Genomic DNA, 55,994 nt, shown 5'->3' with positions numbered 1-55,994 from the left:
AACAATACGGAATAGATCCGTACAGTTGGAGGTTTATATGGCGACTGCACGTTTAGATATTCGGCTTGATGAAGAGATTAAAGCCAAAGCTGAAAAAGCATCTGCTCTTTTAGGGCTGAAAAGCCTAACAGAGTATGTTGTACGATTAATGGATGAAGATGCTTCTCATGTTATTGCTGAACATGAAAGTCTCACGGTGAAAGACGACGTTTTTGATCAATTTTTGTTGGCCTGTGAAAAGGCAGAAAAACCCAATAATGCACTCAAGGAAGCAGCTGCATTTACTAAAGGTAAAGGCTTTCGTTAGGTCGGAGGCAATTAACTAGCAATAATAGGTTGAAAACAATGAGCTGGAAAAAGGAATTTGAAGAACTAAAAAAATCTCTTCATGATCGCGACTCTTTTGATTGCGGTGAAGATGAACTAAATACATTTATCAAAACTCAAGCAGCAAAGCACATGCAAGCAGGTATTAGCCGAACGATGGTTTTACCTGCAACACAGCCTCTGCTTAATCATAAATACCCTATTTGTTCATTTTACAGCGTTGCTGCCAGCGCTATAAGCAGGGAAACCTTACCCGAAAACCTCGCTAAAAAGCTGCCTCATTACCCTATTCCAGTATTTTTACTGGCTCAGTTAGCGGTTCACAAAGAATTCCACGGCAATGGGCTTGGTAAAATAAGCCTGATAAAAGCGCTAGAATATTTATGGCGAGTCAACCAACACATGAAAGCCTACGCCGTGATTGTTGACTGCCTAACAGAATCAGCTCAACATTTTTATAAAAAATATGGTTTTACATTTCTATGTGAGCACAATGGTCGAGTTCGTCTATTTTTGCCGATGAAAACTATTGAACAGTTGTTTTCTCACTAGCCTCTTTATTTATTAAGAAGTATAAGAAATACGCCAAGCGAACATACCTGCGCTGCTAGTTACACACGATTCTGAGGATGCTAAGGCAATGGAAGGGGAATGTTTGGAGTTGGGAAATTAGCAACCCTCTCAAAAAATAAAATAGTCTAAACCAATAATTACCGCTTACGATATTGGCTGGGCGTTTGGGCAAACAATCCTTTAAAGGCATAGATGTAGGCAGAATCAGATTGATAGCCTAAATCCAAGGCGATGTTTTGAATGGACATGCTTTTTTCAAGTAACTGTAGCGATAAAACCAGTCTGATGTTTTGCCGCCACATTGCAAATGACTGGTTAAATTCTTTTGCGCAAAGCCTAGTCAGCGTTCGTGGTGATGCGCCGACTTTCACTGCCCACTCTGCAAGAGTTAACGCCAAATTTGGTTGCTGGTTCAATTCTACGAAGATCGCCATCAACCTTCTGTCATTTGGAATGAGCAAGGGAATTTCATAATTCTTTGCTATGGCGATTTGGTCTCGCAACACCTTCAACAAGTTCGTCGTCATTTGCTCTGTATGATTGTCCAAACCTTGCTCAACCAACAACACAATGAGCTCTTTCAAGAATGGCGTTAATAAACAAGACTTTGGTTCGTCCCCATAATTAACTCTGCTCTTTGGGTTTAAATACACTGCTAAAAACTGCGTTTTCGTTACCGATACTGACTTGTGAATTGTGTTAGCCGGTATGAAGAGCATGCCATTATGCGGAACGATAATACTCTTACCCTCAATAGTAGATTGCAGCAAACCAGAAATAGGAAACAACACTTGATGCCATGGGTGCGCGTGCCATTCCTCTACTGTATTCGCTGGCATATTAATTATTTTGGAAGTGACTTGATGATCAGAAAAATGTTGAATGAGCTCGTTTGCATTCATGATTGGCAACTTATCAATGTTTTATGTCATATAGGATAAATTAAGCCATTGAAATTTAAAATAGCATATACCTTCACCCAGTAAGTTATCAGCAGGTAAGGTTTATGAGCATTGAAGTATGGCTAGTGTATTTTGGAACAGTATTGGCGTTCATGTTTCCACCAGGAGCAAGTCATATTCTTATGCTATCTAACAGCATTGGCAGCGGGTTTGAAAAATCAATCGCAACCGCATGTGGTGACCTTTCCGCTAACTTTTTGCAAATGACCGCGGCCTCTATTGGTTTAGCCGCGAGCCTTCAATCTTCAGGACAGATTTTCGAAATAATTAAATGGGCTGGCGTTGCCTACCTTGTCTACTCAGGTTTAAGGTTGATTTTTTTGAATCAATCTAACTTAAAGACATCTCCTCCTCGCTCTATGAGATCTCTCTATTGGCAAGGATTTATCACGTCAGCATCCAATCCTAAGGCAATTATTTTCTTTGCTGCGCTGTTCCCTCAATTTATCTCAGCGTCAGAGCCTTTGCTGCCACAGTTTATCGCATTGAGCACCACCTATCTTGCTATAGATGGCTTGTTCTTGTGCTTTTACGGCAAATCTGCTGCGTTTTTTGCTAAGAAGTTCCAATCAAATATTGGACAATATTTTAATAAAATATCAGGCTCTCTTTTGATTGCTGCGGCTATCATTCTCGGTATTAAGAATATTGATAAGGATTAAAGAAGCAAAATTTGGGATAATATGCATCTATCGTCAGAGCGGGGAGATACCCTCTTTGATCGCATAGTAAAATAAAATAGTCAGTTCTTCTACATTACTCAAAAACACAGATTTCCTCCAAAAATAGAGCTCTAGGTAATCCTGTTGTTAGTTTGCGTTCCATGTAGTATTTTGAATTTTGCCCATCAAAGATCAGGATAAGGATTACCGTGACCAATACTGCAACATTACAAGCAACGCTAGCAGACGCCCTTTCTGAAGGAATTTCCGAGCACACTTTCACCCGACGCTGGCGCATTCTCGCTGTGTTGTGTCTGTCTCTGATGACGGTAATGATCGCTAACATGAGCCTCAACCTCGCATTACCAGAGCTCGCCCTCGCGCTTAATATGACTCAGTTGCAAATGACTTGGTCAATCGAAGCTTATACGCTGATTTTCGCGGCTCTGTTGTTCGTGGCGAGCGCCATTGCAGATCGCTATGGTCGCAAGTTGGCCATGCAGATTGGTTTAGCCGTCTTCGCTCTCGCATCTCTGTACGCTGCTTTTATCGCCCGTAACGGAAGTGAGCTCATTGCGGCTCGGCTAGTCATGGGGATCGGTGGCGCCTTCGTTATGCCAACGACGCTGTCAATCGTCAACCTTGTCTTTCCATCCGTGGAGCGCGCACGAGCCATTGCCATTTGGTCGGCTGTTTCAGGTGTCGGCATGATGTTCGGATCCATCATTACGGGAACGCTTCTCGAGTTCTTCAGCTGGCACTCGACATTTATCTTTGGCGCGATCCTCGCGGCCTTTTCTCTTGTGTTCAACTATATACTTGTCCCTGAAACTCGGGATGAGCTCAAAAATCCTGTGGATTGGGTTGGCGACACATTGATCACTGTGGCTCTCGTCGGCATTGTCTACGCAATCATTGAAGCGCCTTCAATGGGCGTTAGCAACATTTGGGTCACAACTGGTTTGGTGCTAGGCACTATTTCATTAATCGGGTTTGTTTGGCAGCAGTTACGCTCGTCCAGCCCACTGCTTGATGTGCGTTTGTTCCTGCGTCCTGAATTCGGTCTATCGGCACTTGCAGTGACGCTGACTTTCTTCGCGATGATGGGTGCGTTCTATGGGATGAGCCAGATTTTCCAATTGGTCATGGGTTACGGCACTTTCATGTCCTCCATCGCCTTTTTTCCCGTTATGCTACCAATGATGGTTCTCAGTCCAATGGTTCCCAAGATAGTCGATCGTATTGGCACCAAGTGGACAGTAGCGCCGGGGCTCATGCTTATTGCTGCGGGCTTCCTATTTATGTCCCAATGGCCAGTTGAAGTGCAGTATTGGCAATTCTTGGTAGGGATGGGCACGGTCACCATTGGGATGACTTTTGTGATGACACCAGCAACAAATATGATGATGGCAGCCGTCCCTAAAAATCGCTCAGGCATGGGGTCAGCTATCAATGACACCACGAGGGAGTTGGGCGGCGCACTTGGCATCGCGGTACTGGGCTCGATGATATCTTCTGGTTTCTCAACCCATATTGCTAAAGCTCCCGCTGTGCTGCCCGAAGCCTTACGCACCACTGCGGAATCGTCTTTAGCCGCTGCCCTGTCGGTCGCACAAGAGTTAGGTATACAAAGTGTAGTGTTCACCGAGCAAGCGCGTGCGGCTTTCATGAGCGGCACCAGCGATGCGATGTTTGTCTCATTCATTATCGCTCTCGCTGCAGCCGCGCTCATCGGAGTATTTTTGCCTAATCGCTCGACACCTGAAGCCAGAAGTGAAGCCATTTAGCAGGAATCATAGGTTAAAACGCTTAGAAAATCTTTTGCATACAGACAAGTGGATTGCCGTCATATTTTGTGATTAAAGGTGACATCCAACTTACAACTTACAACTTACAACTTACAACTTACAACTTACAACTTTAGAGAGTCAGATACGAATACACATTCGTATCTATTTATTAGCATTGCGCTAAAGATAAAAAGGACTCGAAAGATCGAGGTTTGAATTAAATGAAATGTTCGGTATATATCGCTACCAGTGCTGATGGCTACATAGCTACTCCTAACGGAAGTGTTGATTGGTTAAGCGAAGCTGGTGACCAAGATGCGGATATGAGTCAAAATCCTGATATGGGATTTAATGATTTTATCGGATCAGTCGATTGCATGATCATGGGGCGAAAGTGCATGGAAACAATATCTGGCTTTAACCTAGAACCCGAGCAATGGCCTTATGGTGATATTAAGATCTATGTACTTAGTAACTCTGTAAAAGTAGCACCTGAGAATGTAAGCGATAAAGTTAAAATATACTCAGGAGATATTCGCGACCTTATGAACCAACTAGAAAGCGATGGTTACAAGCATGCTTATATCGATGGCGGCACTACAATTACATCCTTCCTAAACCATCAACTCATAAATGAAATAACCATTACCAAAGCACCCATTATTTTAGGTGATGGCCTTCCTCTTTTCGGTAAAATCAATGCCAAAATTAAACTGGAAAAATCAGAAGCAATTACCTTTCCAAATGACTTCATTCAAATAAAATATTCGGTAAGTTATTCATAGTAACAATATTTGACCTTAGCCATACTCCAAAATGTAAGGAAATCACTATGCCTGAACTCAAAAATGAAAGAGCCATCGCGGAAAAATTCCTCAAGGAAATGCTGAAAGCAGATGACACGTGCAACTATGAGTTGTTTGTTAAGCATTACGAAGAAAAGGATCTTGTCGATTTCTCTCCAGAGCGTTTTGAGCATGACATCAAACACATGCAAGCCAGAAATCGTAAGAATTTTGGCTAGTTAAGCGGTAGCCTATAAGTGGCAGACAAAGTTAGTTTTTGTTGAATCTGAAAGTAACTTAGATTAGGCGATAAACATTTAAGTTTTAAAGTATCGGTGACTTCCATAAGTGGCTGAGTATTTTTAGCGACATGTGCACATTCCCATAATATTGGAGGTAAAGTTTACCTCAAAATAACTCTTCCTATTCATATTTCAATCGCGTCTGACACTTTGGAATACATTCAAAGATCTACTTTTTTCTTAAATTATTTAATCTAGAGCCTAACCCACAGACATCTGATTAAAATCAATCCACACCATATAAAGCCAGTATAAATTCTTACTTACTGGCTTTATATGAAAACCCAAACACATTTTTAAAAAGATAAAGATGCATATTATTTGTAAATCATATCTGGCAACCACGTTGAAATTTGAACGATAAAAACAACGAGAAGTAAGCGAATTATATCCGCAGTCCAAAAAGGTAATACACCTCTAAAAATAGTCCCTGTTTTGACATCCTTAATAATACTACTTAACACAAAGACATTCATTCCGACAGGCGGCGTTATTAAGCTAATCTCAACGACAATAACAGCAACAATACCAAACCAAACTAAACTATAACCTAGCTCGGAAACTATAGGAAAAAATACAGGAATGGTAAGGAGGAGCATGGAAAAACTCTCTAAGACCATACCTAAAATAATGTAAATCATTAAAATAACGAAGATCACCAAAATGGGAGCAACATCTAGTGACACAACAAAATCCACCATCATTCCAGGCAACCCAGCACGGTTAATAAAATCAGAAAATATCAATGCACCGATAATAATCACGAATAATGTCGCTGATGTTCGAGCGCTATCCGCTAGTGTTTTGAACAGGGATGATAAACTCAAGCTTCGACGTAATAATGCAATAACCAATGCTCCTCCAGCACCAATACCTGCGGCTTCTGTCGGTGTAAATATACCTAAATAGATACCGCCCATCACCAGAATAAATAGCCCCAAGATATCCCGCACTCCCTTTAGGGCATGCAGCCTTTCAGCCCAGCTCATTGCTTCAGCAGAAGGGCCTGCACTTGGATCACGCCAAACAACATATTTAACGGCCCCAAGATATAGAAAGATTCCTAATATGCCTGGTATAAGCCCAGCTGCAAATAGTTCTCGAATACTCGTTTGAGTTAATAACCCATACACAATCAACATTACACTTGGCGGTATTAAAATACCTAATGTGCCACCAGAGGCAATAGAAGCTGTTGCTAAAGCATCACTATAGCCATATTTTCGCATTGGTGGCATCGCTACTTTTGCCATGGTTGCCGCAGTAGCAAGACTAGAACCGCTAACAGCAGAAAAACCACCACAGGCTGCGATAGTCGCCATCGCTAAACCACCTTTTTTATGACAAAGAAATGCATATGAAGCAGCGTATAGTTGTTTTGAAAGGCCAGACCTTGTTATCAAATTCCCCATTAGAATAAATAGGGGAATTATTGAAAGACCATAATCTTGCGCTGTATCAACAATACGATTGGAAGCCATTGAAAGTGGGATACTCCACCTAAAATTCCCTATATCCCCCCAAGTTAGACCGCTCAAAATTGCAAAGCCAAAGAAACCAACTACGCCCATTGCAAATGCAATTGGAATCCTTAATAACATTATCATTATTAAAAGAACTGCAAAACTTGTTAGGATCAAAGTCATTTCTCTTCTCCTGAATTTGGTTGTGTAAAGACTGATAATAAAAAATAAAGGAGAGCACTTATTCCGGTAACAAAACTTAATACCGCAATATATTGAACAATAAGTCCAGTTTCAATATGTAAAAACTCAGTAGTAATATTACGTCTTAACATACGAGATCCAACATCCCATATTCTAAAAGATATAAAGTACAATGAAGATGAAATAACGACAGATGAAACTAATGCCAACACCCGTAAATAAGTATTTTTTATAAATGCATCAATTAAATCGACCACAATATGCGAACCACGCCATGTCACAACAGGCATCACTGAGAAAATAACAATAGCTAAGCCAATCTCAGTTAATTCTGTAGCTCCGATTAAAGGATGATTAAGAAAATAACGACCAACAACATCAACACATGTGAGGATCATAAGAGCAAATAGAGTGGCTGCCGCTATTAGCTCAAAGAAGAAGGCCAACCATTTCATTGGCCCTCTCTCCTCATAGTTTGCATTCAACCATGAGATAAAAGACATTAATTAGCTCCAGTATCTTTTTGTTTAGCTGTGTACATTTGAGCTTCTATTCGTAGGAAATCTAATGCAGCTTGCGCATCAACTTTCTTGCCTTTTACAGCATCTAACCAGCTTTGATCAATACCATCCGTAATTTTTAGATAATCTAATGACATTTGATTGCCATAACTTAGTAAATTAACTTGACCTCCATTTTCCTCAGAAAACTTTTTCGCATCAATATCAGCTTTATCCCAAGCAGCTCCTGCCATTAAAGATAAGCGTTCACCTGATACACTGCGAATTGCTTCGGCATCCTTTTTACCTATGGAGTCCATAAAATCAGGACTAATAAACATAGAAAACGCTCCCATGTACATGCCTGTAGGTAGCACAGTTACATAAGGAGCAACTTCAACTAAACGCATACCTTGTTGTTCAACCATAGGCATAAATGCACCATCAACTACCCCTGTTTGCAAAAGCTCATAGACTTTATTTCCAGGCGCCGCGACAGGAATTACACCAAGTCGTTTACCAATTTCTGCTTGAACTCCTCCTCCAATACGGATTTTTTTGCCTTTTAGGTCATCTAAGCTATTTACAGGAAAGCGAGTATGCATAACGCCAGGTCCATGAGTAAATAAGCCAATAACCTCAAGTCCATCAAATTCATTTGCCGCTTGTAGGTATTTTTTATAAGTTCGCCAGTAAGCCAAAGAAGCCGCTTCTGCATTAGCTCCAAGCCCAGGAAGCTCGACAATTTGCTCTAACTCAAAGCGACCAGGAACAAAACCATTAAAACTAAAAGACGCATCAGCAACACTGTCTTCAACAACTTCAAATAGTTGGGCTGGGTTATTAGAGCTGTTCTCAATATTAACTGTAACTCGCCCTTCTGTGGCTTCTTCAACCCACTTCCCCCAAGTTGGCCACACTACAGAATTTTGTACATGCGTAGGGGGTAACCAAGTGCTTACATTTAGTACTGTCTGTGCTGAAACAGGTGTATTAATTCCTGCTACCACAGTACCGGCTAATAATATAGAGCGCATAGTTTTAAACATATCTATTTCCTCAATTAAATTTTAATTTTTGTTTTTATTATTTCTACTACTAAGCAATAGCAGGAAATATTTTTTCTAATTTATACTTGGATAATGCCGCTAATGTTCCTTAATACCTCTTTTTATAACGTTTAACTTTTCGTACTAATTGAAAAATTAATGAGAATAATTTAATTGTCTTTTTTAGCCTCGAACTCTTCTGCATGAAGAAAAGCCGTATGCTTGGGAGCACGTTTGGCTTTCGTCCACTCATCAAGCATTTCGTATTTTATTTCTTCTGTAATTTGAGCTATTTTAGCTTTAGCTGTTATATCGTCGTATGTCAGTTCAATTCGATGTCCATTTGGATCAAAGAAATAAATCGAATGAAATACACCATGATTTGTAATACCTAGTACATCAACATCATTTTCTTCAAGTTGTTTTTTTGCAGCTAAAAGCGTGTCGCGATCTTGGACGCGAAGAGCGATATGCTGAACCCATGTTGGAGTATTTTCATCGCGCCCCATTTTAGGCTGGGTGGGAAGTTCAAAAAATGCTAATACATTGTCGTTACCAGCATCCAGAAAAATATGCATATAAGGGTCTGGCTCTTTGGTTGAAGGCACTTGGTTCTCAGCAAAGGCTAAAATGAAATCCATATTAAGATTTTTCGTGTACCACTCCACCGTTTCTTTTGCATCATTGCAACGATATGCAACATGGTGAATTTGCTCTATTTTAAATGTCATAACAGTTTCCTCTAATATTAAGCCATATCGGGTTGTTTTTCTGGTTCGGCCTGAATAAATGCTGGGTGCTCTTTACAAGATGAATAAACCGAAAGAATATTTGGGTAATTATCAAGGCTAATCTCAAAACGTCTGGCATTATAAATTTGAGGAACTAGACAACAATCCGCCATGGTTGGAGCTTCACCAAAACAGAATTTTCCAGGTTGTTTGGCTAAAACCTTTTCCAATGCATCAAAACCAACTGTAATCCAATGCTTATACCAATCATTACGATGTGTCTCATCGACATCTAATTTATTATTTAAGTATTGAATAACTCTTAAATTATTTACAGGATGAATATCACATGCAATGATTTGGCTAAAAGCACGAATATTAGCTCGCAAATTGACATCGTCAGGCATAAGCGATGTTGTATTAGGGTAGGCTTCTTCAAGATACTCAATTATGGCCAGTGATTGAGTAATAGTTTGTTCTCCATCAACTAGAGCAGGTACCAGCTTTATTGGGTTTATAGATTCATAATCAGCGGTATGTTGCTCCCCTCCATTATTTAACAGATGAACGGGGATGTACTCATATGACAGCGCTTTAAGGTTTAAAGCGATACGCACCCTATATGCAGCTGAACTTCTAAAATAGCTATAAAGTTTAATCATGATATTCGCCTTAATAATTAAACTCGTTAGCAGGAAGAATTTTTCCACGTACTTCACCAAACCCTACACGCACCTCATCTTTTTGAGCATATCCTCGTATGACGATGCCATCTCCATCTTCAATAAAGTATCGTGATTCACCATTATTTAAGGTAAGGGCTTCTGTCATATTCCAAGTCAGCTCAAGCAAACTGCCACGACTCCCCTTATCTTTCCCCGAAATAGTTCCCGAGCCTAACAAATCACCAACTTGCATATTGCAGCCACTTATAGTGTGGTGTGCCAGTTGCTGAGGCATTGTCCAATACATGTACTTGAAGTTTGTTTTACTAATAACCGTTTCGTGACCTGAAACATCGAAAGATACTTCAAGGTTAATATCAAAATTGTTATCACGCTTCTCGCGTAAATAAGGTAACGGTAAAGGTTCTTGCTTAGGTGCAGAACAACGAAATGGCTCTAAAGCCTCAAGAGTCACTACCCAAGGCGAAATAGAAGAAGCAAATGTTTTAGAATTAAACGGGCCGAGTGGAACGCATTCCCATTGCTGGATATCACGTGCTGACCAATCATTGAGAAGTACCATACCAAATATATGCTCATGAGCGTTTTCAATAGAAACAGGCTTACCCATAGCGTTTGGACGCCCAATTATAAAAGCAGTTTCTAACTCAAAATCTAATTTTCGAGAGCTAGAAAAAATTGGTCGTTCTGAATCAGGAACTTTGATCTGCCCGCTTGGACGAACTATATCTGTACCGCTAACTACGACAGAACTAGCACGACCGTTATAACCAACAGGCAGCTCACTCCAATTAGGCATTAAGGCATTATCAGGGTCTCTAAACATACAGCCAACGTTAAAGGCATGCTCACGAGATGAATAAAAGTCAGTATAAGAAGAAACATGAATAGGCAAATGCATTTGAACATCAGCTTGGTTAACGATTGCTTTGTCACACAGTTCGTTATTGTCACGTAATTCTGGATTATTGAAATCCAAAAGGTCTTGAAGGCGAGCCCGTGTTTCATGCCAGATCTCTTTTCCAAGAGAAATAAAAGGGTTAAGTGTGTCACTATTAAAAACAGTGTTGTCTGAAGTAGGAAGAAGGCCTGCCTCTTCAAGTTGACTCAAATCTATAATCTGATGACCTATAGCAACCCCTACCCTAGGGCTTAATGTATCGCTACTGAAAACTCCGTAAGGTAGGTTGTGAATTGAAAAATCGCTGCGCTCGTCAACAGGTAAAAATGTCTTTTTGATGTCCATAAGCCCTTCTATTTTTATTTTGAAGATATTTATCTTTATGTAAAAAATACTATAAGGTATATATTTATTAGACAATCAGATTATATTGATAAATATATAGGATAATCTAATGAATGTAACGCTAAGACAATTACGAGCATTTCTGGCGGTTCACCAAGAGGGAAGCTTCACTAAAGCAGCAGAAAACCTGCACATCACCCAATCAGCACTTAGTAGTATTATCAAGGAATTAGAGCTCAACTTAGAATTAGGCTTGTTTGATCGATCAACCAGAAAATTAGAAACGTCCGAAGCCGGTAGAAACATTCTTCCTGCAGTTATCCGTATGCTAGATGAAATGGACGCTTTGACAAATGAAGTGATGGGCCTAAAAAAACTTGACTATGGCAAAGTAAGAATCGCTGTTGTTCAGCAACTAGCATCGGCTGAACTACCTAGGATAATCGCTCTATATAGTAAAATGTTTCCTCAGGTTGAAGTCAGTCTAATTGATTGTGGGGTAGAAAACGTACAAGAAATTGTCAACCTAGGTGAGGCGGATATTGGTATTGGACCAGAAAGAAAATTACTATCTAGCCTTAACAAACAGCTAATATTCTCACACCCTTTTCATTTGGCACTCCCCCCAAATCATCCGATTGCGAAAGAGGCCAATATCAGATGGAAAGACCTTGCCAACCTAGAGCTAATAACTCTACGAGGATCCTTTACAGAGCTTATCATTGACAATTTATTACGTGAGTCTTCTGAGTATATAATTAGTCCGAAATACCTGGTTAACTTCATGTCAACGGCCTTGAGCATGGTTGCAAATGGTTTAGGAGTTACGATCTGTCTGCCTTATGCAATCGAATCAGTGAAACAAAATGGACTAGTTATAATACCTATTTGCGATCCTATTATTTACCGAAATTTTTATCTATACAGCTGTAAAAACCGGGAAAAACTACCCGCGGTGCAAAAATTCATTGATGTATTTTTAAAAAATATGCAGTTTAACAAAGTTTAAAAATAAGTTATTTAAAGCACTAGATGTAATATCTAGCCAACTCGGAGACAAGTATAGCAAGCTGTCATTTGGCCAAGTTTCGTAAATAGACCCGACAACAGTTAGACTCGTTAAAACTTCACGACAAATTCATAAGGAAACCACTATGCCTGAACTCAAAAATGAAAGAGCCATCGCGGAACAATTCCTTAAGGAAATGCTGAAAGCAGATGACACGTGCAACTATGAGTTGTTTGTTAAGCATTACGAAGAAAAGGATCTTGTCGATTTCTCTCCAGAGCGTTTTGAGCATGACATCAAACACATGCAAGCCAGAAATGGTCGAAACGTGGGTTACGAGTATTTTGGGGCTTTACAAGGCTATCGGGATGACGATCATGACGGTTGCTTTCGTTTTGTGTGGAAAGGCATTTACGAGAAACGCGAAGCGCTGATCGTCATTGGTATCCACCGAAAAAATGACACTTGGTATATCAATGAATCAGCGGTTCGATAAACCCAAATGATGCAATACAAAAATGAATAGAGTCATTCGTTTAATTAAAAAAGACAATGTTAATGTACAAGTATTTGAATAACTAAACTGTAGCAGTTTATTTGAAATGATTGCCCTAGATAACAAATATTATCTAGGGCAACTTAGTTTTTGATCTACCCCCAAATATCCAACAGAAAACTATATAAAACCGTTATCTATTATTTCACTTTCCCATTGTTTAAGGATGTCTCTTGGTCGAGTAACACCATAGATCGCCTTCTTACTTCCAGTGCGATACGCCCACAGCTGATTTCCAAAATCATAGTGCCACCACTCGCTAGGCAAGTTAGTAAAACCTACTTCGATCATTGCGTTATAAAGAATCCGACGATTCTCCTGCGGCCCTTTATTGTTCCAACTGGGAGTTTCAAGCGCATCAGTCCATGAATACTGACTAGCTTCGTCGAAGTGAGTCCCCATATCTAAAAAGCGCCCCATTTCATCACACAAGGTCACGTCGACCGATCCGCCAGTAAGGTGCGGACTGGGAGCTTTAACATCGGTACTTGGTGGTGAAACCAGACTTTTTGCCTTTTCATGCAAATAACTTTCAGCATGATTCGGAAACGACTTTTTCAAGATGTTAATTAAAGTATCAAACAAATATTGTTGTACCGAAAAAGGACGCCAACCATCTAGCACAACTAACCTTACACCAGACGGCATAAGCTTAGTTACTTGGTGTAATTTATCAAACACACTTTCCCGCACAAAACACTCTGGAATAGCATTGGCAATACCCATTTTTGCGTAGAAAGGATACGTCACCAACCGGTTCGATGTACTCAGGGGAATTAATACTTCCCCGTTATCCTCAATGGTAATTTGCCTGTAATTATCCCAAGAAAAATCATTTGACGGAGGAATCTGATTTGGTGGTCTGTAACTGCTCATATCAATTAAAAATACTCGGTAGTAGTAAGGTTAAGCTTGGAAAGCAAATAACAAAGATCTGAGCAAAAACGGCCACCATCACAAACGGCCAAATACTTTTAAACATCTCAGTAATCTCAATTTTACTCACCGCAGCAGCCACAAAGACACATGCTCCCATTGGCGGTGTTATCAATGCAATAGTGATATTTATGGTGATAACCACACCAAGATGCACAGGATCAACACCTGAGGCAATCGCCACTGGAAAAAATACCGGCGTAAGTAACATCAGCGCAGATACTTCCTCCATCAACATACCGATAAAAAAAGTAATCAGGCTAAGAATCAAAAGCACAACCGTCGGATTATTTTTAAAAGGCTCCAGATATACAACGAGCTGTGAAGGTAATTGAGCATAAGCCAATAACCAACTAACCACAGACGACGCTGCGATAATGACAAAGATGGTGCCAGTCAGAATAGCAGTATCAACCAGAGCTTCACGAAGCTTGGTAAAGGATAAGCTACGATTCAACAAACCCAGCAACAAAGCGTAAGCAACAATTAAAGCACCCGATTCAGTAGGTGTAACAAAACCAAAAACGATACTAGAGACAATGATAAAAGGCGCAATCAAGGCTGGGGCCGAATACCAAAAAGCCTGTAAAACGCCTTTAAAGCTGGATCTTTCTGTTTGACTTTGTAAACCAGCTTTTCTGGCATACAGATAATTCATAACGATAAATGCACCGCCAAGCAGTAAGCCAGGAATGACGCCTGCAAGAAACAAATCACCCACTGATGTATTAGTCAAAGACGCATAAAGAATCATGAAAATACTGGGTGGAATAATAGGTCCAATCAAAGAACTGGCTGCGGTTAAACCTGCTGCGTAGCTAGTCGAATAGCCTTCTTTTTTCATCGCGGGAACCAGCAGCGACCCAAGAGCAGAGGTATCTGCCACGGCTGAACCATTCACACCGGCAAAAAACACGCTAGAGACCACATTAACGTAACCCAAGCCACCACGTAGATGTCCGACCAATGAGTTCGCTAAACGAATCAATTGTGACGTCAATCCTGAGGAATTCATCAAGTTACCGGCAAAGATAAAGAGCGGAATGGCCATTAAAGCAAAGGAATTAATACCGCCAAAAAACTGTTGTGGAACCATGCGATAAGCTAACGAAAAATCGACAAAATAAAAGCCGATTAATGATGCCAATAAAAGACAAATGAATAATGGCACGCCTAATAATATGTTCACTAAAAAGGTAACAACAATAGCAATCAACATGCTTCATTCCTCTCTTGATTCTGCGGGAATGGCCCTTGTATAAATACCATCAGAAATAATGCGCCAAAGCCAATAGGCACAGATAACAAAGGAATCGATTTACTCACGCCAAGACTCATGCTGGCAAACTTACCCATGGATATTGAGTAACGTGCACTTACGTAAGTAAAAAATAACGAGACGCACAGCACGGCCAACCATTGATACATACGAATCAACTGACGAGCAGTATGACCGACATTTTGTTCGACAAAAGAGACTCTCATGTGCCGGGAGTCTACATAAGCACAAGACATCGCCAACATGACACTGGCAATGATTCCATACCGAGAAAGTTCATCCGACCAAATAGGCGAATGATTTAAAATATAGCGAGTAAATACGCTATACAAAATAAGCAATACATTCATAGCGAGAATGGATGCAGATATAAACAACAACAAGCGATACGCTGATGCACGTATAGAATTCAGAGTCATAATTGCCTCGTAACGGCGCCCGAAGGCGCCGAACTAAATGGGATTTACTTTTTAAAACCTACATCTTTTAATGCTAAATCGACCCATTTTTGATCAATACCTTCCTCTTCTAACCACTTAAAGTAAGAAGGTTGACCTACTGTACGAAACTCTTCTAACTCTGCAGCCGTAGGGCGATATACTTCCATCCCCTTTTCTTCCAAGAAAGCAATACGAGACTCAACCTGACTTTGCACCGCTTTTCTGTTGATATCATTAGCCTCTTTCACAGCCTCTAACAAAGCCGCTTTGTCTTTAGCTGATAAGCTTTTTAGCAATTCATCATTACCTACTAAGAACTGGTCTGAATATTGGATATTTGCCAAAGTTGCGTATTTTTGCACCTCAAATAAACTGCCTAAAATAATGTACATAGGCGGATTCATCTGACCATCAGCAACACCTGTTTTTAGTGCAAGATAAACTTCTGTCCAAGGGATTGGTGTACCAGACGCACCAAATGCGTTGTAAAGAGCAACCTGACTTTTATCCATGGCACGATAACGAAGACCTTCAAAATCTTTCGGAGATTTAATTGGGTGCTTGTTATTGGTAAAGGCAAGAAAACCGCCCTCTTCCACTACGGCCATTAGGTGTCCACCAGTACGCTTATAAAACTCGCTCTGAACTGCTTTCCAGTAACTACCTTCATCAAAAAACTGACGGGCTTGATCAAAATCACTGAATAGGAAAGGAATTGCACTGACAAAAATTTCAGGAAATAAAGGAGAAACACCACCAAAAGAAGCAACGTTTAGACTTGGCGTATTTAATACCTGCTCCATGCGCTCTTCCTCTTCACCCAACATGCTATTTGGATAAAGCTTTAAGGTCAGCTCACCATTGGTTTTCTGATCGACTAATTTTTGCAGATTCGTCGCAAATAAATGTACGGCATTCTTATCTACATCAGCCGCACCGTTATAACTTAGGTTGATTGTTTGAGCTTGGATGGCAAACGACATGGATGAAATCGCCGCTCCCAATGCCATTGCTTTAAACAAACGAGTTTTGCCTAATACTTGATTGATAACTGTCATTTTTGAGTTCCTTTATGATTTTAGAGTCATGTGATTTTTCTATCATTTTATTATCCACACAACCAACTTAAACTTGAGCTGTTGACATCACAAGCATCAAAGCGTTGCAATTAAGTCAACACATAAAATAAAACAATACCTATCGCTCTATTTATGGGCTAAGAATTCCATTGTTTCGCTAAGATGATTCAATAAAGCTTGAGCAGCCAAAGTTAGCTCTCTACTCTCTATGCTTAAAACTTGAACTTTTGCTTGGGAAAAAATATTACTCTCCATAGGAATAACAACGATTTTTCCTTGCTCAATTTCTTCACGCACTGTTAGTAATGGCATGAAAGTAATGCCAAGGCCCGACATCACAAAATTCTTTAATGCTGCAACTGAGTTGGTTCGCAGACGCGGTGTTAATTTTAAATGATTTAGTTCTTCTGCAAGTGCAACTAAACGCCCCATGCCAGTAGATTTATCAAGCAACGCAAAAGGATACTCGGCAACAGAATGGAAAGTAACAGGGGTTTCTTGCTTGGTTAGAGCATGTCCCGGCGGTACTATTAATTCAAGAGGATGGCTGGTTTCTAAATGACAATATAGTTTAGGATTATTCACCGACGCATAGGTTAACGCAAAATCAATATGCTCCTCCTGCAGTAACTGTACTGCATCTTGTGCTCCTGCCATTTCTACCGAAAGTTGAATCCCTTTATGCTTTTCCAAAAATGACTGCAATGAAGATGAAATAAGATCACCTAAAATCCCCTCACCTACCGCAATGCGAACTTCGCCAGTTCGTAGGTTCAGTAAGTCATCGATTCTCGATAAAGTTGCCTGCTCGCTTGCAGACATTTTTCGATAATACTGAAGTAGTTCCTCTCCTGCTGGAGTAATTGGGTTACGATTATTCGTTCTGTCCCAGATAGGTAATAGCAAACTTTCTTCTAACTGTGACAACAAACGACTTACGGCAGAAGGATCAACATTTAGCCTAGCGGCAGCCTTTCGCAGAGTTTTATACCGAGCAATAGCATTAAGGTATTCCAACGCACGAGGCGGGAGTTTATGCATAAGTCACCTGAGAAAAGATAAAAAGACGGATCTACCTTAGCCTAAATTCAATTTGAAATGGGAGCAAAATAATTTAATCCCCAGATTAGGAAACGAATAAAGCGTGCATTTTTTAGATTAAAAACAATATTCATATTTATTCAACGTCAAGACTTCCTCATTTTAAAATACTATTCCCACCAACTCTTCTCTCTCTTATTTTCTCTATTACCTTAATTTTTTCTTTTATAAAGCAGCCAAACAATAGATAAATAAAACTACAGCACTAATCGTTAGATATGTAACATTCAATCCGTAATAAACTTACATAACTAATCATTAGACATGATATTTATTTTAAGGCATTAATTTTGAGCTGATCGCTTATTTTTAGGGCGTTAGCGCGCATTTTTGGAGCACACTAAAACGCCTATTTTATTGATTGAAATGTGAATTTCAGGTTTTTTTTGAATTTTTTACATATTTCTCTATGTGTTTGTTTTGAGCGTTTTTTTTGATGTTTTTATGTTTAATTCACTACCTTTTATACTTTTAATTGACGTTCTTTTTATTTTTCACCCTTGCAACCCCGTAAATATTTAATTACTACTGTATGAAGTTTTTCAAATTTCATAGGGTTTTAATAATATTTTAAGGGAGGCGTTATGCAGAATTTATGGCAAGAAAATATTATCTTCGCTGAAAACTTGCGCAAGCAGTTACACGCTCATCCCGAGCTTAGTTGGCAAGAAAAAAACACCGCGTCATTGGTGCGAAGCCAGCTCGATGCATTGGATATTCCATGGCGCGCCTGTGCTGATACAGGAACCATCGCGTGGCTGAACAAAGACGCGAATGGCTCTGCGATTGCCTTACGAGGTGATATGGATGCCCTACCGATAGACGAGCAGACAGGCAAAGAATGGCAATCAGTGAATCAAGGCTGCATGCACGCTTGCGGTCACGATGGTCACACTGCGACTTTGTTGGCAACGGTGCGTTGGTTGAAACAGTTTGAAGCAGAACTCCCTCAGCCTGTGGTGTTGATTTTTCAGCCTGCTGAAGAAGGCTTTCACGGCGCTCGCGAAATGATCAAAGACGGAGCTTTGGAAAACGTCGGCGCAATTTACGGTTGGCACAACTGGCCAGCTCTTCCATATGGCACGATTGCTTGCCCAGACGATATTGTGATGTGCGGCAATGGCACCTTCAGCATGGCATTTAAAGGTCGCGGCGGTCACGCTAGCCAACCAGAATTGTGTGCCGATCCGTTGTTAGCAGCAAGCGCGGTGAATGTGGCGTTACAGCAGATCGTTAGCAGACGCATTGCACCTCAAGCCACAGCAGTGATCAGCGTAACGCAAATACATGGCGGAACAGCGCCAACGGTGATTCCAGAAACAGCGACGTTAAGCGGTAGCATTCGTGTGCCTGACGAAGCGACTCGCCAACTAATCAATCAACATATTACCGATGTTGCCACACAAACAGCGGCAGCTTATGGCGTGGAATGCGTTGTACAACACGACATGCGCTATCAAGCAACCATTAATCATAAGAACCAAGCCACTCATGCTCGCGAGGTTTGGCAATCGCTTTATGGCGAACAAACACTTAATCACGGACAAGCCTTGCCGATCATGGCGTCGGAAGATTTTAGCTACTATTTGCAAGCGATTCCCGGTGCATTTGCATTGATTGGCAGTGACGATGGCGAAGGCCACAACGTGGCTTGTCACAGTCCACATTACGATTTCAATGATCGATTGATTGCCGATGTCTGCCGTTGGTTTTGCCAACTCGCAGGCCTTACCGATCAATCACTACCAAAGCGATAAAACCAAAAGCATAACCACAAAACAGCAAGTGAACAGAAGTTTCATAAGGAGACGACATGACTATTTTCGAACAACGAGAATCCAACATTCGAGCTTACGCTCGTACGTACCCAACGGTTTTTGTTACGGCAAAAAACTCACGTCAGATTGATGAAAATGGTAAGGAATACATTGATTTCTTCGCTGGCGCTGGGGTGCTTAACTTTGGTCACAATAACCCACACATGAAAGAAGCAATGATCGATTACATGCAAAAAGATGGTGTGCTTCACAGTTTGGATATGCAAACCCAAGCCAAAGCCAAGTTTATGCAGAAGTTTACCGATGTCATTCTTGTTCCTAGAAACATGCCACACCGTATGCAATTCATGGGACCCACTGGCACCAACGCGGTAGAGGCGGCGATGAAGTTGGCGCGTAACGCCACAGGCCGTCACAACATTGTCGCCTTTAGCCAAGGCTTTCACGGCATGACGTTAGGCGCTTTGGCAGCAACGGCCAACGAGTATTTCCGTCAAGCTTCTGGCGTGCCTTTGCTGCATGTCAGCCATGAGTTGTTCGATCAGGAACACGATCAAGAATCCTCCCTTGCGGCATTAGATGCATTGGCAAGTCAATACCGCGATGCTTCTAGCGGCATTAAGCCACCAGCAGCTTTTATGGTAGAAACTATCCAAGCGGAAGGCGGCGTTAACGTCGCCAGCAAAGAATGGATGCAGAAATTAGAAAAACTCGCCAAAGAATTTGGCTCTGTGTTGATCGTCGATGACATTCAAGTGGGTTGCGGCCGCACAGGTTCTTATTTCAGTTTTGATGACATGGGTATCAATCCAGACATCATCACCTTGGCCAAAGGCATTGGTGGCGCAGGTACGCCAATGGCAATGAACTTGGTACATCCAGATTTGGATAAGCATTGGTCACCAGGTGAACACACAGGCACCTTCCGTGGACAAAACTTGTCGTTTGTCGCTGGCGAAGTCGCCTTGAGCTACTTTGACGATGACAAATTGATGAACGAAGTCATGGAAAAAGTAAAAACGGTACGCGATGCATTAGAGCCGCTAGTTAGCGAAAACTGCGCGAAAGAACTGCGCGGCAAAGGTCTGATCCTTGGTTTGGACATGGGCAGCGGCGAAGTAGCAGCGAAAGTCGTACAACGTTGTTTCCATAACGGCTTGATGCTTGGCGCTTGCGGCAGTGGCGGTCGAGTGTTGAAGGTTATTCCACCATTGACTATCCCTGAAGCAGACCTCGCGGAAGGCTTGGATATTCTGAAAGACGCTGTACGTTTTGTAATGGAGGAAGCCGCATGATTGAACGCGATGATATGACATTTACTTTCGCTGAGTATCAGCGTCGGTTGGGTGAATTGCGCGCTCGCATTGCCGAGCGTCGCTTGGATGCGATTGTGATCACCGATCCAGAAAACATTACTTATTTAACTGATTACCAAACGACAGGTTATTCCTTCTTTCAGGCGCTGGTCATTCCGCTCGAAAAAGAGCCGTTTATGATCACCCGCGCGTTGGAGGAATCCAACGTGATTGCGCGTACTTGGGTCGAGGTCACACGACCTTACCCTGATACGGGCGATGCCATCCAGATGCTGGTGGATGCGTTGCGTGAATTTGGTTTAGGCAACAAACGTATTGGTTATGAACGCAATAGTTACTTCTTCCCCGCTTATCAGCAGGATTGCATTCACACCACCTTGCGAGATGCAAAATTGATGGATTGCTTCGGCATCGTCGAAGAAGGTCGGATCTGCAAGTCTCAAGAAGAAATAATGGTAATGCGTCGTGCGGCGCTCGCCACAGAAGCAGGCATGAAAGCAGGCATCGAGATTTGTCGTCCCGGTATTACGGAAAATGAAATTGGTGCGGAAATCGCCGCGGCTATGTTCCGAGCTGGTGGTGAAACGCCAGCCGTGATGCCTTACGTCACCTCTGGCCCAAGAACCATGATTGGTCACGCGACATTCGAAGGTCGTACCGTTCTACCCGGCGAGCATGTCTTTCTCGAAGTGGGTGGTTGTTATCGTCGTTATCATACGGCCATGATGCGCACTGTGATTCTTGGCGAACTGTCAGACGCTATGTATCAATCCCAAGAAATCATGAAACGCGCACTCAATGAAATTCATCGAGTGGTACAGCCTGGAATGACAGTGTCAGACGTAGATAACATGGTGCGCAATATCATTATGGACAACCAAGTGGGTGCTAGTTTGATTACTCGCTCTGGCTACTCTATCGGTATCGCCTTCCCGCCAAGCTGGGATGAAGGCTATATCATCAGCTTGAAACAAGGTAATTCTGCGGTACTAAAACCGGGTATGACCTTTCACATGATTCCATGGATGTGGGGCATTGAAGGCGATAAAACCTGCGGTATTTCGGACACCATCGAGATCACCGAAGACGGTTGCCGCTCTTTCTTTAGCATGGATCGTGACTTCACAGTGAAATCCGGTGTAGCGGTGCCTCAGGAAAAAAAAACCATCGAGCTGCCCAGCAGCGTACCTTTTAAAGAGTCCAGCACCATGCCAGTTAAAGAGGAAGCCAAGAAAACCAAATCGAACACCAAGCAAGCCGAAAAAGCGGCCAGCTAATAGGAGGTGACCATGTTAACAGCAGCGAAATTAGAAACCGCAACGCTTGAAAGCATTAACCCGACGACGGGACAAGCTTTACCTTCTTGTGAAGCCTTGACGCTAGACGAAGCACGTTCTGCCATCGATAAAGTGGCAGCTGGCTTTGCTGGGTGGAAAGCCACAAGCTACCCAAAACGTGCAGCTATATTAAAAGCCGTTGCCGCTTCGATGCGTGAAAACAAACACGAGCTGGCCGATTTGATGGCACTGGAGATGGGCAAGCCAATTAAAGAAGGCGTTGCCGAGGTTGAGAAAAGCGCATGGTGCGCAGAATATTACGCTGACAATGGCGAAGCATTCCTGACACCTGAAACGTTAGAATCAGACGCGAGCCATAGCTATGTGCAATACCCTCCTCTCGGCACGGTTCTGGGCATCCTGCCTTGGAACGCGCCTGTTTGGTTGGCACTGCGTTTTCTGGCGCCAGCCTTAATGGCGGGCAATACTTGTGTTCTAAAAGCCGATCCTAATGTGCCTGCCACGGCAAACAAGTTAGTCGAATGCTTTTATCAAGCTGGCGTACCAGAAAACGTGGTTGCTAATTTAGCCGTAGCAAACTCGGTAGCGAGTAAAATGATCGATCACCCAAAAGTCAAAGCCGTGTCTTTTACTGGCTCAAGTAAGGCGGGACAATTCATTGCCTCGCAAGCCGCAGCAGGATTAAAACCTGCCGTATTAGAACTGGGTGGTTCTGATCCTTGTATTCTGATGGCCGATGCGGATTTGGAAAAAGCCCTCGATATAATTACCCTGTCGCGCATGGTCAATGCGGGGCAATCATGCATCTCAGTGAAGCGTTTGTTTGTAGAGAAATCAATTTATAACGAAGTCTGTGAGGCGCTGGGAGAACGCTTTAGAAAACTCAAATGTGGCGATCCAAGGGACGAAAGTAATAATCTCGGTCCATTGGCAAGAGAAGACTTACGAGATCAACTGCATCGCCAAGTATCAGAAAGCATCGAAGCTGGTGCTCGATGTTTAATAGGTGGCGATTTACCCTCTCGTTCGGGATTCTTTTATCCACCGACTTTATTGGTTGATGTAAAACCTGGCATGACAGTGTTTGAAGAAGAAACCTTTGGCCCAGTGCTGAGCGTGACGCCAATTGATACTATTGATCAAGCACTGGAACTGGCAAACGATACCGAATATGGCTTAGGCGCCAGCATTTGGACCAGCAGCCAAGTGGCTATAGATCGAGCCATTGAGACACTGCAATCAGGACAGATTGCCGTAAACGGCATCGTAAAAAGCGACCCAAGATTGCCCTCTGGCGGTATTGGTAAATCCGGCTATGGTCGTGAACTTGGACCGCAAGGCATCCGCGAATTTGTTAACGTGCAACAGATTTGGATTGCTTAGCGCTATATTGCTATTATGTTAAAACTCATCAAAAGAGCCTCCCTTGAGGCTCTTTTTGTAAGTGAATAACCCTTAAAAAAGTAACAAGAGTAATGAGCATGGAACCGCTGCCATATTTGAAAACCATCGAACTTAAACGAGATTTAATCGACTCTTTTGAGGTTTATCCTTTCTCTATCCCAGCGGTAAAGGAACTGGATTTTATTGAATTTGATAAAGCCGTGACTATTTTTGTTGGGGAAAACGGCAGTGGCAAATCCACCTTACTCGAAGCCATCGCGGTAAGTCTGGGCTTCAACGCAGAAGGCGGCACAAAAAACTTCAACTTCGGTACACGCAGTACTCATTCGGATCTACATAGCTACCTTCGCCTTTCAAAATCCTTTAAACGCTACCGAGACGGCTTTTTTCTTCGAGCAGAAAGTTTCTATAACGTTGCCACTAATATTGATGAATTAGATGAAGACCCTGCACCAGCGCCGTTTATCAAAGATAGCTACGGTGGAAAGTCGCTGCATCAGCAATCCCATGGCGAATCTTTTCTAGCACTTATGTTGAAACGCTTTGGCGGAAACGGGCTTTATCTCCTTGACGAGCCGGAAGCCGCGCTTTCACCAACAAGACAACTAGCGGTATTAAGTCGAATGCATCAACTGATAAAAAATCAGTCTCAATTCATCATAGCAACACATTCACCGATTCTTATGGCGTATCCTGGAGCGAAAATTTACCAAATCGATAAAACAGGCATTTACCCAGTAAAATACGAAGACACCGAACATTACGGAGTTACCAAAGCCTTCTTAAATAACCCTGGGCCAATGTTGAGAGAACTGTTTTCATAGGAAGGAGACAGCATGGCTTTGCATGTAAATGTATTTGACCATGTTATCGAAAAGTTGATTAAGTGAACTGCATTAAACCAAATAGCCCCTTATTGCCTATGAACAACGAGCAATAAGGGGCTATGGAAGTGTCAGACAAAAAAGTCTTATTTGAACTTTAAAGTGTGGCTGTAAATACTTTAGAGAAGCTGGTTTTTTCTTGGATATCGATATTAAGACGAAGTCTTCGAGAAATATCACTGGCAGAGAAAATACCACGAATCTCATGATTTTCACGATCAAGAACAAGACAGTGACGTTCACCGTTGTTTTTAAGCGCAGTAATTACATCTGAAATGGTGGCTTTAGAAATATCCTGCCAATCCAATGCTTTTAGGTTCTTTTTAGCCGTCATCAAATCAGCTACAACAATTTCAGCTCGCTCCAAGCCTTCAGACACTTTTTGTACGATTTTGCGCTCAATGATATCGTCAGAGCTAACCACACCAATAAAATGCTTCTTTTCATCGATAACAAATTTCAAACGTACGTGTTCTTTCTGCATTAGCTCTTTGGCAGTGAGAACAGGTATTGTGGATTCAACGACCAAAGGTTTGTTGTTTTTAAAATCTGTGAAAAATAGCAATGCAGAAGAATCAATTGTTAAGTCGTAGTTTTCTTCAGGCCAAGCCAATTCATCAATTTCTGTTGTTGAGTAAAAATCTAGTGTTTTCATATAAAGGCACTCCGTAGCGCTATCTTATCGTAAATCTAATATGGACCGTGTCTATCCATAAGCATATCTAATCATTTTGCTTAGAGTAATAGATTGCTACTAAAAATAACAATTTCAAATCTGGGGAACAACGCTGTAAAAGCGTTCTGCGTTATTTTTTAGCTGACGCAAAAACATCTTAATAATCAATCCTGATGGATAAAAGCATTCGAACTACAATGTCTGACAGTGCTAAAGTGGCAAATAATTTAAATCTCTATGCCAAGATGACGGGGAAATATGAACACAGTCAGCCAACAGTACAAAATGAAAGGAATGCTCATCACCAATCACGAACTAAAGGTTCCGTTGGATTGGCGTTCCTTTAATAAGAGCTTTAACAAGAGCCTTAATAAGAACCCTGACAACAACTCTACGATTACACTATTTGCTCGTGAAGTGGTTGACGTAAACCGCGCTGATGATGAGCTGCCTTTGTTACTCTTTTTACAAGGTGGCCCTGGCGGCAAATCCCCTCGTCCAATGCCAGGTTCGCCATCTTGGATGGTGGAAGCCTTAAAAACGCACCGCGTTATTTTAATCGATCAACGTGGCACTGGTCGCAGCAGTCGAATCGACACCAATCTGATCAGTAAATTGTCTGCCGAAGAAGGCCGAGATTACCTGCTTAAATTCCGCGCCGACAGCATTGTGGCCGACTGCGAGCACTTGCGTAAGACGATTTATGGCGGCCGTTTATTTGAAACTTTAGGACAAAGCTACGGTGGCTTTATCACTCTGGCTTATTTATCCCAAGCACCTGAAGGTCTAGCGGCATGTTATATAACGGGCGGATTGGCAGGTTTAGAGGAATCGGCGCAAGAGGTGTACCAGCTAACTTATCAGCGCGTGATCGAGAAGAACCAAGACTATTATGCTCGTTATCCAGAAGACGCCAAGGTCATGGCGAAGATCGCACAATGCCTAACAAACGAGAAAGTGCTTTTGCCTGATGGCGACCAACTTACTCTAGAACGATTCCAAAGCATCGGCATTCTTTTGGGAATGGGGCCAGGTATTGATCAGGTACATTGGTTAGTAGACGAAGCCTTTGCTGGCAGTGACAAAACTCGACTTAGCGATGTATTTTTAGAGCAAGTCATGAACATAACCAGCTATCACGAAGGTCCTCTTTTTGCGGCCATCCATGAAAGCATTTATGGCCGACCTAATGAAAGCACTAGCTGGGCCGCACAACAGCTGCGAGATCAGTTTAGTGAATTTGACGTGTCACACTCGCCTTTGATTTTAACGGGCGAAATGATCTATCCATGGATGTTTGAACAAATTACTTCGTTACGTCCTTTTGCTGATGCTGCAAATTCCCTAGCGGATTACCAAGACTATAAGCCGCTTTACGATCTTGCCAAGCTTGCCGAGAACAAGGTGCCTGTGGTCGCGGCGGTGTATCACAATGATATGTACGTGCCTCGTGAGCTGTCACTAAAAACGGCGAAGCAGGTTGCCAACACGCAAGTTTGGCTGACTAATAGCTACGAACACGACGGCGTTCGTCAATCTACAGAGGTGTTCTGCAAACTACGCGAATTGCTGTTAGATCAAGGCGGCCCTTTAAAAAGCTCAAAATAAATCTACTCTATGGTTATGCAATTTTTCCGCATTGTTTAAGCAACAAACCGCTAAGATTCTTGCATCGAATATAAATTGATAAGGAGTTTTTATGAGTCATCCACTAAATCTCAGCGTTAAAAACATCCAAGGCGAAAGCGTTGACCTATCTACTTACCAAGGCAAAACGGTTTTGATTGTTAACGTTGCGTCTAAATGTGGTTTAACGCCTCAGTACGAAGGCCTTGAAGCCTTGTACAAGAAATACAACGAGCAAGGTTTAGAAATCCTTGGTTTCCCTGCAAACGATTTCGCGGGACAAGAACCCGGTAGCGATGAAGAGATTCAACAGTTCTGCAGCCTAACTTACGATGTGACTTTCCCAATGTTCAGCAAGATTGTTGTTACTGGTGAAGACAAGCATCCTCTATATAAAAGCTTGATTGAAGCAGCGCCTGTTACGCCGAATCGTGACGCCATGGTTACCATGTTGGCTGGTCATAAAATCGAAGCGACCAAAGCACCAGAAGTGGTGTGGAACTTTGAGAAATTCCTTATCACCAAAGATGGAAAAGTGGTTCGTTTCTCGCCAGATGTAACGCCTAAAGATGACGCGCTTGTTGCTGTCATTGAAGCTGATCTATAAGCTTTCAGACTAAACAGATCTATAAATAAAACGAGCCACTATGAAAATGGTGGCTCGTTTTGTTTTTTTATAAGCTTTTATCTAAGAGTTTCTAAGCAGCCTAAGCAATTTCATCCGGCTCCAATTTTGCCTATTCAGCTTTTTATAAATCCACAAACAACCAATATCAAAACCAAAGTAGAAAACACTGATGCCACTTGGTGGATTACTGCTGGTGATGAAAGAAACCGTTGAAAACCATGTATCAGGCCACGCCCAGCATTGGTAATAGGTTCCCAGCAACTCTAAATACACCACCATGAAAAACATAATGAGAAAGAACAACTCGTTGCCCGGCTTTTTTTTCAAAAACAGCACAACGCCAAGCATACAAAGAAAGCCCAATCTATCTTGGTCAAGTAGCAACCAAAGGCTTGAATAGACGATCATTCCCCAATACAAAATCGAAACAACCCGCACTTTGTTGTGTTGGATGATTTTTTCTTTTTGAATATAAAACACGGCGGCATAAATAAGACTGTGACCAAGAGGTACATAAAGCGGCACGTTTTCTAAACGATATTCGTACATTCCCAAAAGAAGGGAAAATACCACCTCACCAATTAACGCCAAAAAAATGCCATACAGCATCAACTTTTTGATTTTACTGGTCACGCGTAAATACACCCAAGCAAAGCACAACAGTACTAAACCATTGGTGATCCATTGACTGTAATGAACCTGCTCAGCCAATGACTGGCTGTCAATGAACAAACCAAGCCAGAGCATCAAGAGCACAGGGATATAGATGGATTTATATTGGAGTTTTGAAATCATTTGCAAATGATAAATAAACTTAACGACTGACACCATCAAAAACAAACTACTTACGGTAATAGCTTACGATTAATATAACGCTTTGGCGTAATACCTGCGATTAACTGGCATTCACGCGTCATATGAGCTTGATCAGAAAAACCGTATTCGATAGCAAGCTCCGCTAGTCGGGTGTGATTTCGTCCTTCTTTTAAAGCCAGCAAAACTGCCCGAACTCTTCGCAATCGTTGGAAGTATTTTGGCGACATACTCAAGCGGTGCTGAAACTGGCGCTCTATTTGGCGCTGACTAAGTGGAAGCGCATCTAACAAATCAACTCGAGAAGATTGTTGTAGCAACTCTACCGCTTTCAACACAGGATCATGGATATCGGTCATGCTAGAAACCCTTTGGTAAAAAGCCTTATCCAATAAATCTATTCGCTCTTGAGTAATCAAACAGTCTTTTAATCGAACAAATAAAGATTGAATAAATTCAGACGTTTGCAGTGGGCCAGTCGTGCTTTCTTGTTTTGCCAACTTTGTCTGAAATAAGCGCCCCATTCCAGGCTGAAAACGCACTCCAATTAGATCTGTTCCAGATGGTAAATGAATAAAATGAGCCTGCTTATTGGTTGATTCAAACATCACTGGATCATGCAATGCTTGTTGATCAACGAGTATTGGCTCTCCAATATTAAACAATACGCCACTACCCGCGTCCGCAACCAAACGACGAGTCACGCCTTGCTGATCCATTGGAACCTGTGCCGACCAGATAGCTTGCAACCACAAAGCAAGATGCCCTTGAGGAAAATGGATATCAAACAACAAGGGCGATGACATGTTAATCCTCTAACTTACTGGTGAGCGGAAACGGCTTATCTAGCGAAAACTGCCAACCTCAGGTTTAAAGACTTTTACAATTCGATTCCAACTAGAAATAGCATTTATAGCAATGGTTAAATAGGTTAATCCAGATTTCCCAAAATTGGCTAGCATTTCTTCGTAATGAGCATCATCAACTGAATGACCAAAAACAAGATGCTCCGCCCAAGCTAAAGCCTGACGTTCTTGCTCTGAAAATAGTAGAGAATCTTGCCACGCACTCAAGGCAATCATTCGCTCGTGCGTTTCACCCATTTCGAATGCTTGCGTGCTATGCATATCCAAACAAAAGGCACATTGGTTTATCTGTGATACACGAAGCTTCACTAGCTCCAAGATAGCCTTACCTAGGCTTGGTATTTCTGTGAATTGCTTACCTAAGATTTCTTCCTGCTTAAATAAAAGCTCGAACGCTTGTGGTGCAGCGGCATAATAGTTGATGCGTTTTAGCATATTGAGACCTCCAAAGAATAAATTTGAAGCTCAATCCTAACGACTGCGGACCTGTATTAATTGAAGAAATTCGACATTTTGCAAGAAAGAATAAAACACACCAAATTGATGAAATGGAGTCAAATCAGTGTGTTTTATTTCGCTTTTTTCGGTTAAGTCTTTACTTAATAAATTGCTCCGCCCAAAACGCCACTGGTGAGGCAATCAGAATCGTCAAGGCCACACGTTGATACCACACGATCAACATTTGCTTAATATTCAACGGAATCTCGGTCGACAAAATACAAGGGATCGATGCGGAGAAGAAAAGTATCGATGAGATAGACACTACACCAACCACAAACTTAACAACAAATACGCTTTTCGCTGCGATCAAAGCTGGCAAGAACATTTCCGCTAAACCAGTAGCCGACGCGGTAGCAACCATCATTGGATCAGGCAATTGTGCGATCCACGCGAATGGGTAAAACAGGTAACCAATCCATTCAAACACTGGTGTGTATTTCGCCAATAACAAACCACACAAACCGACAGACATGATAGAAGGCAAAATACTCATTGCCATTAACATGCCTTCTTTGATGTTTTGCAGAATATTACGAGCAAGTGGATTTGCATTGCTCGCAACTTCAAGCCCTTCTAAGGCAGCCTGTTTGAAACGAGAATGCTGGAACTTTTCCACTTCACGACTTTCTGCTGTGTCATCCATTTTGCTAAGCGGGAAAAGTCGTACAGTGATTGCCGTTACCACAAAGGTAATCAACAAGGTTGCCCAGAAAAATACGTTCCAAACATCCATCAAACCCAATGTTTTCGCCACAATCACCATGAAAGTCGCAGACACAGTGGAAAAGCCAGTAGCAATAATCGCCGCTTCTTTCGCGGAATATTGACCAGACTTATAAACTCGGTTGGTAATCAATAAACCAATAGAATAACTGCCTACAAACGATGCAACCGCATCAATCGCAGACTTACCCGGCGTCTTAAACAACGGCTTCATAATCGGCTGTAAAAGCACACCTGCAAATTCAAGCAGCCCGTAACCAATCAAAAATGCGAGGAATACCGCACCAATAGGCACGATCAAACCAACAGGTACAACCAACTTACTGAACAAGAAAGGCAACATATCTTTCTCGAATAAGAAAGCCGGACCAACCGAGAAAAATGCCATTACAGCAGTAACAACACCCAACACTTTAAAAATAGACAACACGGTTTGAGTTTTACTTGTACGCCAGTTACCCGAAATAAAAGGATAAGCACCACCGGCTAAGACTACCAAAATAGCGTAAACCTCGGCCATTTGACCGTAATCATTTCTAAGCCACGACACAATATGATCAAGCGGGATCGTTTCTTTTCCACCAATACTGATCGGAATGAAAAAGACAAAAATACCAATACAACTATAAGCAATGAGTTTAAGAAGAGACAACGGAGACACAACTCCGGACTTTGAATCTGTAGCATTCATATGAGGACTTCCTATGAGAACGTTATTAATCACAAGATAAATAGCAACATACATACCAACATGTATATACATATTAAAATATCGCAATAAAGCCTATTCACTTGAGATTAAGATAAGTTTGTTTTTATTTTTCAACGCTAACAGAGCAAATATCGCACAGAATAAGCGCAACATAAAGACTTATGCGCTATTTTGAATCATATCAATCCAAAATAGATAGGCGTACTTATAGGAAAAAGAAATTTGAATAAAAGTAACAAAAGAAAGGTTGTCTATACATAGCATGAAAATTGCGCAACCAATAAAGTTTTATCCTAACGCCATATCAGAACTCTTATAGACGAGTAGAACTACCCTTCTTTTCAACCAGTTCGTCATACTTCACCAGTAAATTTTTAGCTTGATACTGGCTCACATTTGGGGCTTTTACATCATTTGCAACAATATATTGAATCAAATCCACTGCGTTTTTTGCTTCTTGCTGTATGTTGCTTAGATCACTTTGATAAAGGTATTGTTTTTCGTTCTGGTATTTGCCGAACAGCTCTGGGTAAACCTGCCGATTTGGTAACACTGGCACACAACCAAGAGTAACCGCCTCTAGTACCGCAAGACCTTGGAATTCATGTAAAGCGGTAGAGAGCACAATGTCTGATGATGAAAGAAAGCGCAGATAATCCGCTCGACTTGGTGCGAAACCGAACTGGCTAATACGATGGGAAAATTGGGCTTGAATCTGATTAAATTCTTTTGGCGTGGAACGAAATTGCTCGCCTAAAATGGCAATTTCGTAATCTAGTTTGCGATGTTCTAATTCTTCTAAAATAGCCAGCAGTCGATCTGGCCCTTTGTCGAATTCCCAACGTGCCGACCAAACTAACTTTATTCGCTCTGGTTGTGATTTCGAGTTCGTGCTTTCTTCTGCCGAAACCAAAGCCTCCACAGAAACAGGCATATCCAAAGGCACTGGAAGAACTTGAGCTTTTGCTTCAGTATCATTTAGCCAATCTGGTGAGACGTAATCAGGCAGTTTTTTTAACAAGGCTCGAGCACCAGCAAAGAACGAGGCTTTGTTAAATTGACTGTTAAATACACACAAATCAGCCGCCAAGGCACTGTACAAAGTAACCATCTGCATTTCGATAAGGCCTTGCTGTTTGTCACTCGCAGGATAGGCAAATTGGTTTTCATGGAAATATAGCAACCAAGGTAGGTTTTGCAGATCAGGACAAAAGGCTTTCAGACCAACACAATCCGTCATTGACGTGGCAATAACCAAGTCATAAGGCTTTTCCAGTATCGGCTTAAATTTCGGGTCAAAAGCAAAACTCATGGCATTACCACGAATACGCCATGCAAAATGCCGAGCAGGCAAAGACAAATAACTCCAGTCATGCTGACTTAAGCCATTCATCAAGGTATTTGCCCAAGCTTTATGGCTGCTGGCTTCGTAGGCACTGATCAATAAAATTCGCACGGGTTCTTTCTACTCGTTAGTTAAATTTGGCTTTTGTGTCTAATTGAGAACTTTTGTGTATATTTGAGAGCTTTGTGGCTGGCTCATCGCGGTTGAGTCGAATATCATGTAGGAAAATTACGAATCGCCTTAAGGAAAACCATGATCATTCAACGTCACGATCAAGATATTAACACGCCAACAGGCACCATGCGCTGCACCGTTTATCGTCCTCAGGCCGAAGGTCGCTTTCCTTGTATATTCTTTTATTCTGAAATTTTCCAACAAACCGCACCGATTGCACGCTCTGCCGCCATAATGGCTGGTCATGGTTTTGTGGTTATTGTGCCAGAAGTGTTTCATGAACTTAACTCAATCGGCACAGTATTAGGCTATGACGATGAAGGCAAAGACAAAGGCAACGCAGACAAATTCACTAAAACACTAGAAGCTCATGACAGCGATACTGTAGCTATGCTCGAATATTTCGAACAGCAAGATTATTGCACTGGTCAATTTGGTTCCATGGGCGTTTGCTTGGGCGGTCATTTGGCTTATCGTGCGGCGTTAAACCCTCGTATTCAAGCATCTTTCTGCTTATACGCTACAGACATTCATTCGAATACCATTCCTTGCGACGAAGGTAATGATTCTTTTACTCGCACGAAAGAAATTCAAGGGGAATTGACGATGGTATGGGGCAAACAAGATCCTCATGTATCAACAGAAGGACGTCAGAAGATTTATCAGCAATTGATCGATACTGACCGCCTATTCACTTGGCATGAATTCAACGGCCAGCACGCTTTCATGCGCGACGGAGGCGATCGTTACGACCCTGCTCTCGCCTTAGAATGCTACAACAAAGCGGTGGCTTTGTTTCAACGTACCTTGCATAAAGCCTAGCTAAAAAAGCAAATCAATCGACCGAAACGAGGTGAGCTTATTGCTCGCCTCGCCACATTGGCGTCATTGCGCATTCGCCTAGCTCACCAGAGATCCACATTTCGCCATCTTGAATCGTGACGTTCAATTGCATAGATCGAGTACAAATCTTCGCCAACGCCTCAACTTGAGATTCGCGGAACTGCAATACTCGCATGTTATCAAAACGACTATTTTTGCCTTTGTTTTGTTCCCACCAAATATCTGACTTATCGTTATAATTAACGACGATCACTTTCTGAGCTCGACCACAAGCTTTACGTAAACGCTTCTCGTCAGGCTGACCCAATTCTACCCAAAGCAAAATTTCGTCTGAGTAATTTTTCTGCCAAAGATCTGGTTCGTCTTCGGTACTAATGCCTTTGCTGAAACTTAATTGCTCGCCGCCTTCTTTCTCGTCAGCCAATAAAGCAAACGCCGCTAAACGCACCATCATGCGTTCTTCAGTTTCAGAAGGATGTAATGCCAAGGTCAATTCATAACTTTGGTAATGGTTTCTATCCATATCGGACACTTGAACCGATGCTTTATAAATTGTTGCTTTCGTCGCCATGGGGTCACTTACTACATTATTAACTACAAAAAAGGACAAGAAAATCGCGACGAATTGTACAGCAAAAAACACCGACAATACCGCTACAAACAAACTGTTTTTTTCACATCATGAAGGCATTGGTAATGTAAAAAAATAAAAGATATATCAATATAAATGATTGACATAAGTCACAAAAAAAGGCTCAATAAAAAAGCCCGAAAAAGAGCAAAATTTACACAATGCATAACGCAACCAATAGAACACAAAGTTAAGGAGAAGCAAGATGACTACATATACGCTAAATCATTCTACTTCCCCTATGGCTACTCGCATTAATAATCGAGTACGCAAAACTTTGTCCACGCGTTCAATGCCTGTGTAATACACCATTGACCGCGGAATTTACGCGGTCACCTCTGTAAGAAATCACCCCGTAAGTTCCGCCAAAACTATTATTTTGGAGAAAACTTATGAGTATCATCGCCCTATTCAACGCCGCTAAAGAATATTTTGAAGCTCGTCGCACCAATCAATTGTTTCGTCAGCTTGATGACCATTGCTTAAAAGATATTGGTTTCTACCGCGATAACGGACAAATTCGTCCATTAGCTGGTAACAAAGACTTAGAAAGTGATCTGAAAGGAAAAGCTCAAATACCACCAGGAGAACAACCGAGCGACGGATGACCAGACCGTCACCTTAGATGGCTCTAAGGTGACGGTAAAGCACTAGGCCGGATGGCCACGACGCCTTTCATTATTAGGTAGTGAAAGGCGTTTTTTATTAACTAACATTATCTATTAGGCATAGAACTACTAGACATAGAACTATTAGAAGTAGAACTAATAGATAGAGCTATCAAAAACGAAGTTATTCACCACGCTCTAATTGACGCACCACACTCGTTACAACACCAAATACTTCTAAACTAGATACTTCATTTTCAACAACTGGCGTAACTTTTTTTGCAGCGTAAGCTTTGTTCTTAGGACGAAGCAGCACGTCTGGTTTTAGTTCCAACGTCATTACCGCCATCTTTCCATGTTCAAATGCAATCACAATGTCTCCATGACGCGCAGTTAATGATCGGTCCACAACCAGTACATCACCTGTTTGAATATCTTCTCTTTCCATCGGCTCACCTTGAGCACGCACAAAAAAAGTTGCTGTAGGATTAGGAATACACAAAGCATTCAGATCCACAGACTTGTCTTCAGGCTGCTTACTGAGATCAGAAGGTTTCACTGGCTCAGAATAAAGTGGAATTCGAACACTGTTTGCCGCAATGAAAGCAGCCGACTCAGAAGTACCAAGATAAGAAACGCGCATAGTAAAAACACCCAAACTGTATATTCGTACAGTATGTTTTAAAGCACGCGAATAAACTAGCAAATTTTTGTAAAGACGAGAGATTAATCTCCTATAACAAACATCAAACTAGAGCTCATGATCCCTAAGCAAATCACTTTCACTGACCTCCCCTTCCGTCGCCAACGAGATACGCCGTATGTATTTCGCAGGTGAACGCTTATGGATATGTAACCAATTCCAGACATGCGCTTGTTTAACTCCTAAAATTTGCGCGAGTGCAGTTTGGCTTCCTACAATTTCGACTGCTTTTGCAATGGCTGACATATAACCTCCTTAACAACCTTTACTGTATTTGATGACAGTTTTTATTGTTTGTCAAATACAGATAAAGTTGTAATTATTCGCTTATGACTATTGCAGAACGCGTTAAACAAAAAAGAACTGACTTAAGACTGACTCAAGCCGAGTTAGCAAAGCACGTTGGCATCTCCCAACAGTCGCTGCAAAAAATTGAAGACGGCAGAACACAAAATCCACGTAAGCTACTCAATTTAGCCAAGGCATTACATTGCGATGCAGAATGGTTATTACTGGGAACAGCCAGTGAAGTAAGAGAAAGCGCTTCTAGCTACACCAATAACAACAGCTCTTCACAATCCTTAGAAACTAATTTAAGACCTATAATTACAACGCAACAAGCAGCTCAATGGCCGAATATTGCTGAATTAGACGAAAGAAAATTTGACTGGATAGAAACACCAGAATCCACATCGAAATCAGCATTTTGGCTAAATGTTATAGGAGACAGTATGATGTCACCTTCTGGCGCAAGCGTTCCCGAAGGTTACCTAATTCTGGTTGAACCTAGCTTAACAGCCAAGAATGGTGATTTGATCATCGCAAAAGTAGCAGGCAGCAAAGACGTGACATTTAAAAAATTAGTCATCGACGCTGGCCGAACTTATCTAACACCACTCAACCCGAACTATAGACCAATTGAAGTCCCCAATGACCTAACAGTCATAGGTGTTGTCACCCAAGCCCGAATCTTGTTTTAGACTATTTACAACCTCCCTTCTTCATACTAACGTAACGTTTGGCCTATTAAACAAGGAAAACGCTTTAAGCTGTTGACACACTGACAACATAAACTGTATTTTAAAAGTGTCGACAACAACCAAAGGATAGGAATTATGCTAGTCATTACTCGACACCCCGGTGAAACCATTAATATCGGCGATGATACGGAAGTCACTGTATTAGGAGTACAAGGCACTCAAGTTCGCATCGGCATCAAAGCCCCGCAAAAAATAAGCGTTCATCGTGAAGAAATTTACAAACGTATTCAAGCAGAAAAACTACTGGAAACTTACAGCGAACAGGTCAAAGAAAACCAACCTGCTTAGCAATTTTATTTACTGAGAAGCTTAAATGCTCAATAAAGATCCAAATAAAAGCAACAAATACAAAAGAGCCCCAATGTCGTCTTCCAACTATTCGGAGTCACTTCACATTAGGGCTCTTTTGGCTATTCTAATAAGCCTACGCTGTTAGACAAGAACATTATCAACATCATAAGTACCACCAAACAGCTCGAATATCTTACCATTCAAGTCATCCTTGCTTAGGATAAATAAAACCGATTTAGCAACATCCGCACGCGGAATCGCCATTTCCTCTCTGCTATTTGGTCTTTTTATAGTGATTTTTCCTTGGCCTTCATCATTCGTTAAAGGGCCAGGACGAACAATAGTAAAAGGCACACCTGACGCCATCAAATATTGATCTGCCATATGTTTAGCAACCAAATAAGGCTTGATATCTGACTCTATTGCCTCAGGATCATCAGCACCAATACTGCTGACCATAATAAACCGCTTAACATTGGCTTCTTTTGCATAATCCACAGCTTTTTTAGCCGCCCATAAATCAATCAACAAGGTCTTATCAGCACCTGTTGAACCACCAGAACCAGCAGCAAAAATCACATTATCAATACCATCAAAAGCCTGACTAAAGTCACCTTCTAAATCCGCTTCGACAATTTCTAGATCACTGTCTTTTAAATCATCCAACTTAGATTTGTCTCGTACCAAAGCACGGACATCCTCTTCCGTCTCAACAAGTGTCTTGGTTATCAATTGGCCAACTTGACCACTGGCACCAATAATTAGCGTCTTACTCATAACTTGCCTCCTTTTTAAACCTCAAGGAAAATGACCCAAACTCTAAACAGCCATAACCTCATAAAATGTTACTAATTACTATAAGGACGTAACCCTAGGATAAAACCCCAAACGGCTAGTTTGCATATTTACTGGATATTAGGTGTTTGTTTTAGGAAAAATGAAATTGGGAAGAGAAACACTGACACAAATGCATACTTATTTCTTAAACTGAAAATTGGCTTGCAACAAGATATTACATTCCAAAACCACCTGAGAACACTGACAGCCACTTCTCACCGACCTAGAATGCTAATATCTCAGCGATACCAGAAGCCAATCAGCATGTCGTAGCAGAGCGTTTAGAAGCGCTCCAGGATGAGTTAAGAAGAGCCTTACAGACAAGTCAGTGATCACGCATTCACTCAGAAAATCATTGTTTGGTTAACATTTGATCACGTTATAAGTTTGACGATCTCGTCAAACTTAGCTATAAATACGGCTGTAATATAATTTTACATTTTTAGGTGAAACCATGAATACCGTATCAGAGTATAAGCCATCCACTCCGATGTCTTTATCTCGTCACAACAAGACTAAGCAAGCTAGCAAAGATGCTAAAGAAATGAAGCATTATGATATTGCTGGGCTTGAAAAAACATCACGCGAAGGTCTTGAAGCCGCCATAAAAGACAAAACAACGTCTGGCTGGGTTCGCGTTATCTAATAAATGTCCTCTCAAATACAAGTCAGTGTTAGCTCTTTCCTTACTGATCACCCAGATATAAGCGACTTAGCCAAAGACTTTGCTCTGTATAAAGAAACAGGCATTCCGCCCCTTCATTTTGGCAGAGACGGTGACAATAACCGCCCCACGATTTGCAGAGAAGAGAATGTCTGGCACATACACCTAGCCCACCTACCTATTCACTTCACCAAATGGCCAAAAATCCGTAATCAGCAAGCACGTACAAGCGACAAGTGTCTTATCTATTGCCCTGGCTATTTCGATGAAAATCACTATCTACTGATTGCTATTCTTGATCCGCCAGCCCACGAGAAACAAGAAGACATGCCTTTGATGGAACAGATTGGCCGAGAAGCCGAAGCCTTTAGAAGAGAAATCTAATCCTAGTACACGCCATCAATAATTCGATACATAGGGCGTAACTCCACTTTTCCATCCTCATATTCAACCACCTCAAAATTGAGGGCGTTAAGTAATCAAATAAAGGGTGGCAATTAACATCTCCTCAAAAATGAGAAGATGTTAATTTAACCAGTAAACACGATCTATCAATTAGAAGTCTGTGAAGCTACGTTGGGCGGTTTGGTACATGCGGACGGCTTGGTCTAGGCCGATGCAAAATTAACAGGATGAACATTCGCTAAATTTAGATGTTGCTTAGCCTGCCAAAGATCATAGGCATCTTGCATGGCCAACCAACTCTCAGGCGTTCTGCCAAGTGCTTTAGATAGACGCAATGCCATTTCAGGTGACACCGCGCTCTGTCCTTTCAGGACACGACTTAACGTGGACGATGCGACATCCAATTGCTTGGCTAAAAAGCGGCAGCTAAAACCCGCGGGCTCAAGATAAACATTGTAAATAAATTCGCCTGGGTGCGGAGGGTTGTGCATATTCATTAGTGATAATCCTCATAGTTGAGAATGTAAGCATTACCATCAACAAACTCGAAAGTAATACGCCAATTCCCGTTCACAGTAATAGACCAAATCCCATCTCGACTGCCTTCCCAAAATTCGGTTATTTTCGATCTTTGAAGAATGTCACAATGGAGTCGATCGGCATCCAAAGTTTGAAGGTATGTTCTTCCTTCTGAAGGAAGATGAAGCCGCGATTCTGATAAAATGTAACTAGATCATCATCTTTGGCGTCTACAAATAATCCAACAACACCCATGTTCTCGTTTATCAGCAAGGTTCGCCGCATTGCATCGATTACCATGATTTTGGCGATGCCCTGCCCTTGGTAACCTTCATCCACGCCCATTCTGGCTAATGTCACGCCGGGCAATGGGTTAGGGTATTTCTTGTACAGTTTATGAGGAACAGGAACTTTGACCTCAATATTACTGAGCGAGTAGAAGCCCGCAATGTCTGTTTCATCGCTCCCTTCCAGAACAAACGTCCTAGATAGGTTTCGCTTTGCTGCACTGTTCGCAGACTCCTTTAGAAATTTGTTAATTCGCTCATTGCCACAATCAAAGCGTTTTCGATTGTGGCTTTCTTTCAAAGGTGACAGTGCCATTTTCATAATCCTTTAGCGCTTTGTAAGCATCATCAAGATGTTGAATCTCTGGCGGATTGTCTAATGCTTCAAAAAATCGGTTAGCCCCTTCCATAGATAACGTCAGTAGCCTGTTTCGCTCTACCACTTCTTTTGCCCTCTCTAAGGCTGCATCAATCATAAACTGAGACATTGAAGCACCGGATAACTCCGCCGCATTAGTAATGATCTCTTGAACCTCTTTTGGCGCTCTAGCGACGAGCCGCACATTTTCTTGGACATGAGATATAGTCATAGTTTTCTCCAAGACTGTTTTATTTACAGTCTTTTATCTACCGTTTTGGGCCTCAGCCTCTAAGTGGCGCCATTATGGCATCACCAAAAAAAATAGTCAACATGCTGCCAAAATGGCACCACATAAACTCAAACCACTTCACTAGCCACCACAGAACACCTGTACCCTGCTTTGCTGTCTCCTCGTGCGGTGACTTTGTCGATGGACCAGTAGCCTTTCATTTCGGGTGGGAAGGTGTCGTTTATGGTGAGGATGCCTTCTGCGACGCCGGTGCCTTGACGTTGACTTTTGATGAGGTCGTCTTGATTGGGTTGCTGCGCAGCCGCCTCAAAATTGAGGGCGTTAAATTCAGCGCTACAATCTAGGTTTTCGATCTTGCGTAAGGGGTTGTCATGACGCTTAAAAAAGACGAAAGCCCACCTCGGTGGGCTTTTTTGTGCCTGTCGTTTAAAAGTCTGTGAAGTTGCGTTGGGCGAGGTCTTTGACGCGGGTAATGTTGTCGTTTACCCAGTCTGGTGTGTGTAGTTGGGCGATTTGGGTTTGGTACATGCGGACGGCTTGGATTAGGTCGACGAGTTCTTTAGAGGGGATGACGACGGGGCTGCTTTCTAGTTTCATGGCTTTGACCATGTCGTTGAGGAGTTGGTATTTTTCTGTTTCTTGGAAGCTAGTTTCTTGGAAGCTAGTTTCGAGGAGTGCCTTGTTGGGCGTGGTGGCGGGAAGTTGTTTTTGCTCGTGGAGTTGTTTTTCGCAGTCGATGAAGTAGCGGCGGGCTTGTTTACCCTTGTCGTTGCGTTCGACCATGGCCAGTTCTTTTGCCATGTCTAACGTTAGGAAGTAATCCTTCACTTTCTGCACTCTTGATTTTGTGCTCCCCCATTTTGGGGAGCTCAAATTTTCAACACACTTAAAGTCTTCTCCTTCAATAAAACCATAACGTTTGATACGAGCGTTAATCCAAGTATTGAAATCGCGGCCTAGTTCAAGAAAGGTGTGAAGATCACGGGCGTTTACGGTATCGAGGGTTTGCTCGTTGATAGAGCGAGTGTGAAGCGGAATGAGTTGCACAGCCATGTTTGGCCTCCTTTGGTTAGGTTATTAACCACCAAACGAGGTGAGATGCTCAGTAAGGTGGTGGGTCTAAATCAGGATCTCACAACCGCCCAAAGGTACGGCCCAGCCGAAGCTGGCCCAACAAAGACCCACCATAACAGGCGGACTCCGGCCACAAAAAAACACGCGGTGCGTGTTTTAGGCCGCTTTGGTAAATCGGGGTGAGATTCCCGGCACTGGATTTTGCCAGTGCAAGATAAATACTAGATCAAGATTGGGCAGGGGTCAATGGAGATACATCCAATAATCTATTCCCTACCTGCCCTCCCTCGTTTTTTTAACGCTTCGTGTAACGCAGTGTAATCGACCATTCAAAATAAACGGACTAATGTTTGGTTCGTAGGCCACAGAAACTGAAATTATCGGTATCGAGGTTTGGGTCAGATGAAAAACAGTATAGTTTTTCATCTTACCCCAAACTCAAATTTGAAGAGCGCTTGGTGGGCTATTTGTAAACCCTTTCAGTTACACAGAATTAATTACAGGATTTTTTCTGATTAAAGACTCTTTTATCGTGATTGAATTTTACCAACTATTCGATTTATCGACCCTTTCAACTTTCGATCTATGGAGTAGCAGTGAATCTATTCATTAAAAAATAGCTCTTTTAACATAGGCTCAGGATTGTTCAGAAATGCCTTCGTAATTTGGTAATGATCGGTATCCTCAAATTGAATTGGATATATACCTGACTGATCTATTTGGTAAATTTTAGCATCAGGATATGCCATGAGAATCGGGGAATGGGTAGCCATAATAAATTGAGATTGGTTATTAACTAACTGACGCATTCGACTCAATACACTTAATTGTTTTGCAGGAGAAAGCGCTGACTCAGGTTCGTCGAGTAGATATAGCCCATTCCCACTAAAACGTTCAAATAATAACGAAATAAACGATTCCCCATGAGACTGGTTATGCAAAGAATTTCCACCATAGCGGTTTTTAATCTCGGGAGGCGGTGGCAAGTACCCAAAATCATATACTTCTTCATCAAGTTCATCCATATGCGTTGCTACGTTGTAAAAACTCTCTGCCCGCAGGAAAAAGCCATCATTGTATCGCTTAAATGATCTTGAAAATTGTAGATAACTATGTAATTCAGAATGTGTTTTCCTAGTACCAAAACTAAAGTTTTTGGAGCCACCTTCAGCATTGAACCCTAAGCCGACAGCGATCGCTTCAAGAAGAGTAGATTTACCACTACCATTTTCACCAACGAAAATGGTTACATCTTTACCAAATTCAATACTACGGAGCCCTTTAATAGCAGCTATTGAAAAAGGATAGTGATCGAATGATTCAATCAGATTTTTTTTAAGTTTTATCTCTTTTAGATACGGTAACGGTTCCATACTATGCATACTTAACTAGCTCACAGATTCACCCTATTAAATCAAGCCAAGGCTTTAAGACTTATCGTACCAACTTGACAGATTCCATAGAAGACTTCAATGCCTGTCTTTAAATATAAATCTTCGTAGAACCTGGTATGCCGTTTCGATGCTAACGTGTGCACTCGGAAAATAGCATTGTAATAAACCTGTTCTGGTCAACCTAAACTGGACACTTTTATTAGAGAATTTTCATAGTCAACCAGTGACATATCGTTGTTCGCCGAATGCAGTCTTTCGAGGTTGTAATACCTCATGTAAACTGCGGCATCTTTTCTCATATGCTGACGTGTGGACTGATGTACTTTAAATATCCAGTTGTGTTTTAGGCTGCCAAAAAACACTCAACAACCTCAGGATTTTATCGTCCATGGACGCAAAGCGCGTTTGGTGCTTGCGGACTAACTTGGGTTCAAAACTACGGTCGCGGGGCGTGTCGACGACAAAGCTGCCATCTTCGGTCTTGAGTGTTTTGGAGGTAAACCCATTACGACTGTTGGGTGCATGGTTTTTTTCATGTCGATCGTAACCAAGATGATCATCCATCTCGACATTGAGGGCGGTTTCGATCGTGACTTTGGTGAGCATTTTACGGAAGTCGTTGTGAATAATTAGGGTCAGAGTTAAATTAAACTCAAACAACCTCACTAGCCACCACGGAACACCGACACCCTGCTTTGCTGTCGTCTCGTGCGGTGACTTTGTCGATGGACCAGTTGCCTTTCATTTTCGGTGGGAAGGTGTCGTTTAGGGTGAGGATGCCTTCTGCGACGAGCTTAGGTTGCCCATACCTAGTAAATAAGTGTGTCGAGGGTGACGCTGGAGCCTTGTCGTTGGCTTTCACTTCCAACCTTACTTAGCGATTGCCAACATGCCTACTTAACAATTTTTAAAACTGTATGTTGTCAGGCTACTGGCTGCATTTACCACTCAAAATTATCCGTATCTAATAGCTAAGTTACCCTATAGGAGAATGACCTCCAAAAAATAGGAGTAATTTATGAAAAGTAATTTAATTGAGTTAATTTTGGATTCATTGTATGAAGTAGATCCAAGTGGAATTACCCGGATCGTGAGATTAATGTTACAACTATTTAGATACTATAAAACCTTTCACCTAAATTATTTAATCCCATTTGATATTAAAATCATCAACAGCATCAAGTTACTAGTTGTTTATTCAATAAAACAATTGTAAATCCCTTTCTAACGACGCCCATCTAATACAATTTTCTAAGTCTGCAACCTGCAAAAACACCTACACCACCTCACTAGCCACCACGTTACACCGATACCCTGCTTTGCTGTCTCCTCTTGCGGTGGACCAGTTGCCTTTCATTTCGGGTGGGAAGGTGTCGTTTAGGGTGAGGATGCCTTCTGCGACGAGTTGGGTTGCCCGTATCTAGTCAAGAAGAGCGTCGAGTGTGACGCTGGAGCCTTGGCGTTGCCTTTTGATGAGGTCGTCTTGACAGGCTTGTTGGGCGGTGGTTGGGTTGTCGTAGCTTTGGCGGAGTTTTTTGGGGGCGATGAAGATTCAGTACTATTTTTCATCTGCCCCCAAATTCCCTCCAAAACTTTAACTCCGTCTATTTCTTTTGGAGGCTTACTCATCTTTCACCTAACACTTAACGTCGCAAAACACTGACTGTCCAAAGCTGCGTCGCTTAGCTATGCAGCTTTGGACAGTCCGAGTGCATTTGCCTTGTTAGCATCGTGTTAAATACTTGCAAAATACTTTATAGAAAATATAAATGGATATATTAAAGTATCAATTACCCCCATACCAGTAACATCATGCAAAAGAAAAGGAGCAACAACATAACGAAACAACATATAATAAATAGCAACAAACGCCGCTATAACAGAAACTTTTTTTATTACTTCATGAAAAATTATTTCGGATGCTCTGATTGATGTGGAATGAGCTACCATATGAGCAATTTCACTAGGAGAATCACCAAACATAAAAACGAATGGCTTAAATAGTATAAAAGTATCTTCTATCTCTCTTCTTGCCCTATATTCTGCCTCTGAGTATGCTTTAGCATATATCTCATCCTTTAAATATGACTTAAAATCCAGGCGATACTCAGATGTTATTCTGTATGCAATTGGCAACTTAGCGTAAACATTATACGTTCCATGAATAATTGATGCTAAATAAACATTGGCAATAATAAATATAGAAATATCCCGCTCTGCAAATATTGGCACTAAATATACTGCCATAAGCAATAATATAATATTTATAGAAATGTTTGAAAATGCCGCATACAACCCCTTATATATCGCATCCAGGACTTCTGTTTTGGCTGTTCTAACTCCCTCCTCGATACCGTTATATAGAGCATCTGAAATTTTGCTAGATATATATTTTTTTATCGCAAAAGTTGCAACTGGTGCAATAAGCCAAATCATTGCATTCTCTTTTTTGTGCTAACGCCTGCCACAACGAATTGGGTGAGGTGGCGACTTTTTTGAGTGTTTTTCAAAAAATATGACGGCTTGCCCAATTCCGCTTGGTGGCACTTGTTACATGTTGATGATTGATAAGTCATGCCATACATCTTCGCAACCGTCAGTGATTAAAAACCTATACTCTGGTGGCAATACTAAGTATTGCTCTACTTCTGGCAAGTATTCATTTATATGGTTTACGTGTAATGGTTTAAAAAAATCTGCATATTGGCTCATTTCTTCACCACACCAAATATACCAGCCACATGTACCATTCTCTGCTTTATGACGAAGGCCATTTACTGGAAGCTGACCAATTGTTTTTATAGCCAGACCAAGCTTCTCAGGTTCTAAGCAAGGAATAAATTCAGCTTCAAACTTTTCGCAGACTTCCTTTTGATTTAGCACGGTGCTCCTTAAGACATGTAACATTTTAATAGTGCACCTGCGCTTTTAGACAATTCCAAGACCTTCCCAAAAACCTTATAAATCATTGAATACTAAAAATCATATAAAGCTATTCACAGAAATTGAAGCTGGAAAAAAGAGCATGTTCGTTATTTCATTTATCCCTTGATAATAAAAGACTTTCTTATTTACTGCCAGTACAAAGCGCACACATTTCCCAATCCCTCATAATCAAACCACTTCACTCGCCACCACGTTACACCTATACCCTGCTTTGCTGTCGCCTCGTGCGGTGACTTTGTCGATGGACCAGTTGCCTTTCATTTCGAGTGGGAAGGTGTCGTTTAGGGTGAGGATGCCTTCTGCGACGAGTTTGGGGTTGCCTGGTAAGTCGAGGGTGACGCTGGAGCCTTGGCGTTGGCTTTTGATGAGGTCGTCTTGGCAGGCTTGTTGGGCGGTGGTTGGGTTGTCGTAGCTTTGGAGAAGTGATTTGGGATCGATGATGATTAAGCGTTATTTTTCATCTGACCCCAAACTCTGAAGAATCTAGATTACATACAATTCGCCCTTTTCTATCTCTAACTTGTGTCCCTATGATTTTGTAGTCACCATCATCTATTTTATTCTGAATCGACTCTGGGATAAGGACTTCTATATTTATAGTCTTAATAGACATGATACTCCTACTTGCGGCCTACATTAGGTGAATAACGCTGCCATAAAAAGCGCGAGCTTGCGAGCGCCCAGCGACCGTAGGGAGCGAATTTAATGGCCTTGTTAGGCAATTTCATTTGTAACCTCGAATCCTATCTCTTTAAGGCTTAAATTTATTAAATTTATGCCAACCCTTTTTGCCCTTTCCCTTAAATTGTCCCATCGATCTATGCCGATACTGGTCTTCGTATTTGTAACAACAACCAAGTTGAATATTGGTTTTTTACCAGTTATTGATGAGTAAGAACTCACTTGCTCACTAGATCTTCGAAGGGAGTTAATAATAAACACATGGGCATGATCAGGATATCGTGCCCACTTAACCTCAAAAATTATATCCTCTTTATCTCGTCCATTTGTACTGACACCATCGAATTCGACTGACTCATTCCCCTTTTTAAAACGCACTCCCCTTTCAATGTTCCCGTATTCCTTTGACAAATAAATAAGGGCTTTTTCCTCAATTTCAAACGACAACTTCATTCTTGATATATTAGAAAGCTCTCGTAATTTTGAAAGGTCAATTTTTTCAACCGTAGATTCTTCCGTTTCTACTGGTTGTTTTGATGTGTATTCTTCTTCTATTGTTTCTTCGGCTTTTCGGCGAATATTCTCAGCCTTGCTGAGTGCCTCTTTCTTATATTTGAAGTAATTTTCATCTTTTCTGATTATTGCCGCCAAGTTCTGTAAAAATTCCAACTCAGTAACGGCGGTTGCAACTATAAAAATAGCGGCAAAATACGTAGCCCAATGAGAAGAGAAGAAAGATAGTGATGCCACAAGCATAATTGAGAACAATTTAGTCGCTTGGCTTCTTTGCTTTTCCCAAAAAGTAATAAATAGACACAGAATTGACACTAAAAGTGCAACAGTACCAATGAGGTTTATATAACTATCTGGTGGCACGATGTATTCCATTTTTTAGCCTAACGCCGCGTTAAGTGGCGGTAAAATAGGGCGACATTTTTGCGGTCTTTCTGTTTTTGTAAAAATGGCGCACGGTTTTAATGTCCGATTTAAACGCTTTTTTACGTGGCTATTCACGACCGTACAAGACATCATTACGATGCTCCCAAAATTCATCTAATTTAAAACGAGTTTTGATAATTAAATCAATTACTTTTTCTAAAGAGTCTTCCGTAAACTGAACATATTCTTGAAGCATTCCCTTTTTATACATTTTTAAGCGAACATAGGTAAAGCCTTCATCATCTGTACTTTCCCAGTTTGCGTGTGCAACAAGATTCCTAAGTCGTGCTGACTCTCTTAGATCTGTAATTAGTTGGTCATAACCGTTTAGTTGTTTATCCAAGCCAATTTGGAAGTCATCGCAAAAGCGTTTAAACAAATCTACTTTAGCCGTATAACCCATTTTATTTAAAACAATTAAACCTGTTGCATCTGTCCTGTCAGTAAAATTCTCACACAAAACAGAATCTAAAGCACTTTCTAGCGAATTAAAGTACATTACGATTAAGCCAATGTAAGGTAATACGTTATCCAAATATTTCTCTGCTTTTTCTTCATCTTCAACTTCATGAGATAAGTGTTGAATGAATTTCCTAAGTTTAGTTTTCATACTGAAGTTGAGATCCTTGAAGACACGTAACATTTTAATAGTGAACATGCGCTTTTAGACAATTCCAAGACCTTCCAATAAACCTTATAAATCATTGAATAATAAAAATTATATAAGGCTATTCACAGAAACTGAAACTCCAAAAACAAGCATGCACGTTTACCTACAATAAACCCTTATTCTTTGATACTAAGCACTTTCACACCTTCTGCCAACAAAAATCCCTCAAACCACTTCACTTGCAACAACACTACACCGATACCCTGCTTTGCTGTCGCCTAGTGCGGTGACTTTGTCGATGGACCAGTTGCCTTTCATTTCGGGTGGGAAGGTGTCGTTTAGGGTGAGGATGCCTTCTGCGACGAGTTGGGTTGCCCGTATCTAGTCAATAAGAGCGTCGAGTGTAACGCTGGAGCCTTGGCGTTGGCTTTTGATGAGGTCGTCTTGGCAGGCTTGTTGGGCGGTGGTTGGGTTGTCGTAGCTTTGGCGTAGTTATTTGGGGTCGATGAAAATTCAGGGCTATTTTTCATCTGCCCCAAAATTTAACGACTGTATACAATAATGGTGTGTAAATAAGCCAACTCTTCAAACACTTGTGAGGTTTTCTATGTCCGAGTGCTTTGTCTTACTACGTATTTCGAGAGTGTATCTAATAGGGTTAGATGAGCCTCGTACTTTCACATGTTCTACCGACGTATTTATATACTTTTGCCTTATTTGAAGCGGCGCTACTACGCCGTTAAACCCCCAACGCACCTTCAGCTTCCCATTTTCATCAATGGTATCAACTGGGTACCACTCGGATATGTCAAAGACTTCAACAATTAACCCTCTGTACTCTGCTAGGGCATATTTTATAGTAGATTGTCTGTTCTTATTAATAACCCACGATTCCTTTGTTGCTTGATAAATACCATCTACACCAGAACCACGCTTATATGTTCTATTTATATTAATTAAAACACAATTACTATCAATCATTTCTAATTTAGGAGCATTATATTTTCTTATTACTTCATCACTACTCATAAGGCCATTGTCAATTGAGTTATGTCCAAGCACCTCATTAGAAAGTTTATGATCAAAGAATATGGAATAATCGATTAATGAAGACTCAACTTGAAAGGCTTCTTTCTCAGTAAGTCCATGCTTAATAATTACATGATTTACTATAAAACCATAATTAATAATTTCTCTGATTTTTTCATATTTATCTGAGGTTGTTGGGTTTTTCAATGCACATTCAAGGTGATCGAATACTCTATTTCCCTTACCCTTACCAACATAAAATGGTTTTTTATCTCGTGGGTCAATTAATGCATAAACATAGTATTGCAATTTCTGAAAAGTGCTCTCGTCAAATCTCATGTCAACCTCCTTTTATACGTTTAATTTCTTATCTTTTGATACTAAAAGCATTTTTTATTTTTAACCAGAAAAAAGAGCATTGACGCTATTTTTTTAAACAAAGCGCACACATTTTCTAATCCTTCAAAATCAAACCACTTCACTCGCGACAACCGTACACCGATACCCAGCTTTGCTGTCGCCTCGTGCGGTGACTTTGTCGATGGACCAGTTGCCTTTCATTTCGGATGGAAAGGTGTCGTTTAGGGTGAGGATGCCTTCTGCGACGAGTTTTGGGTTGCCTGGTAAGTCGAGGGTGACGCTGGAGCCTTGGCGTTGGCTTTTGATGAGGTCGTCTTGGCAGGCTTGTTGGGCGGTGGTTGGGTTGTCGTAGCTTTGGCGTAGTTTTTTGTACGGTGCGGTGCCGACGTGTACGGTGTGTTCTTCCCCTGTGTTGTTGTTTGTCCAGTTGGCTTTGACGCCGGTGATGGCGCTGCGGCTGGGTCGGTCGAGTTGGCAGTTGATGAATTGGCCTTCGCTCGGTTTGTTCTGGCTGGGTACGCCGACGACGACGGGCGGGATGGCTTGCCCTGTGATGGTCTTCACTTGGCCACGTTTGGCGAGCACGTACAGGTCGTTGACGGGTTTGGCGATGGCGTCCCGTTCCCGTGCGATGCGGGTTAAGAAGGCGCTGTCGGTTTCGTCGGTTTGGTCCATGTGCTCGAGGACGACGCTTTCAAATTCTTTGGCCACCCGTGGGCTGAATCCGTGGGGCGTGACGACTTGGCGGAACAGATCAGCAAGGCTGACGTTTTCGAAGGTGCGTGTGCGGCGCTCTTTAAAGCCGGTCTTGTCGTCTACCTGAAACGGTGCGGCGGTGGCCACGATGGTGACGCTGGGCGGAAACAGCTTCGGGACGATGCGGGTGATTTTGAACTGGCCTTTGTCGATGAGGTTGTCGCCGTAGCCTTCTTGCCACGTGAGCACCGCGCCCTCTTTCGGCAAGCCTGTTTGCCCTGTGGTGTCGATGTGCAAGGTGAGTTGGTCGCTTTGTGTGCCGGCGGCGTCGATGCGCTCCCACGAGGTCAGGCGGCTATTGATGATGCGTTCACCTGCTCCGCTCACGCGGACGCTTGGGAGATAGTTGGATTGGTTGTTTAGTCCCATATGTTGGTTACCGTCTCGGCTGCTTTGTCTGGCAAGGTGGGGATTTCAATGATGACGCCAGCGGGAAGCACTGGCCCGTAGGCTTCTAAGCCGGGGTTGTGTTCGAACAAGGCTTCTTCCGCTTGGTCGTCGTTGCGTTTTAGGGCGATCCACAGAATGTTGGAAATGGTGTCGCCGTCGCGGCTACGGATGGTTGTCATTGGCGTACTCTTCTAGCTCTAGGGTGAAGGCGAGGACGAAGGCGGTGCCGTCGTCGATGATCTTGTCTTGCTTCTCTTGCAAACGTTTGATCGTCCATTGGCCTAAGTTATTGCCGTAGCCATCGGCCAGCACCAAGGGCGCTCGCTGGTTTTGTAAAGTGCGTAAGGCGTTGAGATTCGCCATGCCATCGCCTTGAAACCACGTCCCTGTGACGGTGATGTTCTCCAACTGTTGGCCCGTGTTTTGGCTCATGGGCTTTTGACCGTAACGCGCCACCGCGACCCAACCGCCGTCGCTAGTGCGCTGCAAACCCTCGTATGGCGTGCCTTCGCTCAGCGAAAACACAAAACCATCGAGCGACATCATCTGACGCATGATTACTCCTTAGATAAAAATGGAAGAACAGAAACGAAAAAGCCCATCGAGGGATGGGCTTGGGGTTTGGTTTGGTTTGGTTTGGTTTTAGAGATTAAGGAGTGTTTTTTGTCTGACCCCAAACTCCAAACTTAACGCCCAAATAAGAGGCTGATTAATAGCTTGCTTAAATGTGAAGCGGAGCGGAACCGAGCAAACTGTTAGCAGTCGCACTTATTATCTGAATTTAGGGAGTGTTAACATAAAAATATATTGCTAGAGCAATCGAAATAACCGAAAAACCAACAGTGGAGAATAGCCCCTTTCGAGCTAATGATAAGGATTCTTTTTGTTCATCAATATATTTCTTTGATTCAGCATCACGAAGTTTGATTGATTCGGCTAAATCAATAAGGTATTTATGAATTAAAGAAACAGAATAAGTTTTAGTTAATTCATCAAGAGCTTCTAAATGATGTCTTTCTGGCTCAGGAACTTCTTCAAATGGTTTTTTAGCCAGCTCTTTATCTATTTGAGACTGACAATCTTTAAGTAAAGAATTGACTTTAGCTACTGCGCCTTTGTTATCTTCTTGGTATAACCTCCCAACATTACTTGATAACAGTTTTGTTTTGAATTTTTTAAGCTGTAACTGGATTCTATTGAGAGCTTTTAATCCTATTAAACCGTCTTCAAATATTGACTCGTGAATATCCAAGACATCATTCAATGTATTTATACTTTTAGCGGAAATGGAAGCTGAAACTTTTTTGAAAAACTCTTCAGTATTCTCTTTTTCTTTGATTTTTCTCTTTTTAAGAACATGCAATTGTATGAGGATAGGTATAAATAACAATATTAAAAATAATATTAAAAATAATATCGCACTAGTGTGAATTTCTAATTCTTTCATATAATGGTGACTCCTTAACACCCTAAAATTTTAATAGTGCGCATGCTCGGTTAGACAATTTCAAAACTGTCCAAAAAAACCTTATAACCAATTAAATAATAAAAGTTTTATAAAACTATTCACAACAGTGAAACTGGAAAAACGAGCGTGCGAGTTTACACATTCATCGATACTAAAAGATTTTCTCGTTTCCTACCAGTCTAAAAAGCAACTAAAGCCCACTCTCGTGGGCTTTTTGTGTTTGTTACTTATGCTTGGGCATTGGCCAGTCGTCTAGGAAGGTGCGGTTGGCGTATTCCTTGATGTGGTCGACGTTGTCGTTTACCCAGTCGGGTGTGCGTAGCTGTGCGATTTGCTGTTGGTACATGCGGACGGCTTGGATTAGGTCGATGAGTTCTTTTGATGGAACAACGACGGGGTCGCTTTGTATCTGCATGGATTTGACGATGTTGTTGAGCAGTTGCCTTCCTTGGAGGGAATAGCTGTCTTTTTCCGCTAGTGCTAGGTTGTCTGTGTTGGCGGGAAGTTGTTTTTGCTCGTTGAGCTGTTTTGGATTAGAAGAAAACTAGGTGCTATTTTTTATCTGCCCCCAAACCTGCAAAATTTACTCAGGAAATAACAGCTTTATATCTTCATCTAAACCATCATCAACAAAACTTGAGATTTGAACAAATATCGACCATAAAGTAAGTTCAAAATTCTGGTCTTTATCTTCTTCTATATCCCAGCCCGAAGATGCCGACTGAACAAAATCATCGATCTTGTCATTTAGCCCTTTAAGGTCAATATTGTGTGCAATTGAGTTCCTTAATTTATTAAGTTTTTTTATTGATTTCCATATTTTGGGGTTGTGGTTAGATGGGAATAAAGATTGAGCTAAGCATATTGATCCATGACAATTTAATCCTGCATCTTTAAGAGCTGAAAAATTCACAAGTTTTTGACGTAAAATAAGCCATACTTGTTCTTCAATTAACAAATGCCCCTTTAAAATTACAAGTTCTTTATCCTTGCCATGTGGGAGAAGCTCTAAAAACCTATTGAATGCTTGTACTTGTCTTTTTGTAGTTTCCATAAAACCTTTTTGAAAGCGTTAATAGTAAGAGTTAATTTAAAAAATGAGAGTTCCTATCTCCCCTAAATTCAACCTATCCCGTTACCCCAATAAAAACAACAACTAAAGCCCACTTAAGCAGGCTTTAGTTGCTTACCGCTTAGAAGTCGACGAAGTTGCGTTGGGCGAAGTCTTTGACGCGGGTGATGTTGTCGTTTACCCAGTCGGGCGTTTGTAGTCGTGCTATTTGCTGTTGGTACATGCGGACGGCTTGGATTAGGTCGATGAGTTCTTTTGATGGAACGACGACGGGGTCGCTTTGTATCTGCATGGATTTGACGATGTTGTTGAGCAGTTGCCTTACTTGGAGGGAATAGCTGTCTTTTTCCGCTAGTGCTAGGTTGTCTGTGGTGGCGGGAAGTTGTTTTTGCTCGTTGAGCTGTTTGGAGCAGATGAAGACTAGGTGCTATTTTTCATCTGACCCCAAATTCAAAAAAATTTAGAAGTTTATAAAATTTCATTTGCACATTCTGACCATACACGTAGCCAATTATTCCGCCAATCAAGGTAACCAAAAAAAATACAATGTTAACTCTATATTTTGAAAACAAAACCAGCCTCCAGAGGTAGTTAACGCCCGCAGCTGTAGGCGCCTTGTAACGACGAAGGAGCGAAAAGGCGCTCCGACAGACCGCGGAGCGTTAGCTTCACTAAACTCTGTAGCCAGTGTATTGCACTCGCCCAATACTTTTAACGTCGAAGAATAAATACATTCGCTCTGTATACTCAGAGATTTCTACTTTTAGAAATTCTTTTTTAGCTTTTTCCAATGAATTTTCAATATAATCCCTAGTTGCATATATATCCGGCGCTCTAACATCTTTTCTAATATCGTATTTATAAACTCCATCAATTGTAGATATTTGCAAATCAACAATGTCGATTAGAACATCGCCATGGTCACTTTTTACTTGTTTAACCTGAACACTGAAACTTGTAATAGAGTTTCCACTTACTTTCAATTGCTTCTTTCTAGGCACATTGCCTCCTCGTGTAGGTAACAGTTTAATAGTGCGTAAGCGCGCTTACACATTCACTGATACTAAAAGACTTTCTCGTTGCCTACCAGTCCAAACAACAAATAAGCCCACGCTCTGTGGGCTTTTATGTATCTTTTTGTGTTGGCCGGTTATTCGTCTAGGAAGGTGCGGTTGGCGTATTCCTTGATGTGGTCGACGTTGTCGTTTACCCAGTCTGGTGTACGTAGTTGGGCGATTTGCTGTTGGTACATTCGGATGGCTTGTACCATGTCGTTTAGGTCGCTGGCTGGGAGGACGACGGGGTTGCTGGAGAGTTTCATGGAGGTGACGATGTTGTTGATCAACTTGTACTTCTCTGTTTCCAGTATGGCGGTGTCGGCCGAGGTGGCGGGAAGTTGTTTTTGCTCGTGGTGCTGCTTTTCCATTTGGTTGAAGGCGTTGATGTAGGCTTCTTTGAATTGGGCGGCTTTGGTGCCGGTGAAGCCCATGGCCAAGAAGACGAAGCCGTCGCGGGTGATGCGATACATAGGGCGAGTCTTGTCTTGTTCATCTTTGTATTCAGCCAACGCAAAATTGCGTTCGCTAAATTCTGCGCTGCAACCAAGCTTTTCTACACGACGTAATACGTCCGCATGACGCTTGCCAAAATGCTTGGCAATATCAGTCGAAGTGGTGGTGATTTGATCGTTGGTGATTTGTACAACCGGTGCGTCAATGCTTGAGATAATGTCCGTAGCCATGTTTGGCCTCCTGTGTATGAAGTTGACCACCTCGTGAGGTTCGAATCTCAGTAAGGTGGTGGATCTAAATCGGGTTCGAACTACCGCCACAGGAACGGCCAACCCGAAGGTTGCCCAACAAAGACCCACCATAACAGGCAAATCTTGGCCACAAAAAAACACGCTCTGCGTGTTTTAGGCCGCTGTGTAAAACGGGGTTCGAATCCCGGCACTGGATTTTGCCAGTGCAAGGAGAATGTTAGATCAAGACCTATAAATGGTCAACACCCTTCAACCGCTTAAGCTATCATCTTCCATTATAATGTAGTTAAATCAGTCATATCTGGTAAGTATGTTCAAAATTAAAATAAGGTTTTAAGAAATTGAAATATTTAATTTATTTACTCTTAATTTCACAATCAATAATAACATCCGCTTCAGAAAATGAACTTTCATTAGAAAAAAACATCGAAAAACTTAAAATTAGAACTGATAAAATACAGTCTGAGTCCAATGAAGAGCATACACAAAAATTACAAATATTGATAGAGGGTTCAAAACATAACGACCAGGAAATATCATCTATAAAAGATAATATAGATATACTGAGTAAAAAAATCGAAAAAAGAGATTTAAATTATTTATTTGATTTGGCAATACCTTTTTCTCTTTCGATAATATCAGCCCTATTCTTTTGGCTAGCACTATACTATTTTGAAAGAAAGAGAAAAAACAACATAAGGAAAAACATAAATAGACACTTCAGCTCAATTAGACAAGAGCTTTTCCATACGTTTGATACTATTATGATTTCATCATTTAATTATAATCCTCCTTCACCTTATCAAAACAAAATAAAGCATGAAGAATTTACTATTGAAGACATAAAAATCGGCCTCTTAAACAAGTGCTTTTCTTTAGGAAACATCACAGATAAATCAATAATTCATTTACTGCAACCAATACTAGGAAGATTAATTCAACGCTTTGAAAATATTGACAACAAAATAATTCTTTGCATGACTTACTATCAGGAACTTACATCTAAAGAAATAGATTTATTAGAGGATATAAGAGAAAAAATTCAAACCTATGACTTAAAAACTCTTGATCAAATATTAACATCAGCCGTCACTCAAGATCTATCATTTATGAAATCAAATTTTTATGATTTGTATAAACTTTTCTTAGAAATACAAAAGATATCCCTAAAAAATAATGCCGGAAATTGGAATGATATTGCCTATAAAGCCTCTTACCTTTGTAAAAAAGGAACTTATGAAGAATGCCTAAATTTCATAAAAAAACAAAAACATTTTAAAGATAGGTTAAATATTTACAAACTAAGGAGCCTAATCAGTCTTAAAAAAACTAACGAAGCAAAAAACACACTCAATGAGATGTTAAAAAATAACAATGACACCATTGGATTTAGATATTGTTATGAGGATATATTTGATAATGAAGAATATAGTGAAATTTTTCAGAAATACACATCAAGTGATAATGTAGAAAAAGCAAAAAATATTTTATTAAAAGAAAAAAAACACAATGAAAATTTCATAGAATCATGTTTAGCATTAGAAAGACATTATAAGAGAAGACATGACGACCATGCTGCATTTATAGCCTCAAAAAAAAAACAAATAACATTTAGAATAGATAAAAATCATTCTCAACGGACAATTGGGG

Annotated in this window: 63 protein-coding genes and 2 pseudogenes (1 of these 65 only partly in view); 23 read left to right on the top strand and 42 right to left on the bottom strand. The window is 41.4% G+C overall.

Going from position 1 to position 55,994, the window contains the following annotated elements:
- Positions 1-37 precede the first annotated feature (37 nt).
- Both BUA59_RS11310 and BUA59_RS11305 read left to right on the top strand, forming a co-directional pair.
- Positions 38-307, top strand: coding sequence for a type II toxin-antitoxin system TacA family antitoxin (locus tag BUA59_RS11310; protein ID WP_072839810.1), 270 nt, complete (start codon positions 38-40; stop codon positions 305-307).
- A gap of 38 nt (positions 308-345) precedes the next feature.
- Complete coding sequence (locus BUA59_RS11305) at positions 346-879, top strand: GNAT family N-acetyltransferase (protein WP_072839809.1); 534 nt, start codon at positions 346-348, stop codon at positions 877-879.
- 158 nt (positions 880-1,037) lie between these two features.
- On the opposite strand, the gene BUA59_RS11300 is transcribed toward BUA59_RS11305, so the two are convergent.
- Positions 1,038-1,802, bottom strand: coding sequence for an AraC family transcriptional regulator (locus BUA59_RS11300; protein WP_072839808.1), 765 nt, complete (start codon positions 1,800-1,802; stop codon positions 1,038-1,040).
- Between the two features lie 104 nt (positions 1,803-1,906).
- Here BUA59_RS11300 and BUA59_RS11295 point away from each other — a divergent pair, with 104 nt between their 5' ends.
- The 4 genes from BUA59_RS11295 to BUA59_RS11280 all read left to right on the top strand — a co-directional run bounded on the left by BUA59_RS11295 (position 1,907) and on the right by BUA59_RS11280 (position 5,338).
- Entirely contained in the window at positions 1,907-2,524 is a 618-nt protein-coding gene (locus tag BUA59_RS11295) for a LysE family translocator (RefSeq protein ID WP_072839807.1), read from the top strand.
- 209 nt (positions 2,525-2,733) lie between these two features.
- Positions 2,734-4,311, top strand: a complete 1,578-nt coding sequence (locus BUA59_RS11290) for an MFS transporter (protein WP_072839806.1) — start codon at positions 2,734-2,736, stop codon at positions 4,309-4,311.
- 224 nt (positions 4,312-4,535) lie between these two features.
- Positions 4,536-5,099, top strand: coding sequence for a dihydrofolate reductase family protein (locus tag BUA59_RS11285; protein WP_072839805.1), 564 nt, complete (start codon positions 4,536-4,538; stop codon positions 5,097-5,099).
- A gap of 47 nt (positions 5,100-5,146) precedes the next feature.
- Positions 5,147-5,338 carry a hypothetical protein gene (locus BUA59_RS11280; RefSeq protein ID WP_072839804.1) on the top strand — a complete coding sequence of 64 codons (192 nt, stop codon included), beginning with the start codon at positions 5,147-5,149 and terminating at the stop codon, positions 5,336-5,338.
- A 380-nt stretch (positions 5,339-5,718) separates the two neighbouring features.
- On the opposite strand, the gene BUA59_RS11275 is transcribed toward BUA59_RS11280, so the two are convergent.
- The 6 genes from BUA59_RS11275 to fahA form a co-directional block, all read right to left on the bottom strand.
- A complete protein-coding gene (locus BUA59_RS11275) occupies positions 5,719-7,047 on the bottom strand; it encodes a TRAP transporter large permease (RefSeq protein ID WP_072839803.1) in 1,329 nt (442 codons plus the stop codon).
- The gene (locus BUA59_RS11270) at positions 7,044-7,523 is read right to left on the bottom strand and encodes a TRAP transporter small permease (protein WP_245813135.1); all 480 of its coding nucleotides are present in this window, start codon (positions 7,521-7,523) and stop codon (positions 7,044-7,046) included. The genes BUA59_RS11275 and BUA59_RS11270 overlap by 4 nt, the downstream gene beginning before the upstream one ends.
- A 47-nt stretch (positions 7,524-7,570) precedes the next feature.
- Positions 7,571-8,617: a TRAP transporter substrate-binding protein gene (locus tag BUA59_RS11265; RefSeq protein WP_072839801.1), complete on the bottom strand. Its 1,047-nt coding sequence runs from the start codon at positions 8,615-8,617 to the stop codon at positions 7,571-7,573.
- Between the two features lie 170 nt (positions 8,618-8,787).
- Positions 8,788-9,348 (bottom strand): VOC family protein, encoded by a 561-nt coding sequence (locus BUA59_RS11260; protein ID WP_072839800.1) that lies wholly within the window; start codon positions 9,346-9,348, stop codon positions 8,788-8,790.
- 17 nt (positions 9,349-9,365) lie between these two features.
- The gene (maiA, locus tag BUA59_RS11255; protein ID WP_217653734.1) at positions 9,366-10,010 is read right to left on the bottom strand and encodes a maleylacetoacetate isomerase; all 645 of its coding nucleotides are present in this window, start codon (positions 10,008-10,010) and stop codon (positions 9,366-9,368) included.
- Positions 10,011-10,020: 10 nt separating this feature from the next.
- Positions 10,021-11,280 (bottom strand): fumarylacetoacetase, encoded by a 1,260-nt coding sequence (gene fahA / locus BUA59_RS11250; protein ID WP_072839799.1) that lies wholly within the window; start codon positions 11,278-11,280, stop codon positions 10,021-10,023.
- Between the two features lie 109 nt (positions 11,281-11,389).
- Between fahA and BUA59_RS11245 the strand changes: the two genes are divergently transcribed.
- Both BUA59_RS11245 and BUA59_RS11240 read left to right on the top strand, forming a co-directional pair.
- Positions 11,390-12,289, top strand: coding sequence for a LysR family transcriptional regulator (locus tag BUA59_RS11245; protein WP_072839798.1), 900 nt, complete (start codon positions 11,390-11,392; stop codon positions 12,287-12,289).
- A 145-nt stretch (positions 12,290-12,434) separates the two neighbouring features.
- Complete coding sequence (locus BUA59_RS11240; RefSeq protein WP_072839797.1) at positions 12,435-12,785, top strand: hypothetical protein; 351 nt, start codon at positions 12,435-12,437, stop codon at positions 12,783-12,785.
- Positions 12,786-12,965: 180 nt separating this feature from the next.
- Here BUA59_RS11240 and BUA59_RS11235 read toward each other — a convergent pair whose 3' ends face one another.
- The 5 genes from BUA59_RS11235 to BUA59_RS11215 form a co-directional block, all read right to left on the bottom strand.
- Positions 12,966-13,721, bottom strand: coding sequence for a M15 family metallopeptidase (locus BUA59_RS11235; RefSeq protein WP_072839796.1), 756 nt, complete (start codon positions 13,719-13,721; stop codon positions 12,966-12,968).
- A gap of 1 nt (position 13,722) precedes the next feature.
- Complete coding sequence (locus BUA59_RS11230; protein ID WP_072839795.1) at positions 13,723-15,000, bottom strand: TRAP transporter large permease; 1,278 nt, start codon at positions 14,998-15,000, stop codon at positions 13,723-13,725.
- Positions 14,994-15,479: a TRAP transporter small permease gene (locus BUA59_RS11225; RefSeq protein WP_072839794.1), complete on the bottom strand. Its 486-nt coding sequence runs from the start codon at positions 15,477-15,479 to the stop codon at positions 14,994-14,996. Before BUA59_RS11225 ends, BUA59_RS11230 begins: the two co-directional genes overlap by 7 nt.
- A gap of 44 nt (positions 15,480-15,523) precedes the next feature.
- The gene (locus tag BUA59_RS11220) at positions 15,524-16,558 is read right to left on the bottom strand and encodes a TRAP transporter substrate-binding protein (protein ID WP_072839793.1); all 1,035 of its coding nucleotides are present in this window, start codon (positions 16,556-16,558) and stop codon (positions 15,524-15,526) included.
- A gap of 147 nt (positions 16,559-16,705) precedes the next feature.
- Positions 16,706-17,620 carry a LysR substrate-binding domain-containing protein gene (locus tag BUA59_RS11215; protein ID WP_072839792.1) on the bottom strand — a complete coding sequence of 305 codons (915 nt, stop codon included), beginning with the start codon at positions 17,618-17,620 and terminating at the stop codon, positions 16,706-16,708.
- Positions 17,621-18,264: 644 nt separating this feature from the next.
- Here BUA59_RS11215 and doeB2 point away from each other — a divergent pair.
- From doeB2 to BUA59_RS11190, 5 genes are all read left to right on the top strand, one after another.
- Positions 18,265-19,437: a N(2)-acetyl-L-2,4-diaminobutanoate deacetylase DoeB2 gene (gene doeB2 / locus BUA59_RS11210; protein ID WP_072839791.1), complete on the top strand. Its 1,173-nt coding sequence runs from the start codon at positions 18,265-18,267 to the stop codon at positions 19,435-19,437.
- A 56-nt stretch (positions 19,438-19,493) separates the two neighbouring features.
- The gene (locus BUA59_RS11205) at positions 19,494-20,753 is read left to right on the top strand and encodes an aspartate aminotransferase family protein (protein WP_072839790.1); all 1,260 of its coding nucleotides are present in this window, start codon (positions 19,494-19,496) and stop codon (positions 20,751-20,753) included.
- On the top strand, positions 20,750-22,051 hold the full coding sequence (doeA, locus tag BUA59_RS11200; protein ID WP_072839789.1) for an ectoine hydrolase: 1,302 nt from the start codon (positions 20,750-20,752) through the stop codon (positions 22,049-22,051). Before BUA59_RS11205 ends, doeA begins: the two co-directional genes overlap by 4 nt.
- 12 nt (positions 22,052-22,063) lie before the next feature.
- The gene (locus BUA59_RS11195) at positions 22,064-23,455 is read left to right on the top strand and encodes an NAD-dependent succinate-semialdehyde dehydrogenase (protein WP_072839788.1); all 1,392 of its coding nucleotides are present in this window, start codon (positions 22,064-22,066) and stop codon (positions 23,453-23,455) included.
- Positions 23,456-23,553: 98 nt separating this feature from the next.
- Complete coding sequence (locus BUA59_RS11190; protein WP_072839787.1) at positions 23,554-24,300, top strand: AAA family ATPase; 747 nt, start codon at positions 23,554-23,556, stop codon at positions 24,298-24,300.
- A 157-nt stretch (positions 24,301-24,457) separates the two neighbouring features.
- On the opposite strand, the gene BUA59_RS11185 is transcribed toward BUA59_RS11190, so the two are convergent.
- Positions 24,458-25,015, bottom strand: coding sequence for a CBS domain-containing protein (locus BUA59_RS11185; RefSeq protein ID WP_072839786.1), 558 nt, complete (start codon positions 25,013-25,015; stop codon positions 24,458-24,460).
- 279 nt (positions 25,016-25,294) lie between these two features.
- On the opposite strand from BUA59_RS11185, the gene BUA59_RS11180 reads away from it, so the two are divergent.
- Together BUA59_RS11180 and BUA59_RS11175 are read left to right on the top strand one after the other, a co-directional pair.
- Complete coding sequence (locus BUA59_RS11180) at positions 25,295-26,644, top strand: alpha/beta fold hydrolase (protein WP_072839785.1); 1,350 nt, start codon at positions 25,295-25,297, stop codon at positions 26,642-26,644.
- Positions 26,645-26,735: 91 nt separating this feature from the next.
- Positions 26,736-27,269 (top strand): glutathione peroxidase, encoded by a 534-nt coding sequence (locus BUA59_RS11175; protein ID WP_072839784.1) that lies wholly within the window; start codon positions 26,736-26,738, stop codon positions 27,267-27,269.
- 81 nt (positions 27,270-27,350) lie between these two features.
- On the opposite strand, the gene BUA59_RS11170 is transcribed toward BUA59_RS11175, so the two are convergent.
- From BUA59_RS11170 to BUA59_RS11150, 5 genes are all read right to left on the bottom strand, one after another.
- Positions 27,351-28,085 carry a hypothetical protein gene (locus BUA59_RS11170; protein ID WP_245813134.1) on the bottom strand — a complete coding sequence of 245 codons (735 nt, stop codon included), beginning with the start codon at positions 28,083-28,085 and terminating at the stop codon, positions 27,351-27,353.
- Between the two features lie 50 nt (positions 28,086-28,135).
- Positions 28,136-28,909 carry an AraC family transcriptional regulator gene (locus BUA59_RS11165; RefSeq protein WP_072839783.1) on the bottom strand — a complete coding sequence of 258 codons (774 nt, stop codon included), beginning with the start codon at positions 28,907-28,909 and terminating at the stop codon, positions 28,136-28,138.
- 39 nt (positions 28,910-28,948) lie between these two features.
- Positions 28,949-29,404 carry a carboxymuconolactone decarboxylase family protein gene (locus tag BUA59_RS11160; protein WP_072839782.1) on the bottom strand — a complete coding sequence of 152 codons (456 nt, stop codon included), beginning with the start codon at positions 29,402-29,404 and terminating at the stop codon, positions 28,949-28,951.
- A 160-nt stretch (positions 29,405-29,564) separates the two neighbouring features.
- A complete protein-coding gene (locus BUA59_RS11155) occupies positions 29,565-30,884 on the bottom strand; it encodes a YjiH family protein (RefSeq protein ID WP_072839781.1) in 1,320 nt (439 codons plus the stop codon).
- Positions 30,885-31,218: 334 nt separating this feature from the next.
- Positions 31,219-32,361 carry a tRNA-queuosine alpha-mannosyltransferase domain-containing protein gene (locus tag BUA59_RS11150; RefSeq protein WP_072839780.1) on the bottom strand — a complete coding sequence of 381 codons (1,143 nt, stop codon included), beginning with the start codon at positions 32,359-32,361 and terminating at the stop codon, positions 31,219-31,221.
- 141 nt (positions 32,362-32,502) lie between these two features.
- Here BUA59_RS11150 and BUA59_RS11145 point away from each other — a divergent pair, with 141 nt between their 5' ends.
- The gene (locus tag BUA59_RS11145; protein ID WP_072839779.1) at positions 32,503-33,246 is read left to right on the top strand and encodes a dienelactone hydrolase family protein; all 744 of its coding nucleotides are present in this window, start codon (positions 32,503-32,505) and stop codon (positions 33,244-33,246) included.
- 37 nt (positions 33,247-33,283) lie between these two features.
- On the opposite strand, the gene BUA59_RS11140 is transcribed toward BUA59_RS11145, so the two are convergent.
- On the bottom strand, positions 33,284-33,838 hold the full coding sequence (locus BUA59_RS11140) for a YaeQ family protein (protein WP_012070169.1): 555 nt from the start codon (positions 33,836-33,838) through the stop codon (positions 33,284-33,286).
- 452 nt (positions 33,839-34,290) lie between these two features.
- On the opposite strand from BUA59_RS11140, the gene BUA59_RS11135 reads away from it, so the two are divergent.
- The gene (locus BUA59_RS11135) at positions 34,291-34,506 is read left to right on the top strand and encodes a DUF1127 domain-containing protein (protein ID WP_072839778.1); all 216 of its coding nucleotides are present in this window, start codon (positions 34,291-34,293) and stop codon (positions 34,504-34,506) included.
- A gap of 184 nt (positions 34,507-34,690) precedes the next feature.
- On the opposite strand, the gene BUA59_RS11130 is transcribed toward BUA59_RS11135, so the two are convergent.
- Positions 34,691-35,149: a S24 family peptidase gene (locus BUA59_RS11130; RefSeq protein WP_072839777.1), complete on the bottom strand. Its 459-nt coding sequence runs from the start codon at positions 35,147-35,149 to the stop codon at positions 34,691-34,693.
- 108 nt (positions 35,150-35,257) lie between these two features.
- Positions 35,258-35,455 (bottom strand): helix-turn-helix domain-containing protein, encoded by a 198-nt coding sequence (locus tag BUA59_RS11125; protein ID WP_072839776.1) that lies wholly within the window; start codon positions 35,453-35,455, stop codon positions 35,258-35,260.
- 83 nt (positions 35,456-35,538) lie between these two features.
- Between BUA59_RS11125 and BUA59_RS11120 the strand changes: the two genes are divergently transcribed.
- Together BUA59_RS11120 and csrA are read left to right on the top strand one after the other, a co-directional pair.
- Entirely contained in the window at positions 35,539-36,189 is a 651-nt protein-coding gene (locus tag BUA59_RS11120) for a LexA family protein (protein ID WP_072839775.1), read from the top strand.
- A 135-nt stretch (positions 36,190-36,324) separates the two neighbouring features.
- Positions 36,325-36,537: a carbon storage regulator CsrA gene (gene csrA / locus BUA59_RS11115; protein ID WP_072839774.1), complete on the top strand. Its 213-nt coding sequence runs from the start codon at positions 36,325-36,327 to the stop codon at positions 36,535-36,537.
- 144 nt (positions 36,538-36,681) lie between these two features.
- Here the strand turns inward: csrA and BUA59_RS11110 are convergent, their stop codons facing one another.
- Complete coding sequence (locus BUA59_RS11110) at positions 36,682-37,317, bottom strand: SDR family oxidoreductase (protein ID WP_072839773.1); 636 nt, start codon at positions 37,315-37,317, stop codon at positions 36,682-36,684.
- 514 nt (positions 37,318-37,831) lie between these two features.
- On the opposite strand from BUA59_RS11110, the gene BUA59_RS11105 reads away from it, so the two are divergent.
- A complete protein-coding gene (locus BUA59_RS11105) occupies positions 37,832-38,023 on the top strand; it encodes a hypothetical protein (RefSeq protein WP_072839772.1) in 192 nt (63 codons plus the stop codon).
- A gap of 3 nt (positions 38,024-38,026) precedes the next feature.
- Positions 38,027-38,425, top strand: a complete 399-nt coding sequence (locus BUA59_RS11100) for a type II toxin-antitoxin system YafO family toxin (protein WP_072839771.1) — start codon at positions 38,027-38,029, stop codon at positions 38,423-38,425.
- Between the two features lie 224 nt (positions 38,426-38,649).
- Here BUA59_RS11100 and BUA59_RS11095 read toward each other — a convergent pair whose 3' ends face one another.
- The 4 genes from BUA59_RS11095 to BUA59_RS11080 are packed head-to-tail and all read right to left on the bottom strand — an operon-like array spanning position 38,650 to position 39,842.
- Positions 38,650-38,943, bottom strand: a complete 294-nt coding sequence (locus BUA59_RS11095) for a HigA family addiction module antitoxin (protein ID WP_072839770.1) — start codon at positions 38,941-38,943, stop codon at positions 38,650-38,652.
- Complete coding sequence (locus tag BUA59_RS24125) at positions 38,943-39,113, bottom strand: type II toxin-antitoxin system RelE/ParE family toxin (RefSeq protein ID WP_281251017.1); 171 nt, start codon at positions 39,111-39,113, stop codon at positions 38,943-38,945. The genes BUA59_RS11095 and BUA59_RS24125 overlap by 1 nt, the downstream gene beginning before the upstream one ends.
- Positions 39,065-39,568 (bottom strand): GNAT family N-acetyltransferase, encoded by a 504-nt coding sequence (locus tag BUA59_RS11085; RefSeq protein WP_084122360.1) that lies wholly within the window; start codon positions 39,566-39,568, stop codon positions 39,065-39,067. Before BUA59_RS11085 ends, BUA59_RS24125 begins: the two co-directional genes overlap by 49 nt.
- On the bottom strand, positions 39,522-39,842 hold the full coding sequence (locus BUA59_RS11080) for a type II toxin-antitoxin system TacA family antitoxin (protein WP_072839767.1): 321 nt from the start codon (positions 39,840-39,842) through the stop codon (positions 39,522-39,524). Before BUA59_RS11080 ends, BUA59_RS11085 begins: the two co-directional genes overlap by 47 nt.
- 74 nt (positions 39,843-39,916) lie before the next feature.
- On the opposite strand from BUA59_RS11080, the gene BUA59_RS23830 reads away from it, so the two are divergent.
- Positions 39,917-40,207: a hypothetical protein gene (locus tag BUA59_RS23830; RefSeq protein ID WP_072839766.1), complete on the top strand. Its 291-nt coding sequence runs from the start codon at positions 39,917-39,919 to the stop codon at positions 40,205-40,207.
- A gap of 82 nt (positions 40,208-40,289) precedes the next feature.
- On the opposite strand, the gene BUA59_RS11070 is transcribed toward BUA59_RS23830, so the two are convergent.
- From BUA59_RS11070 to BUA59_RS10975, 16 genes and pseudogenes are all read right to left on the bottom strand, one after another.
- The gene (locus tag BUA59_RS11070) at positions 40,290-40,916 is read right to left on the bottom strand and encodes an antA/AntB antirepressor family protein (protein WP_072839765.1); all 627 of its coding nucleotides are present in this window, start codon (positions 40,914-40,916) and stop codon (positions 40,290-40,292) included.
- A gap of 623 nt (positions 40,917-41,539) precedes the next feature.
- Positions 41,540-42,310 (bottom strand): AAA family ATPase, encoded by a 771-nt coding sequence (locus tag BUA59_RS11065; RefSeq protein WP_072839764.1) that lies wholly within the window; start codon positions 42,308-42,310, stop codon positions 41,540-41,542.
- A 197-nt stretch (positions 42,311-42,507) separates the two neighbouring features.
- Positions 42,508-42,690: pseudogene (locus BUA59_RS11060) on the bottom strand (IS3 family transposase); the annotation flags it as partial.
- A gap of 7 nt (positions 42,691-42,697) precedes the next feature.
- Positions 42,698-42,952, bottom strand: a pseudogene (locus BUA59_RS11055) (transposase); the annotation flags it as partial.
- A gap of 1,113 nt (positions 42,953-44,065) precedes the next feature.
- Positions 44,066-44,767, bottom strand: coding sequence for a hypothetical protein (locus BUA59_RS11040; protein WP_072839761.1), 702 nt, complete (start codon positions 44,765-44,767; stop codon positions 44,066-44,068).
- Between the two features lie 114 nt (positions 44,768-44,881).
- On the bottom strand, positions 44,882-45,214 hold the full coding sequence (locus BUA59_RS11035) for an immunity protein Imm33 domain-containing protein (RefSeq protein ID WP_072839760.1): 333 nt from the start codon (positions 45,212-45,214) through the stop codon (positions 44,882-44,884).
- A gap of 777 nt (positions 45,215-45,991) precedes the next feature.
- Positions 45,992-46,846 carry a hypothetical protein gene (locus BUA59_RS11030; protein WP_072839759.1) on the bottom strand — a complete coding sequence of 285 codons (855 nt, stop codon included), beginning with the start codon at positions 46,844-46,846 and terminating at the stop codon, positions 45,992-45,994.
- Between the two features lie 118 nt (positions 46,847-46,964).
- On the bottom strand, positions 46,965-47,507 hold the full coding sequence (locus tag BUA59_RS11025) for a hypothetical protein (RefSeq protein WP_072839758.1): 543 nt from the start codon (positions 47,505-47,507) through the stop codon (positions 46,965-46,967).
- A gap of 585 nt (positions 47,508-48,092) precedes the next feature.
- A complete protein-coding gene (locus tag BUA59_RS11020) occupies positions 48,093-48,875 on the bottom strand; it encodes an LEM-3-like GIY-YIG domain-containing protein (protein WP_072839757.1) in 783 nt (260 codons plus the stop codon).
- 129 nt (positions 48,876-49,004) lie between these two features.
- Positions 49,005-50,021, bottom strand: a complete 1,017-nt coding sequence (locus tag BUA59_RS11015) for a contractile injection system protein, VgrG/Pvc8 family (protein ID WP_072839756.1) — start codon at positions 50,019-50,021, stop codon at positions 49,005-49,007.
- Entirely contained in the window at positions 50,012-50,221 is a 210-nt protein-coding gene (locus BUA59_RS11010) for a tail protein X (protein ID WP_072839755.1), read from the bottom strand. Before BUA59_RS11010 ends, BUA59_RS11015 begins: the two co-directional genes overlap by 10 nt.
- Complete coding sequence (locus BUA59_RS11005) at positions 50,205-50,597, bottom strand: phage tail protein (RefSeq protein WP_072839754.1); 393 nt, start codon at positions 50,595-50,597, stop codon at positions 50,205-50,207. Before BUA59_RS11005 ends, BUA59_RS11010 begins: the two co-directional genes overlap by 17 nt.
- A 226-nt stretch (positions 50,598-50,823) precedes the next feature.
- Positions 50,824-51,489: a hypothetical protein gene (locus BUA59_RS11000; protein WP_072839753.1), complete on the bottom strand. Its 666-nt coding sequence runs from the start codon at positions 51,487-51,489 to the stop codon at positions 50,824-50,826.
- 604 nt (positions 51,490-52,093) lie between these two features.
- Positions 52,094-52,564 carry a hypothetical protein gene (locus BUA59_RS10990; protein ID WP_072839751.1) on the bottom strand — a complete coding sequence of 157 codons (471 nt, stop codon included), beginning with the start codon at positions 52,562-52,564 and terminating at the stop codon, positions 52,094-52,096.
- A gap of 689 nt (positions 52,565-53,253) precedes the next feature.
- A complete protein-coding gene (locus BUA59_RS10980) occupies positions 53,254-53,583 on the bottom strand; it encodes a hypothetical protein (protein ID WP_072839750.1) in 330 nt (109 codons plus the stop codon).
- 149 nt (positions 53,584-53,732) lie between these two features.
- Positions 53,733-54,323, bottom strand: a complete 591-nt coding sequence (locus tag BUA59_RS10975; protein WP_072839749.1) for a Rha family transcriptional regulator — start codon at positions 54,321-54,323, stop codon at positions 53,733-53,735.
- A gap of 362 nt (positions 54,324-54,685) precedes the next feature.
- On the opposite strand from BUA59_RS10975, the gene BUA59_RS10970 reads away from it, so the two are divergent.
- Positions 54,686-55,994: the 5' portion of a hypothetical protein gene (locus BUA59_RS10970; RefSeq protein ID WP_072839748.1), read on the top strand. It continues 8 nt past the right edge of the window; only the first 1,309 of its 1,317 coding nucleotides appear in the window; its start codon is at positions 54,686-54,688; its stop codon lies off the right edge, out of view.

Source organism: Marinomonas polaris DSM 16579, assembly GCF_900129155.1.
Classification (GTDB): domain Bacteria; phylum Pseudomonadota; class Gammaproteobacteria; order Pseudomonadales; family Marinomonadaceae; genus Marinomonas; species Marinomonas polaris.
This window is presented reverse-complemented; position numbering and strand designations above follow the sequence as displayed.

What these genes read in the sequence shown, in the direction of transcription:
- BUA59_RS11300 (WP_072839808.1), bottom strand. Translation starts at nt 1,802, where the DNA reads ATGAATGCAAACGAGCTCATTCAACATTTTTCTGATCATCAAGTCACT.
- BUA59_RS11030 (WP_072839759.1), bottom strand. Translation starts at nt 46,846, where the DNA reads ATGGAATACATCGTGCCACCAGATAGTTATATAAACCTCATTGGTACT.
- csrA (WP_072839774.1), top strand. Translation starts at nt 36,325, where the DNA reads ATGCTAGTCATTACTCGACACCCCGGTGAAACCATTAATATCGGCGAT.
- BUA59_RS11145 (WP_072839779.1), top strand. Translation starts at nt 32,503, where the DNA reads ATGATCATTCAACGTCACGATCAAGATATTAACACGCCAACAGGCACC.
- BUA59_RS11215 (WP_072839792.1), bottom strand. Translation starts at nt 17,620, where the DNA reads ATGCATAAACTCCCGCCTCGTGCGTTGGAATACCTTAATGCTATTGCT.
- BUA59_RS11110 (WP_072839773.1), bottom strand. Translation starts at nt 37,317, where the DNA reads ATGAGTAAGACGCTAATTATTGGTGCCAGTGGTCAAGTTGGCCAATTG.
- BUA59_RS11265 (WP_072839801.1), bottom strand. Translation starts at nt 8,617, where the DNA reads ATGTTTAAAACTATGCGCTCTATATTATTAGCCGGTACTGTGGTAGCA.
- BUA59_RS11270 (WP_245813135.1), bottom strand. Translation starts at nt 7,523, where the DNA reads ATGAAATGGTTGGCCTTCTTCTTTGAGCTAATAGCGGCAGCCACTCTA.
- BUA59_RS11280 (WP_072839804.1), top strand. Translation starts at nt 5,147, where the DNA reads ATGCCTGAACTCAAAAATGAAAGAGCCATCGCGGAAAAATTCCTCAAG.
- BUA59_RS11160 (WP_072839782.1), bottom strand. Translation starts at nt 29,404, where the DNA reads ATGCTAAAACGCATCAACTATTATGCCGCTGCACCACAAGCGTTCGAG.
- BUA59_RS11295 (WP_072839807.1), top strand. Translation starts at nt 1,907, where the DNA reads ATGAGCATTGAAGTATGGCTAGTGTATTTTGGAACAGTATTGGCGTTC.
- BUA59_RS11310 (WP_072839810.1), top strand. Translation starts at nt 38, where the DNA reads ATGGCGACTGCACGTTTAGATATTCGGCTTGATGAAGAGATTAAAGCC.
- BUA59_RS11085 (WP_084122360.1), bottom strand. Translation starts at nt 39,568, where the DNA reads ATGGCACTGTCACCTTTGAAAGAAAGCCACAATCGAAAACGCTTTGAT.
- BUA59_RS11025 (WP_072839758.1), bottom strand. Translation starts at nt 47,507, where the DNA reads ATGAAAACTAAACTTAGGAAATTCATTCAACACTTATCTCATGAAGTT.
- BUA59_RS11020 (WP_072839757.1), bottom strand. Translation starts at nt 48,875, where the DNA reads ATGAGATTTGACGAGAGCACTTTTCAGAAATTGCAATACTATGTTTAT.
- BUA59_RS11005 (WP_072839754.1), bottom strand. Translation starts at nt 50,597, where the DNA reads ATGCGTCAGATGATGTCGCTCGATGGTTTTGTGTTTTCGCTGAGCGAA.
- doeB2 (WP_072839791.1), top strand. Translation starts at nt 18,265, where the DNA reads ATGCAGAATTTATGGCAAGAAAATATTATCTTCGCTGAAAACTTGCGC.
- doeA (WP_072839789.1), top strand. Translation starts at nt 20,750, where the DNA reads ATGATTGAACGCGATGATATGACATTTACTTTCGCTGAGTATCAGCGT.
- BUA59_RS11305 (WP_072839809.1), top strand. Translation starts at nt 346, where the DNA reads ATGAGCTGGAAAAAGGAATTTGAAGAACTAAAAAAATCTCTTCATGAT.
- BUA59_RS11170 (WP_245813134.1), bottom strand. Translation starts at nt 28,085, where the DNA reads ATGATTTCAAAACTCCAATATAAATCCATCTATATCCCTGTGCTCTTG.
- BUA59_RS11190 (WP_072839787.1), top strand. Translation starts at nt 23,554, where the DNA reads ATGGAACCGCTGCCATATTTGAAAACCATCGAACTTAAACGAGATTTA.
- BUA59_RS23830 (WP_072839766.1), top strand. Translation starts at nt 39,917, where the DNA reads ATGGCATCACCAAAAAAAATAGTCAACATGCTGCCAAAATGGCACCAC.
- BUA59_RS11155 (WP_072839781.1), bottom strand. Translation starts at nt 30,884, where the DNA reads ATGAATGCTACAGATTCAAAGTCCGGAGTTGTGTCTCCGTTGTCTCTT.
- BUA59_RS11065 (WP_072839764.1), bottom strand. Translation starts at nt 42,310, where the DNA reads ATGGAACCGTTACCGTATCTAAAAGAGATAAAACTTAAAAAAAATCTG.
- BUA59_RS11285 (WP_072839805.1), top strand. Translation starts at nt 4,536, where the DNA reads ATGAAATGTTCGGTATATATCGCTACCAGTGCTGATGGCTACATAGCT.
- BUA59_RS11015 (WP_072839756.1), bottom strand. Translation starts at nt 50,021, where the DNA reads ATGGGACTAAACAACCAATCCAACTATCTCCCAAGCGTCCGCGTGAGC.
- BUA59_RS11130 (WP_072839777.1), bottom strand. Translation starts at nt 35,149, where the DNA reads ATGCGCGTTTCTTATCTTGGTACTTCTGAGTCGGCTGCTTTCATTGCG.
- BUA59_RS11135 (WP_072839778.1), top strand. Translation starts at nt 34,291, where the DNA reads ATGAGTATCATCGCCCTATTCAACGCCGCTAAAGAATATTTTGAAGCT.
- BUA59_RS11195 (WP_072839788.1), top strand. Translation starts at nt 22,064, where the DNA reads ATGTTAACAGCAGCGAAATTAGAAACCGCAACGCTTGAAAGCATTAAC.
- BUA59_RS11000 (WP_072839753.1), bottom strand. Translation starts at nt 51,489, where the DNA reads ATGAAAGAATTAGAAATTCACACTAGTGCGATATTATTTTTAATATTA.
- BUA59_RS11205 (WP_072839790.1), top strand. Translation starts at nt 19,494, where the DNA reads ATGACTATTTTCGAACAACGAGAATCCAACATTCGAGCTTACGCTCGT.
- BUA59_RS11040 (WP_072839761.1), bottom strand. Translation starts at nt 44,767, where the DNA reads ATGATTTGGCTTATTGCACCAGTTGCAACTTTTGCGATAAAAAAATAT.
- BUA59_RS11010 (WP_072839755.1), bottom strand. Translation starts at nt 50,221, where the DNA reads ATGACAACCATCCGTAGCCGCGACGGCGACACCATTTCCAACATTCTG.
- BUA59_RS11260 (WP_072839800.1), bottom strand. Translation starts at nt 9,348, where the DNA reads ATGACATTTAAAATAGAGCAAATTCACCATGTTGCATATCGTTGCAAT.
- BUA59_RS11070 (WP_072839765.1), bottom strand. Translation starts at nt 40,916, where the DNA reads ATGGCTGTGCAACTCATTCCGCTTCACACTCGCTCTATCAACGAGCAA.
- BUA59_RS11245 (WP_072839798.1), top strand. Translation starts at nt 11,390, where the DNA reads ATGAATGTAACGCTAAGACAATTACGAGCATTTCTGGCGGTTCACCAA.
- BUA59_RS11105 (WP_072839772.1), top strand. Translation starts at nt 37,832, where the DNA reads ATGAATACCGTATCAGAGTATAAGCCATCCACTCCGATGTCTTTATCT.
- BUA59_RS11235 (WP_072839796.1), bottom strand. Translation starts at nt 13,721, where the DNA reads ATGAGCAGTTACAGACCACCAAATCAGATTCCTCCGTCAAATGATTTT.
- BUA59_RS11120 (WP_072839775.1), top strand. Translation starts at nt 35,539, where the DNA reads ATGACTATTGCAGAACGCGTTAAACAAAAAAGAACTGACTTAAGACTG.
- BUA59_RS11140 (WP_012070169.1), bottom strand. Translation starts at nt 33,838, where the DNA reads ATGGCGACGAAAGCAACAATTTATAAAGCATCGGTTCAAGTGTCCGAT.
- BUA59_RS11125 (WP_072839776.1), bottom strand. Translation starts at nt 35,455, where the DNA reads ATGTCAGCCATTGCAAAAGCAGTCGAAATTGTAGGAAGCCAAACTGCA.
- BUA59_RS11185 (WP_072839786.1), bottom strand. Translation starts at nt 25,015, where the DNA reads ATGAAAACACTAGATTTTTACTCAACAACAGAAATTGATGAATTGGCT.
- fahA (WP_072839799.1), bottom strand. Translation starts at nt 11,280, where the DNA reads ATGGACATCAAAAAGACATTTTTACCTGTTGACGAGCGCAGCGATTTT.
- BUA59_RS11240 (WP_072839797.1), top strand. Translation starts at nt 12,435, where the DNA reads ATGCCTGAACTCAAAAATGAAAGAGCCATCGCGGAACAATTCCTTAAG.
- BUA59_RS11100 (WP_072839771.1), top strand. Translation starts at nt 38,027, where the DNA reads ATGTCCTCTCAAATACAAGTCAGTGTTAGCTCTTTCCTTACTGATCAC.
- BUA59_RS11095 (WP_072839770.1), bottom strand. Translation starts at nt 38,943, where the DNA reads ATGAATATGCACAACCCTCCGCACCCAGGCGAATTTATTTACAATGTT.
- BUA59_RS11175 (WP_072839784.1), top strand. Translation starts at nt 26,736, where the DNA reads ATGAGTCATCCACTAAATCTCAGCGTTAAAAACATCCAAGGCGAAAGC.
- BUA59_RS11180 (WP_072839785.1), top strand. Translation starts at nt 25,295, where the DNA reads ATGAACACAGTCAGCCAACAGTACAAAATGAAAGGAATGCTCATCACC.
- BUA59_RS11080 (WP_072839767.1), bottom strand. Translation starts at nt 39,842, where the DNA reads ATGACTATATCTCATGTCCAAGAAAATGTGCGGCTCGTCGCTAGAGCG.
- BUA59_RS11230 (WP_072839795.1), bottom strand. Translation starts at nt 15,000, where the DNA reads ATGTTGATTGCTATTGTTGTTACCTTTTTAGTGAACATATTATTAGGC.
- BUA59_RS11225 (WP_072839794.1), bottom strand. Translation starts at nt 15,479, where the DNA reads ATGACTCTGAATTCTATACGTGCATCAGCGTATCGCTTGTTGTTGTTT.
- BUA59_RS10990 (WP_072839751.1), bottom strand. Translation starts at nt 52,564, where the DNA reads ATGGAAACTACAAAAAGACAAGTACAAGCATTCAATAGGTTTTTAGAG.
- BUA59_RS11165 (WP_072839783.1), bottom strand. Translation starts at nt 28,909, where the DNA reads ATGTCATCGCCCTTGTTGTTTGATATCCATTTTCCTCAAGGGCATCTT.
- maiA (WP_217653734.1), bottom strand. Translation starts at nt 10,010, where the DNA reads ATGATTAAACTTTATAGCTATTTTAGAAGTTCAGCTGCATATAGGGTG.
- BUA59_RS11220 (WP_072839793.1), bottom strand. Translation starts at nt 16,558, where the DNA reads ATGACAGTTATCAATCAAGTATTAGGCAAAACTCGTTTGTTTAAAGCA.
- BUA59_RS10975 (WP_072839749.1), bottom strand. Translation starts at nt 54,323, where the DNA reads ATGGCTACGGACATTATCTCAAGCATTGACGCACCGGTTGTACAAATC.
- BUA59_RS11275 (WP_072839803.1), bottom strand. Translation starts at nt 7,047, where the DNA reads ATGACTTTGATCCTAACAAGTTTTGCAGTTCTTTTAATAATGATAATG.